Annotated in this window: 53 protein-coding genes, 2 tRNA genes and 1 pseudogene (2 of these 56 running past the window's edge); 36 read left to right on the top strand and 20 right to left on the bottom strand. The window is 69.6% G+C overall.

Annotation, left to right across the window (positions count from 1 at the left end):
- The 3 genes in view from fliI to SJY11_RS03990 are tightly spaced (at most 19 nt apart) and all read right to left on the bottom strand, a layout consistent with a single transcriptional unit that may run on beyond the window.
- Positions 1-677, bottom strand: partial view of a flagellar protein export ATPase FliI gene (gene fliI, locus SJY11_RS04000; protein ID WP_376985142.1) — the 5' portion only. It extends 646 nt beyond the left edge of the window; 677 of the gene's 1,323 nt are visible here — the first part of the coding sequence; it begins with the start codon at positions 675-677; its stop codon lies beyond the left edge, outside the window.
- Positions 678-696: 19 nt separating this feature from the next.
- Positions 697-1,419 carry a flagellar basal-body rod protein FlgF gene (gene flgF / locus SJY11_RS03995; RefSeq protein WP_376985140.1) on the bottom strand — a complete coding sequence of 241 codons (723 nt, stop codon included), beginning with the start codon at positions 1,417-1,419 and terminating at the stop codon, positions 697-699.
- Between the two features lie 2 nt (positions 1,420-1,421).
- Entirely contained in the window at positions 1,422-2,207 is a 786-nt protein-coding gene (locus SJY11_RS03990; protein ID WP_376985139.1) for a DUF1217 domain-containing protein, read from the bottom strand.
- A 159-nt stretch (positions 2,208-2,366) separates the two neighbouring features.
- Here SJY11_RS03990 and motA point away from each other — a divergent pair, with 159 nt between their 5' ends.
- Genes motA through flhB form a run of 6 tightly spaced genes read left to right on the top strand, consistent with a single transcriptional unit; the run spans position 2,367 to position 7,115 of the window.
- On the top strand, positions 2,367-3,269 hold the full coding sequence (gene motA / locus SJY11_RS03985) for a flagellar motor stator protein MotA (protein ID WP_376985138.1): 903 nt from the start codon (positions 2,367-2,369) through the stop codon (positions 3,267-3,269).
- Positions 3,269-4,216: a flagellar motor switch protein FliM gene (locus SJY11_RS03980; RefSeq protein ID WP_376985137.1), complete on the top strand. Its 948-nt coding sequence runs from the start codon at positions 3,269-3,271 to the stop codon at positions 4,214-4,216. The genes motA and SJY11_RS03980 overlap by 1 nt, the downstream gene beginning before the upstream one ends.
- Positions 4,197-4,511, top strand: a complete 315-nt coding sequence (locus SJY11_RS03975) for a hypothetical protein (protein ID WP_376985135.1) — start codon at positions 4,197-4,199, stop codon at positions 4,509-4,511. Before SJY11_RS03980 ends, SJY11_RS03975 begins: the two co-directional genes overlap by 20 nt.
- Before the next feature lie 36 nt (positions 4,512-4,547).
- Positions 4,548-4,943 carry a flagellar motor switch protein FliN gene (fliN, locus tag SJY11_RS03970; protein WP_376985134.1) on the top strand — a complete coding sequence of 132 codons (396 nt, stop codon included), beginning with the start codon at positions 4,548-4,550 and terminating at the stop codon, positions 4,941-4,943.
- Positions 4,944-4,956: 13 nt separating this feature from the next.
- Positions 4,957-6,018: a flagellar motor switch protein FliG gene (locus SJY11_RS03965; protein WP_376985133.1), complete on the top strand. Its 1,062-nt coding sequence runs from the start codon at positions 4,957-4,959 to the stop codon at positions 6,016-6,018.
- Between the two features lie 32 nt (positions 6,019-6,050).
- A complete protein-coding gene (gene flhB / locus SJY11_RS03960; RefSeq protein ID WP_376985132.1) occupies positions 6,051-7,115 on the top strand; it encodes a flagellar biosynthesis protein FlhB in 1,065 nt (354 codons plus the stop codon).
- A 15-nt stretch (positions 7,116-7,130) separates the two neighbouring features.
- Here the strand turns inward: flhB and SJY11_RS03955 are convergent, their stop codons facing one another.
- Positions 7,131-7,433, bottom strand: coding sequence for a HigA family addiction module antitoxin (locus SJY11_RS03955; protein WP_376985131.1), 303 nt, complete (start codon positions 7,431-7,433; stop codon positions 7,131-7,133).
- Positions 7,433-7,756 (bottom strand): type II toxin-antitoxin system RelE/ParE family toxin, encoded by a 324-nt coding sequence (locus SJY11_RS03950; RefSeq protein WP_376985130.1) that lies wholly within the window; start codon positions 7,754-7,756, stop codon positions 7,433-7,435. The genes SJY11_RS03955 and SJY11_RS03950 overlap by 1 nt, the downstream gene beginning before the upstream one ends.
- Before the next feature lie 211 nt (positions 7,757-7,967).
- On the opposite strand from SJY11_RS03950, the gene SJY11_RS03945 reads away from it, so the two are divergent.
- The 7 genes from SJY11_RS03945 (at position 7,968) to SJY11_RS03915 (ending at position 15,896) form a co-directional block, all read left to right on the top strand.
- The gene (locus SJY11_RS03945; protein WP_376985129.1) at positions 7,968-9,221 is read left to right on the top strand and encodes a flagellin N-terminal helical domain-containing protein; all 1,254 of its coding nucleotides are present in this window, start codon (positions 7,968-7,970) and stop codon (positions 9,219-9,221) included.
- A 162-nt stretch (positions 9,222-9,383) separates the two neighbouring features.
- On the top strand, positions 9,384-11,009 hold the full coding sequence (fliF, locus tag SJY11_RS03940; protein ID WP_376985128.1) for a flagellar basal-body MS-ring/collar protein FliF: 1,626 nt from the start codon (positions 9,384-9,386) through the stop codon (positions 11,007-11,009).
- Positions 11,006-11,671: a hypothetical protein gene (locus tag SJY11_RS03935; RefSeq protein WP_376985127.1), complete on the top strand. Its 666-nt coding sequence runs from the start codon at positions 11,006-11,008 to the stop codon at positions 11,669-11,671. Before fliF ends, SJY11_RS03935 begins: the two co-directional genes overlap by 4 nt.
- 29 nt (positions 11,672-11,700) lie before the next feature.
- Positions 11,701-12,942 (top strand): MotB family protein, encoded by a 1,242-nt coding sequence (locus tag SJY11_RS03930; protein WP_376985126.1) that lies wholly within the window; start codon positions 11,701-11,703, stop codon positions 12,940-12,942.
- Entirely contained in the window at positions 12,939-14,147 is a 1,209-nt protein-coding gene (locus SJY11_RS03925; protein WP_376985125.1) for a chemotaxis protein, read from the top strand. The genes SJY11_RS03930 and SJY11_RS03925 overlap by 4 nt, the downstream gene beginning before the upstream one ends.
- A complete protein-coding gene (locus SJY11_RS03920) occupies positions 14,144-15,367 on the top strand; it encodes a flagellar hook-length control protein FliK (RefSeq protein WP_376985124.1) in 1,224 nt (407 codons plus the stop codon). Before SJY11_RS03925 ends, SJY11_RS03920 begins: the two co-directional genes overlap by 4 nt.
- Complete coding sequence (locus SJY11_RS03915; protein ID WP_067989613.1) at positions 15,315-15,896, top strand: transglycosylase SLT domain-containing protein; 582 nt, start codon at positions 15,315-15,317, stop codon at positions 15,894-15,896. Before SJY11_RS03920 ends, SJY11_RS03915 begins: the two co-directional genes overlap by 53 nt.
- A gap of 14 nt (positions 15,897-15,910) precedes the next feature.
- Here SJY11_RS03915 and SJY11_RS03910 read toward each other — a convergent pair whose 3' ends face one another.
- The 3 genes and pseudogenes from SJY11_RS03910 to SJY11_RS03900 form a co-directional block, all read right to left on the bottom strand.
- Positions 15,911-17,023: an ABC transporter permease gene (locus SJY11_RS03910; protein ID WP_376985122.1), complete on the bottom strand. Its 1,113-nt coding sequence runs from the start codon at positions 17,021-17,023 to the stop codon at positions 15,911-15,913.
- A gap of 3 nt (positions 17,024-17,026) precedes the next feature.
- Positions 17,027-19,790, bottom strand: a pseudogene (rbbA, locus tag SJY11_RS03905) (ribosome-associated ATPase/putative transporter RbbA).
- On the bottom strand, positions 19,787-20,857 hold the full coding sequence (locus SJY11_RS03900; protein WP_376985121.1) for an HlyD family secretion protein: 1,071 nt from the start codon (positions 20,855-20,857) through the stop codon (positions 19,787-19,789). Before SJY11_RS03900 ends, rbbA begins: the two are co-directional and overlap by 4 nt.
- A gap of 277 nt (positions 20,858-21,134) precedes the next feature.
- Here SJY11_RS03900 and SJY11_RS03895 point away from each other — a divergent pair, with 277 nt between their 5' ends.
- Genes SJY11_RS03895 through SJY11_RS03885 form a run of 3 tightly spaced genes read left to right on the top strand, consistent with a single transcriptional unit; the run spans position 21,135 to position 25,526 of the window.
- Entirely contained in the window at positions 21,135-22,913 is a 1,779-nt protein-coding gene (locus tag SJY11_RS03895) for a PHA/PHB synthase family protein (protein ID WP_376985120.1), read from the top strand.
- A 7-nt stretch (positions 22,914-22,920) separates the two neighbouring features.
- Complete coding sequence (locus tag SJY11_RS03890; RefSeq protein WP_376985118.1) at positions 22,921-24,336, top strand: bifunctional enoyl-CoA hydratase/phosphate acetyltransferase; 1,416 nt, start codon at positions 22,921-22,923, stop codon at positions 24,334-24,336.
- Entirely contained in the window at positions 24,336-25,526 is a 1,191-nt protein-coding gene (locus tag SJY11_RS03885; protein WP_376985117.1) for an acetate/propionate family kinase, read from the top strand. The genes SJY11_RS03890 and SJY11_RS03885 overlap by 1 nt, the downstream gene beginning before the upstream one ends.
- A 6-nt stretch (positions 25,527-25,532) precedes the next feature.
- Here the strand turns inward: SJY11_RS03885 and aptA are convergent, their stop codons facing one another.
- Complete coding sequence (gene aptA, locus SJY11_RS03880; RefSeq protein WP_376985116.1) at positions 25,533-26,882, bottom strand: omega-aminotransferase AptA; 1,350 nt, start codon at positions 26,880-26,882, stop codon at positions 25,533-25,535.
- A 136-nt stretch (positions 26,883-27,018) separates the two neighbouring features.
- Here aptA and SJY11_RS03875 point away from each other — a divergent pair, with 136 nt between their 5' ends.
- The 7 genes from SJY11_RS03875 (at position 27,019) to SJY11_RS03845 (ending at position 34,643) form a co-directional block, all read left to right on the top strand.
- Entirely contained in the window at positions 27,019-27,570 is a 552-nt protein-coding gene (locus tag SJY11_RS03875) for a cupin domain-containing protein (RefSeq protein WP_376985115.1), read from the top strand.
- 72 nt (positions 27,571-27,642) lie between these two features.
- On the top strand, positions 27,643-28,089 hold the full coding sequence (locus SJY11_RS03870; protein WP_376985114.1) for a MerR family transcriptional regulator: 447 nt from the start codon (positions 27,643-27,645) through the stop codon (positions 28,087-28,089).
- 123 nt (positions 28,090-28,212) lie between these two features.
- A complete protein-coding gene (locus SJY11_RS03865) occupies positions 28,213-29,100 on the top strand; it encodes an alpha/beta fold hydrolase (RefSeq protein WP_326908846.1) in 888 nt (295 codons plus the stop codon).
- Positions 29,101-29,410: 310 nt separating this feature from the next.
- Positions 29,411-32,794 (top strand): helicase-related protein, encoded by a 3,384-nt coding sequence (locus tag SJY11_RS03860; protein WP_376989247.1) that lies wholly within the window; start codon positions 29,411-29,413, stop codon positions 32,792-32,794.
- A gap of 38 nt (positions 32,795-32,832) precedes the next feature.
- On the top strand, positions 32,833-33,144 hold the full coding sequence (locus tag SJY11_RS03855) for an RNA-binding S4 domain-containing protein (protein WP_376985113.1): 312 nt from the start codon (positions 32,833-32,835) through the stop codon (positions 33,142-33,144).
- Positions 33,145-33,316: 172 nt separating this feature from the next.
- Positions 33,317-33,655 (top strand): ferredoxin FdxA, encoded by a 339-nt coding sequence (fdxA, locus tag SJY11_RS03850; protein ID WP_069053067.1) that lies wholly within the window; start codon positions 33,317-33,319, stop codon positions 33,653-33,655.
- A gap of 385 nt (positions 33,656-34,040) precedes the next feature.
- Positions 34,041-34,643: a CarD family transcriptional regulator gene (locus SJY11_RS03845; protein ID WP_326908853.1), complete on the top strand. Its 603-nt coding sequence runs from the start codon at positions 34,041-34,043 to the stop codon at positions 34,641-34,643.
- Positions 34,644-34,845: 202 nt separating this feature from the next.
- Here the strand turns inward: SJY11_RS03845 and SJY11_RS03840 are convergent, their stop codons facing one another.
- From SJY11_RS03840 to SJY11_RS03830, 3 genes are all read right to left on the bottom strand, one after another.
- A complete protein-coding gene (locus tag SJY11_RS03840) occupies positions 34,846-35,715 on the bottom strand; it encodes a dienelactone hydrolase family protein (RefSeq protein ID WP_376985112.1) in 870 nt (289 codons plus the stop codon).
- Between the two features lie 129 nt (positions 35,716-35,844).
- The gene (locus SJY11_RS03835; RefSeq protein ID WP_376985111.1) at positions 35,845-37,269 is read right to left on the bottom strand and encodes a M48 family metalloprotease; all 1,425 of its coding nucleotides are present in this window, start codon (positions 37,267-37,269) and stop codon (positions 35,845-35,847) included.
- A gap of 58 nt (positions 37,270-37,327) precedes the next feature.
- Positions 37,328-38,143, bottom strand: a complete 816-nt coding sequence (locus tag SJY11_RS03830) for a DNA-binding protein (RefSeq protein WP_376985110.1) — start codon at positions 38,141-38,143, stop codon at positions 37,328-37,330.
- Between the two features lie 28 nt (positions 38,144-38,171).
- Between SJY11_RS03830 and SJY11_RS03825 the strand changes: the two genes are divergently transcribed.
- A tRNA-Arg gene (locus SJY11_RS03825) sits at positions 38,172-38,248 on the top strand.
- 34 nt (positions 38,249-38,282) lie between these two features.
- On the opposite strand, the gene SJY11_RS03820 is transcribed toward SJY11_RS03825, so the two are convergent.
- The 5 genes from SJY11_RS03820 to SJY11_RS03800 all read right to left on the bottom strand — a co-directional run bounded on the left by SJY11_RS03820 (position 38,283) and on the right by SJY11_RS03800 (position 42,090).
- Complete coding sequence (locus SJY11_RS03820) at positions 38,283-38,555, bottom strand: DUF6894 family protein (protein ID WP_376985109.1); 273 nt, start codon at positions 38,553-38,555, stop codon at positions 38,283-38,285.
- A gap of 34 nt (positions 38,556-38,589) precedes the next feature.
- A complete protein-coding gene (locus tag SJY11_RS03815; RefSeq protein ID WP_376985108.1) occupies positions 38,590-39,333 on the bottom strand; it encodes a Crp/Fnr family transcriptional regulator in 744 nt (247 codons plus the stop codon).
- 238 nt (positions 39,334-39,571) lie between these two features.
- Positions 39,572-39,648, bottom strand: a tRNA-Arg gene (locus SJY11_RS03810).
- A 172-nt stretch (positions 39,649-39,820) separates the two neighbouring features.
- On the bottom strand, positions 39,821-40,195 hold the full coding sequence (gene hisE, locus SJY11_RS03805; protein ID WP_376985107.1) for a phosphoribosyl-ATP diphosphatase: 375 nt from the start codon (positions 40,193-40,195) through the stop codon (positions 39,821-39,823).
- Positions 40,196-40,269: 74 nt separating this feature from the next.
- Positions 40,270-42,090 (bottom strand): ABC transporter ATP-binding protein, encoded by a 1,821-nt coding sequence (locus SJY11_RS03800; RefSeq protein ID WP_376985106.1) that lies wholly within the window; start codon positions 42,088-42,090, stop codon positions 40,270-40,272.
- A gap of 112 nt (positions 42,091-42,202) precedes the next feature.
- Here SJY11_RS03800 and SJY11_RS03795 point away from each other — a divergent pair, with 112 nt between their 5' ends.
- Entirely contained in the window at positions 42,203-43,339 is a 1,137-nt protein-coding gene (locus SJY11_RS03795) for a DSD1 family PLP-dependent enzyme (protein WP_376985105.1), read from the top strand.
- A gap of 9 nt (positions 43,340-43,348) precedes the next feature.
- Here SJY11_RS03795 and SJY11_RS03790 read toward each other — a convergent pair whose 3' ends face one another.
- Complete coding sequence (locus SJY11_RS03790) at positions 43,349-44,245, bottom strand: substrate-binding domain-containing protein (protein ID WP_376985104.1); 897 nt, start codon at positions 44,243-44,245, stop codon at positions 43,349-43,351.
- Between the two features lie 99 nt (positions 44,246-44,344).
- On the opposite strand from SJY11_RS03790, the gene SJY11_RS03785 reads away from it, so the two are divergent.
- The 4 genes from SJY11_RS03785 to SJY11_RS03770 all read left to right on the top strand — a co-directional run bounded on the left by SJY11_RS03785 (position 44,345) and on the right by SJY11_RS03770 (position 47,306).
- Entirely contained in the window at positions 44,345-45,046 is a 702-nt protein-coding gene (locus SJY11_RS03785) for an ABC transporter permease (protein ID WP_376985103.1), read from the top strand.
- A gap of 5 nt (positions 45,047-45,051) precedes the next feature.
- The gene (locus tag SJY11_RS03780) at positions 45,052-45,774 is read left to right on the top strand and encodes an ATP-binding cassette domain-containing protein (RefSeq protein WP_376985102.1); all 723 of its coding nucleotides are present in this window, start codon (positions 45,052-45,054) and stop codon (positions 45,772-45,774) included.
- A 38-nt stretch (positions 45,775-45,812) separates the two neighbouring features.
- Positions 45,813-46,691 (top strand): ABC transporter substrate-binding protein, encoded by an 879-nt coding sequence (locus tag SJY11_RS03775; RefSeq protein WP_376985101.1) that lies wholly within the window; start codon positions 45,813-45,815, stop codon positions 46,689-46,691.
- A 132-nt stretch (positions 46,692-46,823) separates the two neighbouring features.
- Positions 46,824-47,306 (top strand): SAM-dependent methyltransferase, encoded by a 483-nt coding sequence (locus SJY11_RS03770; protein WP_376985099.1) that lies wholly within the window; start codon positions 46,824-46,826, stop codon positions 47,304-47,306.
- Between the two features lie 54 nt (positions 47,307-47,360).
- Here the strand turns inward: SJY11_RS03770 and SJY11_RS03765 are convergent, their stop codons facing one another.
- Complete coding sequence (locus SJY11_RS03765) at positions 47,361-47,591, bottom strand: DUF1674 domain-containing protein (protein ID WP_376985098.1); 231 nt, start codon at positions 47,589-47,591, stop codon at positions 47,361-47,363.
- A 154-nt stretch (positions 47,592-47,745) separates the two neighbouring features.
- Here SJY11_RS03765 and htpX point away from each other — a divergent pair, with 154 nt between their 5' ends.
- The 7 genes from htpX (at position 47,746) to SJY11_RS03730 (ending at position 55,580) form a co-directional block, all read left to right on the top strand.
- Positions 47,746-48,672, top strand: coding sequence for a zinc metalloprotease HtpX (gene htpX / locus SJY11_RS03760; protein WP_376989246.1), 927 nt, complete (start codon positions 47,746-47,748; stop codon positions 48,670-48,672).
- Positions 48,673-48,676: 4 nt separating this feature from the next.
- Positions 48,677-50,047 (top strand): RsmB/NOP family class I SAM-dependent RNA methyltransferase, encoded by a 1,371-nt coding sequence (locus SJY11_RS03755; RefSeq protein ID WP_376985097.1) that lies wholly within the window; start codon positions 48,677-48,679, stop codon positions 50,045-50,047.
- A 39-nt stretch (positions 50,048-50,086) separates the two neighbouring features.
- Entirely contained in the window at positions 50,087-51,856 is a 1,770-nt protein-coding gene (locus tag SJY11_RS03750) for a heparinase II/III family protein (protein ID WP_376985095.1), read from the top strand.
- Positions 51,857-51,940: 84 nt separating this feature from the next.
- Positions 51,941-53,533: a bifunctional phosphoribosylaminoimidazolecarboxamide formyltransferase/IMP cyclohydrolase gene (purH, locus tag SJY11_RS03745; protein ID WP_376985094.1), complete on the top strand. Its 1,593-nt coding sequence runs from the start codon at positions 51,941-51,943 to the stop codon at positions 53,531-53,533.
- Between the two features lie 27 nt (positions 53,534-53,560).
- The gene (locus SJY11_RS03740) at positions 53,561-53,827 is read left to right on the top strand and encodes a hypothetical protein (RefSeq protein WP_376985093.1); all 267 of its coding nucleotides are present in this window, start codon (positions 53,561-53,563) and stop codon (positions 53,825-53,827) included.
- Between the two features lie 4 nt (positions 53,828-53,831).
- Positions 53,832-54,299 (top strand): YbaK/EbsC family protein, encoded by a 468-nt coding sequence (locus tag SJY11_RS03735; protein WP_376985092.1) that lies wholly within the window; start codon positions 53,832-53,834, stop codon positions 54,297-54,299.
- Between the two features lie 214 nt (positions 54,300-54,513).
- A protein-coding gene (locus SJY11_RS03730) for an IS630 family transposase (protein ID WP_376984777.1) occupies positions 54,514-55,580 on the top strand; the annotation gives its coding sequence in 2 pieces (ribosomal slippage) (positions 54,514-55,000 and positions 55,000-55,580; 1,068 coding nt in all).
- 12 nt (positions 55,581-55,592) lie between these two features.
- On the opposite strand, the gene SJY11_RS03725 is transcribed toward SJY11_RS03730, so the two are convergent.
- On the bottom strand, positions 55,593-55,920 hold the final stretch of the coding sequence (locus tag SJY11_RS03725; protein ID WP_376985091.1) for a DUF72 domain-containing protein. The gene runs 485 nt beyond the window's last position; only the last 328 of its 813 coding nucleotides appear in the window; the start codon falls outside the window, past its right edge — the gene reads right to left on this strand; its stop codon occupies positions 55,593-55,595.

The following is a 55,920-nucleotide window of genomic DNA, read 5'->3' as shown; positions in this document are numbered from 1 at the left end:
TCGCTGGTCGAGACGACGGCGACCGCCTGGGCGCGCATCGGGCCCAGCGTGTCGTCGAGGAACTCGCGCACCTCGCGGCCGCGCTCGCCGACGAGGCCGATGACGATGGTTGTGAAGCCCGGCGCCCGCGCCAGCATCGAGAGCAGGCTCGACTTGCCGACGCCGGAGCCGGCGAAGATGCCGATGCGCTGGCCGGCGCAGAGCGGCGTGAACAGGTCGACGACCTTGACGCCGGTGCGGATCGGCCGCGTCACCCGCGCCCGCCGCATCGCCTCGGGAGGCGGCCCCTCGGCCGGCATCGCGACATCGCCGGCCGGCAATGGACCGCTGTCGTCGATCGGCTCGCCGAAGGCGTTGACGACACGGCCCTTCCAGCCCTGGGAGGGGCGCAGCACGAGCGGCCCGGCGAGGCTGGCGCGGGCGCCGAGCCCGACGCCGACCGTGGTCGCGAAGGGCTTCACCAGCACGCCGTCGCGGTCGATCCGGATCGCCTCGCCCAGTTCGGCGCGGCCTTGGGTCGAGAGCGCGATGCGCTCGCCCAGCCGCACGAAGCGCGACAGCCCGCCGACGCGCAGCGCCGCCGGCGTGACTTCCGAGACGCTGCCGCTGACCTGGACCAGATCATGGGGCAGGGGGCCGCCGGCGAAGGCCTGTTCAAGGCGTGTCAGAGCGTTCATTGAGATTCCTGGGAACCGCTCAGCTCTCGCCGAGCGAGCGGATGGCGCCGTCCACCGCCTTTTCGCCCTTGTCGATCGCGTTGGCGGCGCTCTCGAAGGCGCGCGTCACCGCGATCAGCTTGGTCATCTCGCGGATCGGGTTGACGTTCGAGCCCTCGACGAAGCCCTGGCGTACGCCGTTGACGACGAAATCCAGGATCGGCACCGCCGGTCGGTCGGGGATCACGCCGGAATTGTCGTGGCGCTGCAGCTTGGCGGCGGGATCGATGGAAAAGAGGCCGATCGCGCCGACCTCCTGGTCGCCCTGCCAGATCATGCCGTCGCGCGCGATCACGGGCGGCCCGCCCTCGGGGTCGAGCTGCATCGGCGCGCCGCCGGCGTCGAGCACCGGATGGTCCGAGAGCGTGCGCAGCTCGCCCTGCGGCGTCATCTTCATCCGCCCGTCGCGGGTATAGACCGTGCCGGCGGGCGTGGTGATCGCGAACCAGCCCTCGCCTTCGACGGCGACGTCGAGCGGGTTGCCGGTCTTGTCGAGCCCGCCCGGGATACGGCTGATATAGGTCTCGCCGGCCGAGGCGAAGGAGACCGCATCCGGCCCCTTCTTCGACAGGAAGGTGCTGAACTTGACCTCCTCGGCGCGAAAGCCGGCCGTGTTCATGTTGGCGACGTTGCGCGCCAGCGTCTCCATGCGCTTCTCCAGCACGAGCTGGGAGGACAGGCCGACATAGATCGAGGACTGCATGGTCACACGCCTCCGAGGCGCAGGTTCTGGATGCTGAACAGCACGTCGGTGCTGACCCCGGCCGCGACCGGCGGCCCGACCAGGATGGTCAGGGCGTTATTGGCCGCCGTCTGGCTCGCGCCGATATCGGCGAGCGAGGTGAAGCGCAGCAGGAATTTCTTGACGCCCTCGGCGTCCTTCAGCTGGTCGAAATCCAGCTTCTTGCCGATCATCTCCGCCTGCTTGTCGATCGGCATCATCGAGGTCGAGGCGGGGATGCCGAGCGCCGTCTGCACCACCTTCAGCAGCGCCGGATCGGCCAGCACCTCAAAGGCGTTCTTGAGGCCCGACGCCTTGCGCTCGAAATAGAGCGCGAGCCGGACATTCTCGTTCTGGCTGCCCTGCTGCTCCTCGAAGACCTGGCGGACATAGCGCTCGGTCATCGGCTTCTGCGTGCGGTCGAAGCTCGTCGTCGCCGAGCCGTAGCGGGCGAAGTTGAAGGTCGTCGCCAGCTCCTTGTAGCGCGGGTCCGTCAGCTTGTTGGCGAAGCTCGACGAAGAGTCGACGCCCTCGGTCAGGACCTTGCGGACCAGCCCCTTGGCATAGATCATCTCCTCCAGCCCGAAGGCCTTCATCGCGTAGCGATAGATCCGGTCGTTGCCCAGGAAATCGTCGATCGATTTGATCTTGCCGATATGGGCGAGATAATAGGCGCTCTCATTGGCCGTCTGCGGCATCGCGGCCGCCCGCTCCAGCGATTTGGGCAGATTCCGCGCCACGGCCTGGAACGCCATCGTCGTCGTGGTCATCGTCGCAATCCCGGCAGTGATCCGGGCCAGCGCCCGGACGTTCATGAGACATCAGGCTCCCGTGCAAGGCTTGCGCGGACCTGACCCCCGGCTTCGACAGCCTCGCGCAAGCCAGCTCCACTAGCGCTTCACTTGCAGATTGCGAGAAGGAGCGGCGCCTTGAGCGTATTGATCGGTTTGTTGATTGCGGTCGGCTCACTCATCGGCGGTTTCGCCGCGATGGGCGGGCATGTCGCCGTGCTCTGGCAGCCCTGGGAACTGGTGATCATCCTCGGCACCGCCATCGGCACCTACATCATCGCCAACCCGATGAAGACGGTCGCCGACACCGGCACCGCGGTGATGGAGGCGCTGCGCAACCAGGCGCCGAGCCAGGCGCATTACTTCGAGGTGCTCGGCGTGCTCTACGCGCTGATGCGCGAGCTGCGCAACAAGGGCCGCGCCGAGATCGAGCAGCATATCGAGACGCCCTATGAATCGACGCTCTTCGCGGCCTATCCCAGCGTCCTCGCCGATCCCCAGCTGACAACCTTCATCTGCGACTATTTTCGCCTCATCATCGTCGGCAAGGCGCAGGCCCATGAGGTCGAGGCGCTGCTGGACGAGGAGATCGGCAGCCACTTCCAGGACCGGCTGAAGCCCTATTACGCGCTGGGTACCGTATCGGAAGCCCTGCCGGCGCTCGGCATCGTCGCCGCCGTGCTCGGCGTGATCAAGGCGATGGGCGCGATCGACCAGTCGCCCGCCCTGCTCGGCGGCTTCATCGGCGCGGCGCTGGTCGGCACCTTCGCCGGCATCTTCTTCTCCTACGCGGTGATCGGGCCGATCTCGCTCAAGATCAAGGCGATGCGCGAGAAGCAGCTGCGCGTCTACATCGTCGTCAAGCAGACCCTGCTCGCCTTCATCAACGGCGCCGCGCCGCAGGTTGCGCTCGAATATGGCCGCAAGGTCATCTCCGCCGCCGAGCGGCCCTCCATCGACGAGGTCGAGGACAAGACGATCAGCGGCGCCGGCCAGCGTGCGGCGCCCGCCAATGACCGCGCCCAGAAGGAAGCCGCCTGATGAGCACCGCCGCCCAGGCCATCCGCGAGGACAAGCTCCTCGAATCGACCGGCATCTCGATCGACCGGCTGCCCATGCTGCGCATGGTCTTCGACCGGCTTGCCACCGGCTGCGCCGACGCGGTGCGCCAGATGTCGACCTCGCCGACCTATTTCTCCGTCGCCAACGTCCAGAGCCAGCGCATCGGCGACGCGCTCAACGCCCACGCCCACAACACCATCGCCGGCATCTTCCATTCGCCGGAATGGGATTCACGCATCCTGATCGGCTTCGACCGGGATTTCGTCTTCACCCTGATCGAGGTGCTTTTCGGCGCCGACGGCAGCGAGCGGCCCTACAAATACGAGCCGGATTTTCCCGACGACGAGCGGCCCTATACGCCCATCGAGATCCAGGTCGCGCAGGCGCTCTGCGAGCTCGCGGCGCAGAACCTCCAGGCCGCCTTCAGCCCCGTCGCCGATGTCAGCTTCATCTTCGAGCAGATGGAGACGCGGATGTACTTCGCCGCCATCGGCAGCCGCAGCAACCTGGCGGTGAAGTCGCAGCTCCTCGTCCAGGGCCTCGACAATTGCGGGCAGATGTTCGTCATCATCCCGCAGACGGCCCTGAATCCGATCCGCCAGAGCCTCACCCGCGTCGTCTCCGGCCACACCACCGTCAAGGACCAGCGCTGGACGAAGCAGATCCAGACCGAGGTCCACAAGACCGAGGTCAGGCTGCAGGCGATCCTCGAGGAGCGCCCGATGACGCTGGGCGAGATCAGCGCCCTCAAGATCGGGCAGGTCATCGAGCTGCAGGCTTCGCCGCGCTCGCCCGTTCGCCTCCAGTGCAACGACGAGACCGTCTTCTGGTGCCAGCTCGGCCAGCGCGACGGGTCCTATGTCCTGCGCGTGCAGGACAGCGCCAACCAGGAACAGGAGTTTTTCGATGATCTTCTATCTCGGTGAAGCCGTCCTCTTCGCGGCCCTGCTGCTGACCAGCCTCCAGGTCCTGCGCATGCGCCGCGAGCTGCAGCGCATGCGCGCCTACCATGCCGAGTTCCAACAGGTCTTCGGCAAGACCGAGACCGCTCTTGCAACCATCCAGGCCACGATCCGCGAGCTGCACGCCAGCGGCCGCGACGTCCTTGAGGAACTCGGCCAGCGCATCGACGCCGGCCGCCGCCTCGCCGGCGATCTCAAGCAGATCGGCGCGGGCCCCGAGACGCCCCGTGTCGCCGGCCGCAAGGCCAACGCCGCCTGACGGCTCTTTCCTTTCGCCTTCCCGCCGGAGACCACCATGAAGAAGCCGAGCAAGCCGATGAAGCTCTCCGACCTCGCTCTCTCCGAAGAGCAGGCCGACGTCGCCCTGATGGAGCCGCAGGCTGCGACCGAGCCCGAGGCTGCAGAAGCGCCGCCCCCCGCCGACGACCCGCTCAATCTCGAGGCGGTGATGCGCATCCCCGTCACGATCCAGGTCGTGCTCGGCAGCGCCTCCATGCAGGTCGCCAATCTGATGAAGTTGCGCCGCGGCGCGGTGGTGCCGCTCGACCACCGTGTCGGCGAGCCGGTCGACGTCGTCGTCAACGGCCGCATCGTCGCCCGCGGCGAGGTCGTGATCGTCGAGGACGACAACAGCCGCTTCGGGGTCTCGCTGACCGAGATCGTCGGCGTCCAGGCCAAGTTCGAAGAGTGAGGCCGAGCACAGCATGACGGCGATCGCGAAGGACAACCGGGCCGGAAGCCCCGCCACGCCCGCCCCGTCGGGCAAGACGGTTGCGCTGGGCGGCGCCGGCAAGGCGGCCGTGCTCGTGCTCGCCATGGGCAAGCCGCTCGCGGGGCGGATGCTGAAGCATCTCGACACCGCCGAGGTCCGCGCCCTGATGCGGCGCGCCTCCGAGCTCGGCCCGGTCGCCGCCGACGACATCGCCGATCTCGTCGACGAGTTCAGCGACCAGTTTTCGCGGGGCATGAATCTCGTCGGATCTCCCAGCGAGGTGCAGAAGCTGCTCACCGGCGTGCTGCCGCCCGAGGAGATCACCGAGATCATCGGCGAGACCGCCGAGGCCGCCAACCGCTCGATCTGGGACCGCATCTCGCAGATGCCCGAGAGCGCGCTCGCCGGCTATCTCGCCAAGGAGCATCCGCAGACGGCGGCCTATGTGCTCTCCAAGCTCAAGCCGGCCTGCGCCTCGCGCGTCATGACGCAGTGGCCGGCCGACAAGCGCCACGAGCTGATGCGCCGCATGCTGAACCTGAAGCCCGTGGCCGAGCAGCCGGCGGCGATCGTCGAGAAGGCGCTCTACGAGGGCTTCACCCTCAACCTCTCGCGCAACAAGGGCGCCGATACCCATGCCCGCATGGCCGACATCCTCAACAAGATGGACAGCCAGGACATGGAGGAGGCGCTCGGCAGCCTGCAACGCATCCGGCCGGAATCTGCCGAGATGCTGAAGGGTCTGCTCTTCACCTTCGACGACATCGTCAAGCTCTCGGCCCGCGCCCGCATGGCGATCTTCGACCAGGTCCCGACCGACCGGCTCGTGCTGGCCCTCAAGGGCACCGAAGCCGCCTTCCGCGACCAGATCCTGTCGTCGCTCGCGGCGCGTGCGCGCCGCATCGTGCAGCAGGATCTCGAGAACGGCGAGCCGGCGCTGCAGCGCGAGGTCGTCGATGCCCGCCGCGCCATCACCGACATCGCGCTGGAGATGGCCAGCCGCGGCGAGATCGAGCTCAACCCGGACCGCGAGGAGGGCGCCTATTTCCAGTGAACGGCAGCGTGCCGACGAGGAGGTAAGGACGCGTGTCCGAACAGGACCAGGAGAGCAAGACCGAGGAAGCCTCCGAGAAGAAGGTACGCGATGCCGTCGAGCGCGGCAACACGCCCTCCTCCAAGGAGGCCCCGATCTTCGCCAGCATCGCCGCGACGCTGATCGCCGGCGTCTTCCTGATGCGGGACGGGGCGGCCGCCATGGCGCGCTTCCTCTCCGACTTCCTGGCCGACCCCGCCGGCTTCGACATCTCGACCAACGGCAACACGACCGCGCTTCTGCTCTACGCCGCGATGCAGGCCGGCCTGTTCCTGTGGCCCGTCTTCGCGCTCTTCCTCGTCTTCGGCCTGAGTGCGGCCTTCCTCCAGCATCCGCCCCAGCTCGCCCTCGAACGGATCAAGCCGCAATGGTCGCGGCTCTCCCCGTCCAAGGGCTTCACGCGGATCTTCGGGAGCCAGGGCCTCGTTGAATTCGGCAAGTCGTTGGCCAAGTTCGCCGCCATCACGGTGACCGTCTGGCTGATCCTCAAATCGGACAAGAACACGGTGGTGACGGCCATGCTGAGGGATCCCAGCGCCCTTCCGGAACTGATCCTGACGATCGCGATCCGCCTGCTCTCGGCGGCCTGCGTGGCGACGATCGTGATCGTCGCGATCGACCTGGTCTGGACCCAGAAATTCTGGCGCCGCTCGCTGCGCATGACCAAGCAGGAGGTCAAGGACGAGCACAAGCAGGCCGAGGGCGACCCGATCCTGAAATCCCGCCGGCTCTCGCTCGCCCGCGACCGCGCCCGCAACCGCATGATGGCCGCCGTGCCCCGCGCCACCGTGATCATCGCCAACCCGACCCATTACGCCGTGGCGTTGCGCTATGTGCAGGAGGAGGGCGGCGCGCCGCTGGTGCTGGCCAAGGGCACGGACCTGATCGCGCTCAAGATCCGCGAGATCGCAGAAGCCAACGACATCCCCGTGGTCGAGGACCGCGCGCTCGCCCGCTCGCTCCACGCCGCCGTCCAGCTCGACCAGATGATCCCGCCGGAATTCTACAAGGTCGTCGCCGAGCTGCTCTGCCTCGTCTACGCGAAGAAGGTGGCGTGACAGAGCGTTGCCGTCTCAGGCCGCGATCTCGATGCGTTCGACCTTGATGTCGTTCTCGTGCGCCCGGACGCGCGCCAGATCATGCGCGGCCTGCATCCGCAGCAAGGTATCGGCGCGCACACCAAAGGCCTTCTCGAACCGGATCGCCATCTCGGCCGACAAGCCGGCGTTGCCGTTTAGAAGATTGCTCATGGCCTGCCGCGTGACGCCCAGCTTCTGCGCAGCAATGGTCACGCTCAGCCCATAGGGCTCGACGAATTCGGCCTTGAGCCATGCGCCCGGATGGACGGCGAAACTCTCATGCAGCTTGATCGCCATCAGTGATAATCCTCCAGATTCATATCCTCGATCGCGAAGACCGCGTTGATGCGAAACGTCATCCGCCAATTCTTCGTCACCGTCAGCGACCATTCCCCAGCCCGATCACCCGTCAGTTCATGGGCTCCGTAGTTGGGAGGCGCCTTCAATTCTTCCATGGTTTGGATGGCAGCGAGATAGGCCAGCATGTTGCGAAGCCGTCCGACGAGGTTGCCGGGCAGCCCCCTGGCCTTGCCGGTCTCGGCAAAGTTCCGCAAGGCCTTGTGCCGGATGCTCTCGATCTCCACGCACGTCAGACTGAACGACATGGCGTCGCGCGTCAAGTGTCGCTTGACGCGCGGTCATTGCGGTTGAGCGTCGCACGGGGAAGCGCCCACGACGCCAGCCCCGCGCAAGCTTCGAACGCTACACCAGACCCATGGCAGGTTGACCCGATGGGTGCGTCCCCGGCGTCAAAGGCATGAAGCCGCCCTGCCATCCCGGTGCAAACCCGGAATGTTCCCACCAATCCCTTCCAGATTGAGGAACATCAACATGACCAGCCTGCTCACCAACACCTCCGCCATGACAGCGTTGCAGACGCTGACCATGACCAACAAGAACCTCGCCCAGTCGCAGAACCGCATCGCCACCGGCCAGCGCGTCTCGACCGCTTCCGACAACGCCGCCTACTGGTCGATCGCCACGACGATGCGCTCCGACAACAAGGCGCTCGGCGCGGTGCAGGACGCTCTCGGCCTCGGCGCCGCGACCATCGACACGATGTATACCGGCCTGAACGGCACGGTCGAAGTCGTCTCGGAGATCAAGGCCAAGCTCGTCGCGGCCCGCACCCCCGGCGTCGACCGCGACAAGATCCAGAGCGAGATCAAGGAGCTCCAGAGCCAGCTCAAGAACACGGCGGACTCCGCGGTGTTCAACGGCGAGAACTGGATCTCGGTCGATTCGACGGCGTCGAGCTACAACGACACCAAGTCGGTCGTCTCGTCCTTCTCCCGTGCCGGCGGCCAGGTCCAGGTCGACACCGTCACCGTCGATCTGAACGCGATCAAGCTCTACGACGCGAACCTCGACACGGCCTATGCGGCGCAGACCTTCCCGACCGCCACCACGGCCGCCCGCAATGCGACGCTCGACGTCGGCGGCAACATCACCGTCACCGTCGGCGCGGCTCCGGCGCTGAACATCGCGGTCGCCGCCGGCACCTCGCTGAAGGACATCGCCAAGGAGATCAACAAGCTCGGCATCGAGGGTCTGTCGGTCGGCATCAACGCCGCCGGTGACGCCCTGGCGTTCAAGAGCCGCAACGACGCAGACGTCGCGATCGACGCCAGCGTCGCCGGTCTCGGCGCCGCCGTGACGCTGACGGCCCTGGCGACCCCGGTCGACAGCAACAAGGGCATCCTGGACAAGACCTACGATGCCTTCACCGGCACCGCCTGGGAGACCTTCTCGGTCGCCGACATCGACATCGCCGCGCTGACCGACAACGCCACGGACCTCGCCAAGCTCGAGACCTACATCTCGGCCGTCGACGACGCCCTGGGCACGATCACCGATGCCGCCACCAATCTCGGCGCCATCAAGAACCGCATCGGCCTGCAGCAGGACTTCGTGAAGGCCCTGAAGGACTCGCTCGATCGCGGTATCGGCCAGCTCGTCGACGCCGACATGAACGCCGAATTGACCCGCCTCCAGGCGCTGCAGACGCAGCAGCAGCTCGGCATCCAGGCGCTGTCGATCGCCAACTCCGGCAGCCAGAGCATCCTCTCGCTGTTCCGCGGCTGACGCGAAAGGCACATCCACACGCCAGACAGGGCCGCGCTCTCCCCCGGGAGCGCGGCCTTCTCCGTTTTCGCCCCGAAAGAGGTGGCCTGAACCCGCGCAATGCTCGCGCAAGGCTCGCCCGGCACAGTGCTTCCATCACCTGCCACGCATGAAGGAAAGACGATGCCGGGCCGGCAATACGCTGAAGAGATCTGGCTCAACCTCCAGCAACTGGGGCCGAAGCGACTGGCCGCACTCGCCGCGATCGGCCTCTTCGTCTTCGCCGCGATCGGCATCAGTGCCTATCAACTGAGCCGGCCTGAAATGTCGGTCCTCTACAGCGGACTGCAGCGCGAGGACGTCAACCGCATCGGCGCGGCGCTGCAGGAATCCGGCGTCGTCTTCGACGTCAACTCCGAGGGCACACAGGTGCTGGTCAAGCCGACCCAGGCGGCCCAGGCGCGCATGCTGCTGGCCGAGAAGGGCCTGCCGCGCAGCACCAGCGGCGGCTACGAGCTCTTCGACAAGCTCGGCTCGCTCGGCCTGACCTCCTTCATGCAGGAGATCACCCGGGTGCGCGCCATGGAGGGCGAGCTCGCCCGCACCATCCAGCTCATGCGCGGCGTCAAGGCGGCGAGCGTGCATCTCGTGCTCGCCGACAAGGGCTCCTTCCGGCGCGACCAGCAGCCGGCCTCCGCCAGCGTCGTCGTGCGCACCGAGACCTCGGGCGCCGGCAATGTCGCGCAGGCGATCCGCCATCTCGTCGCCTCCGCCGTGCCGGGACTGTCGGCCGAGAAGGTCACCGTGCTCAACACCGACGGCACCCTGCTCGCCACCGGCGGCGAACCCGGCCAGATGGCCTCTTCCAAGCTCGCCGGCCTCCAGCAGAGCGTCAGCCGCGAGATTCAGGACAATGTCCGCAAGGCGCTGACGCCCTATCTCGGGCTCGAGAATTTCGAGATCAGCGTCGCCACCGAGCTGAACACCGACCGCAAGGAAACCAGCGAGACGGTCTTCAACCCCGATTCCAAGGTCGAGCGCTCGGTGCGGGTGGTGCGCGAGAACGACACCTCCCAGAACGCGGCGACCCAGGAACCGACGACGGTCGAGCAGAACGTGCCGGAGCGCGCCGTGCGCGCCGATGGCGGCCAGCGCTCCAGCGAGGAGAAGCAGCGCCGCGAGGAGCTGACCAACTACGAGATTTCCTCGAAGCGCATCCAGACCGTCAGCGACGGCTATTCGGTCGCCAAGATGTCGATCGCCGTGCTGATCAACCGGCCGCGCCTGGTCGAGTCGCTCGGGGCCTCGCCCAGCCCGGAGGCGATCGAGGCGAGGTTGGAGGATGTCCGCCAGGTCGTGGCCTCCGCCGCCGGCGTCAACAACCAGCGCGGCGACGCCGTCAAGGTGCTGGCGGTCGACTTCCTTCAGGGCAGCCGCACGCTGGAGCCGACGCCGCCCGTCGGCGTCGCCGAGGCACTGCTGCGCCAGTCCGGCACGCTGATCAACGCGGTCACCATCCTCGGCCTCGCCGCACTGATCATCTGGTTCGGCCTGCGGCCCTCGATCAACGCCATCCTGAAACGCCCCGCGCCGGCAACCATCGCCGCGATGACCGAGGACGCGAATGTCTCGGCCGTCGATCCCCAGCTCCAGCTCGCAGGCGGCGAGATCGGCCTCAACCTGATCGGCGACCTCACCAGCGCCTCGCAGCGCTCGCCGCTGCGCAAGCTGGAGCAGCTGATCGACTTCAACGAGGCGCAGGCCGCCGCGATCCTGAAGCAGTGGATCCATGAGGGAGAGCGCGCGTGAAGCACCGCTCCGCCGCCGACTTCATCCCGAGCTTTGAGATCGACGAGGGCGAACTCGCCCTCCTGCCGGAGGCCGGCACGGCCGCGCCCGAGGCCGAGATCGAGCTCCCCGCCTTCCTGCCGCGCACCCCGCGCGAGCCCCCGCCCGATCTCGACGCCATCTACGAGAGCGGTCGCCAGGCGGGACTCGCGGAGGCCAGCGCCGAGGCGCAGGCCGCCGCCGCCCGTCAGGTGCAGGAGGCCGAGGCGGCGCTCGAACAGGCGAGGCTCGCCTGGACCGAAGGCGTCGCCACGCCGCTGGCCGCCGAGTTTCCCCGGGCGCTCGACGCGCTCGCCGAAAGCCTCGCCGAGACGACCGGGCGCCTGCTGCGGCCCTTCCTCGAGGGTGAACTGCGCGACGCCGCCAGCCGCGCTCTGATCGACCAGATCCGCCCGCTGCTCAGCGGCGGGGACGGCGCGCTGATCCGCGTCAGCGGCCCGGCCGACCTGCTGACGACGCTGCGCGGCGTCTTCCCGGCCGGGAGCCCGGTCGAGTTCACCGAGACCGAGGCGGTCGATGTGTCGATCGTCCTCGGCGAGACCGTGATCGAAACCCGCATCGCGGCCTGGGTCGCGCGGCTCCGGGGCCAGGGCCCGGACCGCCGCCGCCGGCCCGCCGCCTGAACCCGCTCGCCCGCATCGGAGGCCGCACCATGGACACCGACCGCCAGGATTTCATCATCCTCCGCCGCAGCGCCGGCCGGCCGACGGATTCGATCAAGACCGGCGTCTGGAAGATCGCCCATGCCGACTTCATGACGGCGATGATGGCGCTCTTCCTCGTGCTCTGGCTGGTCAACTCGACCAATCGCGAGACGCGGACCACGGTCGCCCAGTACTTCAACCCGATCAAGCTTTCCGACACGACCTCGGACCGCAAGGGCGTGCGCAACCCGCAGGACGCCGAGCCCGGCGAGGTCGACAGCACCAGCCGCCATGACGGCGACCAGGTGGGCGCCGCCAAGACCGGCTCCGACCGGCGGCCCAGCGCGACGCTGAAGGACCCGCGCCAGGGCAAGGCCGCCTTCGAGGACCCCTATGCCGTTCTCGCCGAGGTCGCCGCCGCCAAGCCCGAGCCCGGTTCCGACCGGGCCTCGACCCTGACGCTCGGCACCACCGGCAAGCCGGGCATGAACGGCGGCGAGGCGATGCGCGACCCCTTCGACCCAAATTTCTGGCGCCAGACGCCGCAGACCGACAAGCCCGAGCGCCAGCAGGCCTTTGCGGGAGACGCCGCTCCGGCCCCCCCGGCCGCCAGCGAGCCCGCCCCGAAGCCGCACCCCCCGGCCGAAGCGACGACCGCCGCCCCCGCGAGCCCGGCCGTCACCGAACAGCCCCCGGTCGTGGCGGCAACGGTCCCGGCGACCGCGCCCGCAATGTCGCCGCGCCCGGGTCTCGCCGTCGCGGCCGGCGCCACCGCCATGAGTTCGCGCGCCGACGAGGCGATGGCCTCCGCCATCGCCTCGGCCATCGCCAAGGGGGGCCAGCAGCGGGCCGACCAGCCGCAGGTCGATGTCAAGAAGACCGACGAGGGTGTGCTGATCAGCCTGACCGACAATGCCAATTTCGGCATGTTCGGCATCGGCTCGGCCGAGCCGCATCCGCAGACGGTCGCCGCGATGCAGCGCGTCGCCGCCGTGCTGAAGGAACGCGAGGGCGCCATCGTCATCCGCGGCCACACCGATGCGCGCCCCTTCCGTGACGGCCGCAGCGACAACTGGCGGCTCTCGACCTCCCGAGCCCATACCGCCCAGGACCTGCTGGTCCAGGGCGGCATCAGTCAGTCGCGCATCGAACATATCGAGGGCCATGCCAGCCGCCGTCCCCGGGCGGGCGACCCCAACGCCGCCGAGAACCGCCGCATCGAGATCCTGATCCGGGAGAAGCGCGCATGAAGCGCTTTTCCCTGCTGGCATTCGCACTCGCGCTGACGACATCGGCCCTTGCAGCACAGGATTCCGTGCCCGCACCCGCACCGCCCTATCAGCTCGTGCGCACCCTGCAGTCGCTGCAGAACGAGGCGGCGGCGGGAAACCGCGCCGCCCATGCCGCCCAGGGCAAGCTGCTGCGCGATCTCGAACACGCGATGGCGGCGCAGCCTCCGGCGGTCTGGGACGATCCCCGCAACACCCGCGCCGCCGTTCAGTATGTGCTGAGCGGCGGCCAGCCCGGCCCCCTGGCCGAGCTGGTCAAGCGCGGCGAGCCGGCCGGGCTGCCCAAGGGGCTGGCCGAGGGCGCGCTGGCCTATGTCATGGGCGATGGCGGCCAGGCGAAAGCGCTGCTGATGCCGCTCGACCCGGCTGGCCTGCATGAGTCACTGGCCGGCCATCTCGCCCTCGTCCAGGCGACGCTGATCCTGCGCGACGACCAGAAGCGGGCGCTGCAGCTGCTCGATCAGGCCAGGCTGGCCTCGCCCGGCTCGCTGGTCGAGGAGGGCGCGCTGCGCCGCGCCGTCTTCATCGCCGCCGAGATCAACGATCTCGACCGGCTGGAGAAGGGCACCGCCCAGTACATGCGGCGCTTCGACCGCTCGGTCTATGCCGAGCATTTCCGCCAGAGCTTCGCCACCGGCCTCGTGCGCTTCGACATCGGCCGCGACCCGGCCAGATTCCCCCGGCTGGTGGCAACGCTGCGCGCCTTCGACCGCGAGCAGCAGCGCGCGGTGCTCCTCATCATCGCCCGCGACGCGCTGGTGCGCGGCCGCTTCGACCAGGCCCGCCTCGCGGCCGAGGAGGTAGCGCGCATCCCCGGCGCCGATCAGGCCACTGTGACGCGCGCCTCGCTTTACCGGGCCGCCTCGCGCATCGGCGTCGACCGGGCCGGCGGAGCGCTCGACACGCTGAAAAAGATCGACGCCACGCGGCTGCCGCCGGAGGAAAAGGGCATCCTCCAGACGGCGCTGCGCGTCGCCGCCGAGATCGTCGATGCGCCTATGGGCGGCGCCCAGACGCCGGGCCCGCCGGCCGCGGCCGAACCCGCCGATCTCGACCCGCGGATGAAGCGCCTCCTCTCCGGCGCCGAGCGCAGCCTGGCCGAGGCGCAAAAGCTGCTCGCCGACCCCGTCTTCCCCCCCGCCCGCTCCGGAGATGCCCGGCCATGAGCCAGGTTGAGACACCCGCCCTCCCCCCCGGCCGCAGCGCCGGGGCCGACGTCGCGAAGAACCCCAAGGCGCGGCTGATGGCCGGCGGCCGCGAGGAGAGGGGCCAGGCCTTCCGCTCCCTGCTGCAGACGCTCGACAAGGGCGCCGGCAAGCCTGCAGCCGACAAGCCCGCCGAGCCGGGCCGCGGGGAGCCGGGCGACAAGGCCGAGGCCTTCTCCGCCGAGCGCCTCGCCGAGATGCTCGCCACGGCCCCGGCCGAGCCCGCCGCCCCCAACGACGGCACGGTCGATGCGGCGCGGCTCCTGCTCGGTGCGGCCCAACCCCCCGCCCCGGAGACGCGGCCCGAGCCACGCCGCGAACCCGGCCCGCGCCGCGATGGTTTCGCCGCCCTTAGCGGCGTCCTCGCCCGGGCCGCCACCGGCGCAGCCGGCGCCCTGGAGCCGGTCGCGCGACCCGCGACTGCCGAGGCTGGCGTCGCGCTGCCGACCGAGGAGGCTGCCCTGCCTGACCTGCCGGACGCGGCGGCCCTGCTCGATCCGAGGCCGGCCGCCGCCGAAGCCACAGCGAAGGACGCAGGCCCGGACAAGCCCTTCACCATCGCCGTGATCCGCCAGGAGACGCATCTGCCGCCGGTCATGCGCCTCTCGCCGCTGCAGCAGGTCGCCGAGCCGATCCGGCAGGCCGCTTCGGAGCTGTCGGCTTCACGCGCGCAGGATGTTCCCGAGATCGGTACGGTGAAGCCCGGCGGCATCGCCGAGCCGACGAAGATCCTGCATATCCAGCTTAGCCCGGTCGAACTCGGCAGCATCGTCGTCAAGCTGCGCATCTCGCAGAACGGCATGGAGATCAGGCTCGAGGCCAGCCGCGCCGAGACCGCGCAATTGCTCGCCAATGACCGCGAGGCGCTGCGCGAGATCGTGCGGGCGAGCGGCCATGCGCTCGACCAGGTCTCGGTCGAGACCGTCCATGTCGACTCGGCCGGCGCCGATCCGCGGCCGGGGCAGGACGCGCCCCGCGACGGCACGCGCGAGGAGGGGGCCGGCCGCGACGGCCGCGGCTTCGACCCCTCGCGCCAGCAGGACAGGCAGAACGACCGGCAAAATGACCGGCCGGATTCGCAACGGCGGGACGCCCGCCAAGAGGCCCTCATCAGCACGGAGGACACCCATGATCGCCGCGAAAGCCATCGCCCTGGCCGCGACCCTCTTCGCTATCTCTAGCCTGTTCACGCCGGCCGCCGCCCAGACGGTCTGCGAGGAGCACATGATCCGCGTCTCGAAGGCCTACGACATCCCCGTCGGCGTGCTCTATTCGGTTGGCCTGACCGAGAGCGGCCGGCGCAACTCGCTGCAGCCCTATGCGCTCAACATCCATGGCCGCGCCTTCTTCGGCGCGAGCAAGGAGGAGGCGCTGGCCGAGTTCCACACCTCGCGCGCCAAGGGGAAGAAGCTGATCGACATCGGCTGCATGCAGATCAACCATCACTACCACCGCGACCAGTTCCCCAGCCTCGACGCGATGTTCGACCCGGCGCTGAATGTCGAATACTCGGCCAAGTTCCTGAAGCGGCTGAAGGCGCGCCACACGAGCTGGACCATGGCGGTGGCGCGCTATCACGCCGGGCCGCACAACAACCCGGCCCAGCATCGCTATGTCTGCACCGTCATCCGCAACATGGTCGCCACCGGCTTCGGCCAGTGGACCGACAATGCGCGCTCCTTCTGCGGGGCGAAATACGCGCGCTCCTGAGGCGCCCCGCCGCCTCAGCGCAGGAAACGCCTGAAGCGCCGCAGCGACACGGCAAACAGCGCCGCGCCGATGCCGATGAGCGCGAGCAGCTGCGGCCAGACCACGTCGAGCCCCGCCCCGCGGAACAGCACCGCCTGGGCGAGGATGACGAAATGGGTGTTGGGGGCCGCCAGCATGATCGTCTGGACGATCTCGGGCATGCTCTCGCGCGGCGTCATGCCACCCGAGAGCATCTGCAGCGGCAAAAGCACCATCATCAGGAGCAGGCCGAACTGCGGCATCGAGCCGGCGATGCTCGCCAGGAAGATGCCGAGCGAGGTCGTGGCGAAGAGCAGCAGCGCCGCGCCCAGCAGGAAGAGTGGGATGCTGCCCTCGATCGGCACGCCGAGCAGGCCCTGGACGACGATGATCAGCGACAGCGCCGAGGCGACGAGCACGACCAGCCCCATCGACCAGACCTTGCTCGTCATGATCTCGAAGGGCGTCACCGGCATCGCCAGCAGGTGTTCGATCGTGCCGTGCTCGCGCTCGCGGATCAGCGCCGCCCCGGTCAGCACGATCGAGAGCATCGTGATGCTCAAGACGACGTTCATCACCGCGCCGAACCAGCCCTTGTTGAGCTCCGGGTTGAAGCGCAGGCGCTGGACGAGCTCGACCGGCGACGCCGCCGCCCCGCGCGCCCGCTGGCTGAACTCCGTGATCTCGGCCCCGACGATGTTCTGGATGTAGACATTGCCGCTGAAGGCCTGGGTCATCCGCGTCGCGTCGATGTTGAGCTGGATAGCGGGCTTTCGGCCCGCGAGCAGGTCGCGCTGGAAATTGGGGGGGATGTCGAGTGCGAAGGTGTCGAGCCCGGCATCCATGCGCCGGTCCATCTCGGTGGCGGTGATCACGCGCGGCGGCGTGAAATAGGGCGGATAGAACGCCGTGACGATGCGCGAGGAGAGCGGCGAGCGGTCCTCGTCGACGATCGCGATGGCAGCGCGGTTGAGCGTCTCCGGCACCGCCTTGGTCTGGCTGTAGATCGCCAGCGTGAAGCTGTAGACGATCAGGACCAGCAGGGTCGTGTCGCGCAGCAGCCCGCGGATTTCCTTGATCCCGAGATGCAGGATGTTCGCCGGCCGCATCGCTCACCGCGCCTGTTTCTTGAGAAGGACAGTGGCGAGCCCGAGCAGTACCGGCACCGCGATCAGCAGGGGGACGAAGCTCGCCCCGAGATCGCCGAAGCCCAGCCCCTTCGAGAAGGTGCCGCGCGAGATCGTCATGAAATGCGCGGTCGGATAGATCCGCCCGACCAGCGCACCCACCCCCTGCAGCGAGGAGACCGGGTCGGTCATGCCGGAGAACTGCGTCGCCGGCAGCAGGGTCAGGATGGTCGTGCCGAAGATCGCCGCGATCTGGCTGGTCATGAAGCTGGAGATCAGGAGCCCCATCGCCGTGGCCGCCACCACATAGACGAAGGCCGCAGTGGCGAAGGCGAGGAGATCGCCCGTGAACGGCACCCGGAAGACGAAGACGGCGAAGAGGGTCAGCAGCAGCGCATTGACGAGTGCGAGCGCGACATAGGGCAGCTGCTTGCCGAGCAGGAACTCGAACCGCGTCACCGGGGTGACATAGAGGTTGATGATCGAACCCAGCTCCTTCTCCCTGACGACGCTGAGCGCCGCCAGCATGGCCGGGATCATCAGCAGGAGCAGCGGGATCACCGCCGGCACCATCGCGACGAGGCTCTCGATATTGGGGTTGTAGCGATAGCGCGTCTCGATGCGGAACGAGGCGCTGGCCGCATCCTCGCCCAGCAGCAGGCGCATCTTCTGCGTCAGCCAGGCGCCGTGCAGGCCCTGGACATAGCCCTGCACGGTCTCGGCCCGCTGCGGCATCGCCCCGTCGATCCAGGCCGCGACCTGGACCGGCCGGCCCCGCGCCAGATCGCGGCCGAAGCCGGGCGGGATCTCGATGGCGAGCGCCAGTTCGCCCCGCCGCATCCGCCGGTTGAGATCGGCATAATCGACGATCGGTGCCTTCTCGACGAAGTAGCGCGATCCGGCCATGCCCAGCGCATAATCGCCGCTGGCGAGCGACCGGTCGTGATCGAGGACGGCGAAGGACAGCTTCTCGACGTCGAAATTGATGCCGTAGCCGATGACGAACATCAAAAGCAGGCTGCCGACCAGCGCCAGCGTCGCGCGGATCGGGTCGCGCCGCAGCTCCAGTGCCTCGCGCCGCGTGTAGCTGAGCATCCGGCGCGGATCGAACAGCCGACGCTGCGCATGCGCGGCGGCCACCGGCACGGCGTCGGGCTGCGGAGCCGCCGGCGAGGGTTGCGGCGGCGCTCCGGCCTCGCCGATCGCCTCCTCCAGATAGCCGATGAAGGCGTCCTCCAGCGTGGCGCTGCCACGCTGCGCCACGATCGCCGCCGGCGTGTCGCTGACCAGCACCCGGCCGGCATGCATCAGCGAGATGCGGTCGCAGCGCTGCGCCTCGTTCATGAAATGGGTCGAGATGAAGATGGTGACGCCGTCCTGCCGCGAGAGATCGGCCAGGATCTGCCAGAGCCCGTCGCGGGCGATCGGATCGACGCCCGAGGTCGGCTCGTCGAGGATCAGGATCTCCGGCGCATGAATCAGCGCCACCGCCAGCGACAGGCGCTGGCGCAGGCCGAGCGGCAGCGCGTCCGGCAGCGCATCCATCACGGAAGCGAGGTCGAAACGCTGCGCCATTTCGGCGACGCGGGCGGGAATGCTCTCCGGCGGCAGCTGGAACAGGCGGGCGTGCAGGTTGAGATTTTGCGCCACCGTCAGCTCGGAATAGAGCGAGAAGGCCTGCGACATGTAGCCGACGCGCTGGCGCACGCGCATGTCGCGCGGGGTCGACCTCGGCGCCGAACAGCCGGGCCCGGCCCTCGCTGGCGGCCAGCAGCCCGGTCAGCATCTTCATCGTCGTCGACTTGCCGCAGCCATTCGAACCGAGGAAGCCGAAGATCTCGCCGCGCTGGATCCGGAAGCTGACCCGGTCGACCGCGACGAAATCGTCGAAGCGCATCGTCAGGTCTTCAGCCTCGATGGCGATCTCGGCATGGGTCTCCGCGTCGCGCGGCGCAATGACGACGGCATGGTGGAGCTTGCGCTTCTCCTCCGGCAGCAGCGCGATGAAGGCCTCGTCGAGCGTAGCAGCGCCGGTCTGCGCCAGGAGGTCCGCCGGCGCACCCGTGGCGAGGACGCGTCCGGCATCCATCGCCACCAGCCAGTCGAAGCGCGCCGCCTCTTCCATATAGGCGGTGGCGACGATGACGCTCATGCCGGGCCGCCCGGCGCGGATCGCATCGATCAGCTCCCAGAACTGGCGCCGAGACAAAGGATCGACGCCCGTGGTCGGCTCGTCGAGGATCAGCAGGTCGGGGTCGTGGATCAGCGCGCAGCACAGGCCGAGCTTCTGTTTCATGCCGCCCGAGAGCTTGCCGGCCGGCCGATCGGCGAAGGGGCGCAGCCCCGTGCTCGCCAGAAGCTCGGCGATTCGGGCCTCGCGCTCGGCCCGGCCCTGCCCGAAGAGTTGGCCGAAGAACTCGACATTCTCGAACACCGACAGCGTCGGATAGAGGTTCTTGCCAAGCCCCTGCGGCATATAGGCGATGCGCGGGCAGGCTGCCCGCCGATGCGTCGCATCCGCCATGTCGCCCCCGAGCACCGTGACCGAGCCCGCCTGGAGCGCGCGCGCGCCGGCCACCAGGGACAGGAGGCTGGACTTGCCGACACCATCGGGGCCGATCAGCCCGACCATGCAGCCCGACGGGAGGTTGAGGGTGACGCGCTCGAGCGCCCTGGTCTTGCCATAGCTCAGGCCGACACCGGCGAGGCTGACGACCGGCGCCGCGGTCGCCGCCGGGACCGTGTTCATTGCACGAGACCGGTCTGCAGGCGCTGCGGCCAGGCCACTTGCGGATCGAGCTGGACATAGGCGACGCCCGGCAGCCCGGTCTTCACCTGCTGGATGTACTTCCGCAGCAGCTCGGGGGCGATCCGCGCCTTGATGCGGAACATTAGCTTCTCGCGCTCCTGCGCCGTCTCCACCGTCTTCGGCGTGAACTGGGCGACATCGGCCACGAAGGAGATTGACGCCGGGATGACGAGCCTCGGCGCCGCGTCCAGCACGATGCGCGCCTGCGCACCCAGGGCGACGCGCCCCGCCTGCCCGGTCGGCAGGAAGAAGGTCATGAACACGTCCTCGAGATCGACAAGGTTGAGCACACGCCCGCCCGCGGCCACCACCTCGCCCGGCTGGGCGACGCGGTACTGAACGCGCCCGTCCCGCGGGGCCTTCAGCGCGCTGTCCTCAATATCGGCATCGAAGCGCCGCACCGTCGCCTTCGCCGCGGCCACCGCGGCCTGCGCCCCGACGACCTGGGACTGAGCCGAGCTGATGGCGGCCTCGCTGGCGGCGAGCTGGGCCTTGGCGGCGCCGACGGCGGCGGTGGCGCCCTGCGCCCGGGCCCGGTCGTCGTCGAGCACCTGGTCGGAGACATTGCCGCGCTCGGAGAGCTGCTCCGACCGGCCGAGCTTGCGGCGCGCGGCATCGAGCTCGGCTTCGCGCTGGGCGACGACCGCCGTCGCGGCGGTTTTCTCGGCCTGGCGCTGGACGACGAGGCTCTTGGCTGTGTCGACCGCAATCACCGCCCGCTCGTACTGCGCCTGCGCCTCGGCGCGCTGCGCCTCGAGCGTCTCGGTGTCCATCCGCGCCACGACCTGGCCGGCCGTGACGAAATCGCCCTCATTGGCCAGCATCTCCTTGATCCGGCCGGAGACGCGCGCCGCCACGTCGATCTCCACCGCCTCGATGCGACCATTGCCGCTGGCGAGACCCTCCGGCAGGTCACCGGCGCGCAGGCGCTGCCAGGCGAGATAGCCGATGCCGGCGACGAGGAGGGCGGCGACCGGCAGCAGCCAGCCGGGTTTCGGGAGTTTCATCGGATCGGCCTTCCGCGGACGGGACGACGGGCGGACCGCATCCGGGGCGCGGCAGCGCCACGGAGGGTCGTGAGAGTGGCTTGCGCGGGACGGCTTCGCCCGTCTCGTCCCGCGGCTGCAGGGTCCGACGGGTGCGAGCCGACGGCATTGATCGAAGTCAAGACGGGCGGCGGATGGCGCGGCTAGCGTGGCGACGGCCTGCGATGACGCATGTGGCGGGGCAGCCGATCCTCCGATCGCTCCCGCCGCCCCCCATGATCGAGGCTCAGGATCGCCGATGACTGTCCAAGATGCGCTCGTGCCCTCGCCATCCGGGACGCAGGCCGATGCGCTCGGCCTTGAGGCCTTCGCCGCCATCGACCGGATGCGCGAGGCGCTGGGCGCCCAGTTCAGCGGCGGCCTCTCGCCGGCGGCGCTGGCGCTCGCCTTTCTCGACTGGTCGGCCCATCTCGCGGCGGCGCCGGGCAAGCGCTCCGAACTGGCCTGGAAGGCCGCCCGCAAGGCGACGAAGCTGACCGGCCATCTCGCTGCCTGCGGACTTGGGGCCGGCGACGCCGCCTGCATCGAGCCGCTGCCGGGCGACGACCGCTTCGCCGGGGAAGCCTGGCGACACTGGCCCTACAATCTGTGGTCGCAGTCCTTCCTGCTGACGCAGCAATGGTGGCACAACGCCACCCGCGAAGTGCCGGGCGTGACCCCGCATCACGAAGAGGTGGTCGCCTTCGTCGCGCGGCAGCTGCTCGACATGATGTCGCCCGCCAACACCCCCTTCACCAATCCCGAAGTGGTGGCGCGCACGCTCGAAACCGGGGGAGCCAATCTCCTTGCCGGCTTCCGCAACGCGCTCGAGGACGCCGGCCGCCAGGCCTCCGGCCAGGGACCGGTCGGCACGGAGGCCTTCGTCGTCGGGCGCGACGTCGCGGCGACGCCAGGCAAGGTGGTCTTCCGCAACCATCTGATCGAGCTGATCCAGTATGCGCCCGCGACGGAGACGGTGCAGGCCGAGCCGGTCCTGATCGTGCCGGCCTGGATCATGAAGTACTACATCCTCGATCTTTCGCCGCGGAACTCGCTGATCCGCCATCTCGTCGCGCAGGGGCACAGCGTCTTCTGCATCTCCTGGCGCAACCCGACCGCCGCCGACCGCGATCTCGGGCTGGACGACTACCGCCGCCTGGGTGTCATGGCCGCGCTCGATGCGATCGCGACGATCCTGCCGGGCCGGGCGGTCCATGCCGCAGGCTACTGCCTGGGCGGCACGCTCCTGACCATCGCCGCCGCCGCTATGGCGCGGGCTGGCGACAGCCGCCTCGCTTCGCTCACCCTGCTGGCCGCGCAGACGGACTTCACCGAGCCGGGCGAGCTCGCCCTCTTCATCGACCACAGCCAGGTCCGCCTGCTCGAAAGCGTGATGTGGAACCGCGGCTATCTCGCCTCGGACCAGATGGCTGGGGCCTTCCAGATGCTGCGCTCGAACGACCTCGTCTGGTCGCGGCTGGTCCACGACTATCTCATGGGCGAACGCACGCCGATGAACGATCTGATGGCCTGGAACGCCGATGCCACCCGCATGCCCTACCGGATGCATGCCGAATATCTGCGCCGGCTCTATCTCGACAACGACCTCGCCACCGGCCGCCTGCTCGTGGACGGCCGCCCCGTCGCGCTGCAGAACCTGCGCCTGCCGCTCTTCGCCGTCGGCACGGAGCGCGACCATGTCGCCCCCTGGCGTTCGGTCTACAAGATCCACACCCTCGCCGACACCGACGTCACCTTCGTCCTGACCAGTGGCGGGCACAATGCCGGCATCGTCAGCGAGCCCGGCCACCCGCATCGGCACTACCGCATCGCCACGCGCCGTCACGATGATGTCCGGATCAGCCCCGATGAATGGCTCGAGCAGGCCCGGCCGTGCCAGGGCTCCTGGTGGGAGAGCTGGGTCGCCTGGCTCGGCGAGCGCTCGACCGGCCGCGTCGCGCCGCCGCCGATGGCTGCCGCCGAGGCCGGCCTCGCTCCGGTCGCGGAGGCGCCCGGAACCTATGTGCTGCAACGCTGAGGACGCCATGGACCAGATCATCCTCAGGAACCGCACTTTCGACGAACTGGCCGTCGGCGACAGCGCCTCGCTCCAGCGCAGCGTCGGTCGCGACGACATCGACCTCTTCGCCGCGGTCTCCGGCGACCTCAACCCGACGCAACTCGACGCCGGCTTCGCCGCCGGCGAGCGCTTCGGCCATGTCGTCGCCCACGGGCTGTGGACCGGGGGCCTGATCTCCGCCCTGCTCGGCACCCGCCTGCCCGGCCCGGGCACGATCTATCTCGGTCAGGAGCTTCAGTTCCGCCACCCCGTCGCGCCGGGCGACACCATCACCGCCACCGTTCGGGTGCGCGAGAAGCGCGCCGACCAGCGCATCGTCGTGCTCGACACGAGTTGCACCAACCAGGACGGCGAGGAGGTGCTGGCCGGGACCGCCACCGTCATCGCGCCGCAGACCAGCGTCGCCTGGCCGAGCCCGAATCTCCCCGAAATCGCGCTGCGCCGGCATGACCGCTACGACGCCTTCGTGCGCGACGCCCGCGCCCTGCCCTCGCTGCGTGTGGCGGTGATCCATCCCTGCTCGCCGGAGGCGATCATCGCCGCCGTCGAGATTCGCGACGAGGGTCTGCTGGCGCCGATCCTGGTCGGTCCCGAGGCCAAGATCCGCGCCGCCGCCGAGGCCGCCCGCGTCTCGCTCGACGGCATGCAAATCGAGCCCGTCGAGCACAGCCATGCCGCCGCCGCGCGCGGCGTCGAACTCGCCATGGCCGGCCGCGTTTCGATCCTGATGAAGGGCAGCCTGCACACCGACGAACTTCTGGGCGCCGTGGTCGCGGCCGGTTCGGGCCTGCGCACCGAGCGCCGCATCAGCCATGTCTATGCGATGAGCGTGCCGGCCTACCCCAAGCCGCTGATCGTCACCGACGCCGCGATCAACATCCTGCCGACGCTCGAACAGAAGCGCGACATCTGCCAGAACGCCATCGACCTGCTGCATACGCTGGGCATCGCGGAGCCGCTGGTGGCGGTGCTGGCCGCGGTCGAGACCGTGAACGCAAGGATGCCGTCGACGCTCGACGCCGCGGCGCTGACGGTGATGGCCGCGCGCGGCCAGATCACCGGCGCCCGCGTGGATGGCCCGCTCGCCTTCGACAATGCGATCAGCCCCGAGGCCGCCCGCACCAAGGGCATCGTCTCGCCCGTCGCAGGCCAGGCCGACATCCTGCTCGTGCCCGATCTCGAAGCCGGCAACATGCTGGCCAAGCAGCTGATCTATTTTGCCGGCGCCGATGCGGCCGGCCTCGTGCTCGGCGCGCGTGTGCCGATCATCCTGACCAGCCGCTCGGACTCGCTGAAGACCCGCATCGCCTCGGCGGCGCTCGCCAAGCTCGTCGCCTCGCGGCGCGGGCCGGGCATTCCTGCAAAGGGAGCCGGCGCCTGATGGGGAAGGACGACGACCGCATCCTGCTGACCTTCAACGCCGGCTCCTCCACGGTGAAGCTCGGCCTGTTCGCCCTCGGGCCGCAGGGCCCGCGCCGCATCGGCAAGGGCATGATCGACTTCCGGCGCGAGCCCCTGCGCTTCGAGCTGACGGAAGGGCCGGACCGCTTCGACATCGCGCTCGAAGCCGGTCCCGGAGAGGAGCTCGACGACGTGCTGAGCGAGGCGCTGCGCCGCCTCTCCTGGCATGTCGATCTCGACGCCGTCACTGGCATCGGCCACCGCATCGTCCATGGCGGCGACCGTTTCGCCGGCCCGGTCCGCATCGACGACGAGGTCGTCACGGCCCTGGATGCGCTGACGCCGCTGGCGCCGCTGCATCAGCCGCAGGGGCTGCGGCTGGTCCGCGCCGTCACGCGCCTGCGCCCCGGCCTGCCGCAGACCGCATCCTTCGACACCGCCTTCCACCGCAGCCAGCCCGACCTCGTCCGCCGTTTCGCGATTCCCCGCGCGCTGCACGACCAGGGCATCAAGCGCTACGGCTTCCACGGCCTGTCCTACGCCTTCATCGCGGCCGAGCTGGCGCGCCGGCGTCCCGATCTGGCGGATGCCAGGGTCGTCGCCGCCCATCTCGGGAGCGGCGCCAGCCTCTGCGCCCTCGAAGGCGGCGTCAGCCGCGACACCAGCATGGGCTTCTCGGCGCTGGACGGCGTACCGATGGCGACGCGCTGCGGCGCGATCGACGCGGGCGTGCTGCTGCATCTGCTCGGCCCGAAGGGCCAGAGCGTCGCACAGGTTGAGGACCTGCTCTATCGCCGCTCCGGCCTGCTCGGCGTCTCCGGACTCAGCGCCGACAGCCGCGAACTGCTCGACAGCGCCGCGCCGGAGGCCGCGCAAGCGCTCGACCTCTTCACCTTCCGGATCGCGGGCGAGGTCGCGCGGCTGGCGACCACGCTCGGCGGGCTCGACGCGCTGGTCTTCACCGCCGGCATCGGCGAGCATCAGCCGCGCATCCGGGCCGCGATCGCGAACCGCCTCGCCTGGCTGGGGCTGGCGCTGGACGAGAGCGCCAACGCCGCCAGTGCCGCAACGATCTCCGCCGCCGGCAGTCGCGTCGAAGCCTTCGTCATCGCCACCGACGAGGAGCAGGTCATCGCCGACGAGGCCTGCGCCCTGCTCCAAGCCGCCTGAACCGGCTCAGGCCAGCCGCTCCAGCGCCGCCCGCAGCAGCGAGACCATCTCCTCGATCTGGGAGGGCTCGCAGATCAGCGGCGGCGAGAGCGCGATGACGTCCCCGGTGACGCGGATCAGAAGCCCCTTCTCGAAGCAATCGACGAAGGCCTCATAGGCGCGCGCGCCGACGGCCCCGGGGCGCGAGGCGAGCTCGATCCCTGCCACGAGCCCGATGGTGCGGATGTCGATGACGTGCGGCACGTCGCGCAGTGAGTGCAGCGCCTCCTCCCAGAGCGGGGCAAGCGACGTCACCCGCGTCAGCAGCCCCTCGCCGGCATAGATGTCAAGCGTGGCGAGACCCGCCGCGCAGGCGACAGGATGGCCGGAATAGGTGTAGCCGTGGAACAGCTCGATCGTCGCCTCCGGCCCGCTCATCAGCGCGTCATGGACCTTGCGGGCGGCGAAGACGGCGCCCATCGGAATCGTGCCGTTGGTGATGCCCTTCGCCGTCGTCATCAGGTCCGGCATCACGCCGAAATACTCGCTGGCGAAGGGCGTGCCGAGCCGGCCGAAGCCGGTGATGACCTCGTCGAAGATCAGCAGGATGCCGTGGCGCGTCGCAATCTCGCGCAGCCGCTCGAGATAACCCTTGGGCGGAATCAGCACGCCGGTCGAGCCCGCCATCGGCTCGACGATCACCGCCGCGATGGTCTCCGCTCCATGCAGCGCGACCATCCGCTCGAGATCGTCGGCGAGCTCGGCGCCATGCGCGGGCTGGCCCTTGCTGAAGGCGTTGCGCTCCAGATCATGGGTGTGGCGCAGATGATCGGCGCCCGGCAGCAGCGGGAAGACGCGGCGGTTGTTGACCAGCCCGCCCACCGTGATGCCGCCGAAGCCGACGCCGTGATAGCCGCGCTCGCGGCCGATCAGCCGCGTCCGCGTGCCCTGGCCGATGGCGCGCTGATAGGCGATCGCGATCTTCAGCGCGGTGTCGACCGATTCCGAGCCCGAGCCGGTGAAGAAGATCCGGTCGAGCTTGCCGGCGCCCTCGCCCGGCGCGATCGCCGCCAGCCGCTCGGCAAAATCGAAGGCGATCGGGTGGCCCATCTGGAAGGAGGGCGCATAGTCGAGTGTCGCGAGCTGGCGCTCGACGGCTTGCGTGATCTGCTGGCGGCCATGGCCGGCATTGACGCACCAGAGACCCGCCGTCCCGTCGATGACCTTGCGCCCGTCCTCGGTGGCGTAGTGCATCCCCTGCGCTGAGGCGAGCAGGCGCGGCGCCGCCTTGAACTGCCGGTTGGCGGTGAAGGGCATCCAGTAGCTGTCGAGCGAGCGGGCGTTCTGCAGGGCCTGCGGCGGCGTGGCAATGGTCATGGGTGATCTCCTCTGCCGGCAGGGAGCACCGTTCGACCGATGCGAACAAGTCTGTTTCCGTGCTCCAGCAAGCTATTGTTTTTGCGATAGGCAGGATCAGAATGGTGCGGATACCGACCAGGGAGACCAGGCCCCCGTGAGCGACACCGACATCGGCGCGCGGCTGCGCTATCTGCGCACCCGCCAGGGGCTCTCGCAGCGTGCGCTGGCCAAGCGTGCCGGCGTGACGCATTCGACCATCTCGCTGATCGAATCCAACGGCGTGAACCCGTCCGTCGGCGCGCTGAAGCGCATCCTCGACGGCATCCCGATCGGCCTCTCCGAATTCTTCGCCCTGGAGCCCGACCGGCCGCGCCAGGCCTTCTACCGCGCCGACGAGCTGGTCGAGATCGGCAAGGGCGGCATCTCCTACCGCCAGATCGGCGAGAACCTGTTCGGCCGCGCCCTGCAGATCCTGAAGGAGCGCTACGAGCCCGGCACCGACACCGGCCGCGTGCCGCTCTCGCATGACGGCGAGGAGGGCGGTATCGTGCTCTGCGGCCGGCTCGAGGTTTCGGTCGACGACGAGCGGCGCATTCTGGGCCCCGGCGATGCCTATTACTTCGAGAGCCGCCGACCGCACCGCTTCCGCTGCGTCGGGCCGATTGCCTGCGAAGTCGTCAGCGCCTGCACGCCGCCCTCCTTCTGACCGCCGGCGCTTGACCGCGACCCGTCCCGCGCCCACCTTGAACTCTAGAGACTAGAGCTTTGGAGCGAGCCCATGCCCACCGCGACCACCGCAGAGCGCGTGATGCCGATCGGAACGCTGGCCGAGCGCACCGGCGTCAAGGTTGAGACGATCCGCTATTACGAGCAGGTCGGCCTGTTGTTGCCGCCCGAGCGCTCGGAGGGCAACCAGCGACGCTATGGCAGCCGCCATCTCGAGCGCCTCGCCTTCATCAAGCATGCCCGCGATCTCGGCTTCGCCGTCGAGGCGATCCGCGCCCTGCTCAGGCTCTCGGACAATCCGGCGATGGCCTGCGACGAAGCCCATGCCATCGCCGTCGCGCATCGCGACGAGGTGCGCCACAAGATCGCGCGGCTGCGCTCGCTGGAGGCCGAGCTGGAGCGCATCGCCGCGACCTGCTCCGGCGGCGTCGCCGCCTGCGACTGCGCCATCATCGAGGCGCTCGCCGATCACGGCCGCTGCAGCCACGCCGCGCATTGACGCAAGAGCCGCCCCTGCGCCTCCTGTGGAGAAGCGCTGGCGCATGCCCCTCCTGCACGCCATCGCGATTGCGGCGCGAGCCGGCCAGACGCTAGCCTTCGCCGGAAACTGTCGGGAGCCACCATGTCCAGCGACTTCGCCACGCCGCCCGGTCTTCGGCATCGCCAGATCGCGGTGCGCGACACGACGCTGCACGTCGCCGAAATCGGTTCCGGGCGCCCCGTCCTGCTGCTGCATGGCTGGCCTGAATTCTGGGCCACCTGGTTGCCGCTGATGAACCGGCTCCACCCGGATTTCCGGCTGATCGCGCCCGATCTGCGCGGCTTCGGCGACAGCGCCAAGGCAGCCTCTCCGCGCAGCGACGTCGGCGCCAACAGCCATGCCGACGACATGGCCTCGCTGGTCGGCGCGCTCGGCCTGGAATCGGTCGGCGTGGTCGGCCACGATGTCGGTGCCTATGCCGCCCAGGCGATGGCGCGGCGCCACCCGCAGCTGGTCGAGCGGCTGCTCTTCTTCAACTGCCCGACCCAGAGCATCGCCGGGCGCTGGGTCCATGATGGCCATGTCAACGAGGTCTGGTACCAGTCCTTTCAGCAATTGCCGCTGGCCGAGTCGCTGATCGGCCTCAGCCGCCAGTCCTGCGCGCTCTATGTCTCCTATTTTCTCTCGCACTGGTGCCATCGCAAGGATGCGTTCGATCCGGCGCTCGAGCTCTGGATCGACAACTTCATGAAGCCCGGCAATCTGCGCGGCGGCTTCGACTGGTATCGCAGCCAGAACGCCGCCCGCCTCGCGGCGATCGACGGCCATCCCACCCCTTCCGTCCGCATCCACCAGCCGACGCGGGTGCATTGGGGCCGGCACGACCCCGTGCTGAAATCGGAATGGGCCGCCTTCGTGCCCGAGCATTTCGACGATGCACAGATCACCTTCTGCGAAACGGCCGGGCATTTCGTCCATGTCGAGGCGCCCGACGAAGCCGCGGAGATCTTCGCGGAGGTCTTCGGCTGAGTGCCGCGCCCGCAGCCAGCTCTCGTTTCCCGGCGAAGCATGCCTAGATAGGCCCTGCGGCAGATGATCGTCATGCGCGCGACCATCGGAGGACAGGCGATGCCGAGACACCGATCCCGCTCGGGGGGACGCGCGGCGGCTCCATCCGCCCCTGGCGAGAACAAATCCCGATTCCACGCGAGTCAGCGATTCGGGCCCGCTTCGTTCGGGACTCGTTCCGTTTCCTAGTTTCATCGCTCGCGCTGCGCCGCCGCGGCCCGGCCCCCGGGGCGCCGCCGTGCAGCGCTCACCATGATCGGCATAGGCCTTGATCCCTCCACGCTCGCTGCCTCCCTCGGTCCGCGCCAACGGCGTCACCGCCGTGCTCGGCCCGACGAATACCGGCAAGACCCACCTCGCCATCGAGCGAATGGTCGCCCACCCGACGGGCATGATCGGCCTGCCGCTGCGGCTTCTGGCGCGCGAGGTCTACCAGCGCGTCGTCGACAAGGTCGGCGCCGAGGCGGTGGCGCTCGTCACCGGCGAGGAGAAGATCAAGCCGGCCCGGCCGCGCTTCTGGGTCTGCACCGTCGAGGCGATGCCGCGCGACCTCGCGGTCGATTTCGTCGCCATCGACGAGATCCAGCTCGCGGCCGATCTCGACCGCGGTCATGTCTTCACCGACCGGCTGCTGAACCGCCGCGGCCGCGCGGAGACGATGCTGATCGGTGCCGGCACGATGCGGCCGGTGATCGAACAGCTCATCCCCGGCGTGAATGTCGTGACGCGCCCGCGCCTGTCGCAGCTGATGTTCGCCGGCGACCGCAAGATCACGCGCCTGGCGCCGCGCTCGGCCATCGTCGCCTTCTCGGTCGAGGAGGTCTACGCCATCGCCGAGCTGATCCGCCGCCAGAAGGGCGGCGCCGCGGTCGTCCTCGGCGCGCTCTCGCCGCGCACCCGCAACGCCCAGGTCGAGATCTACCAGTCCGGCGACGTCGACTATCTCGTCGCCACCGACGCGATCGGCATGGGGCTCAACCTCGATGTCGACCACATCGCCTTCGCCGCCGACAAGAAATATGACGGCCATCATTTCCGGAAGCTGAACCCGGCCGAGTTCGGCCAGATCGCCGGGCGCGCCGGGCGCCATCTGCGCGACGGCACCTTCGGCACCTCGGGCCGCTGCCCGCCCTTCGAGGCGGATCTCGTCGAGGCGATCGAGAATCATCGCTTCGAGCCGGTGCGTCAGCTCCAGTGGCGCAACACCGATCTCGATTTCCGCTCGGTGGCACAGCTTCTCGACAGCCTGAACCTGCAGCCGACGGAGCCCGGCCTGACGCGCGCCCTGATCGCGGAGGACATGTCGACGCTCGAAAATCTGGCGCGCGATCCCGACATCAGGGCGCTGGCGCAGGGTCGCCCCGCGGTCGAACGGCTCTGGGAGGTCTGCGGACTGCCCGATTACCGCAAGATCGCGCCGCAGCAGCATGCCGACCTCGCGACCACCCTCTATCTGCGGCTGATGCGCCATGGCAGGCTCGATATCGACTGGTATCGGGCCCAGCTCGCGGCGCTGGATCGCACCGATGGCGAGATCGACACGCTCTCGGCACGCATCGCGCAGGTCCGCACCTGGACCTTCGTCGCCAACCGTCCGGACTGGTTGCCCGATCCTGAGCATTGGCAGGGGGTTGCGCGTCTTGTAGAGGACAAGCTCTCGGACGCTCTGCACGAGCGTCTGGCCAGCCGATTTGTCGACCGGCGCACCAGCGTGCTGCTGCGCCGTTTGCGGGAGAATGCGATGTTGGAGGCTGAGGTCACCACGACGGGCGACGTGCTCGTCGAGGGCCAGCACGTCGGAATGCTGCAGGGTTTCCGCTTCACGGCGGACCCCAAGGCCGGCGGGCCGGAGGCGAAAGCCTTGAACATGGCGGCGATGAAGGCGCTGGCCAGCGAGATCGAGGCGCGCGCCGCCCGCGTCGTGCTTGCCGGCGACGATGCCTTCGTGCTGTCGCATGACGGGCTGCTGCGCTGGGTCGGCGAGCCCGTCGCCCGCCTCGTGGCCGGCGAGAAGGCCGTCGAGCCCCGCCTGCGCCTGCTGGTCGAGGAGCATCTCGCAGGCCAGGCGCGCGAGCAGGTCGAGGCCCGGCTGCAGCTCTGGCTCAAGAACCACGTCACCCGCCTGCTCGGCCCGCTGCAGCTGCTGGAGGACGCGACGACGCTGACCGGCATCGCCCGCGGCATCGCCTATCAGGCGGCCGAGGCGCTCGGGGTGCTCGAACGCGCCAAGGTCGGCGAGGAGATGAAGGCGCTCGACCAGGAGGGCCGTGCCGCGCTGCGCCAGCTCGGCATCCGCTTTGGCGCCTTCCACCTCTATGTTCCCGCCCTGCTGAAGCCGGCACCGCGCGCGCTGGCCGCCCAGCTCTGGGCGCTCAAGCATGGCGGCCCCGAGCTGTCGGGCCTGGACGACATCGCCCATCTCGCCGCCTCGGGCCGGACCTCCTTCCCGGTCGACAAGGCCGTGCCCAAGGGGCTCTACCGCGCCGCCGGCTACCGCGTCTGCGGCGAGCGGGCCGTGCGCGTCGATATCCTCGAACGCCTGGCCGATCTGATCCGCCCCGCGATCGCCTATCGCCCCGGGGTGACGCAAGGGACGCCGCCGACCGGAACGGCCGATCAGGACGGCTTCGTCGTCACCGGCGCGATGACCTCGCTCGTCGGCTGCGCCGGCGAGGACTTCGCCTCGATCCTGCGCTCGCTTGGCTATGTCTCGGTCAAGCGCGCGGGCCCGGCCATCACCGTGCCGCTCGCCGCCGCTCCCGCCAAGCCTGCGCCGGTTGAAGCCGCACCGGCCGAAGGAGCGACTGAGGCGCCCGGCGAGGGTGGAGAACCTGCGGCGTCCAGCGAATCGGCCGACACCGCCTCCGCGTCGGCCGCGGCCGGCGTGGGTGCGGATGAGATGGCCACCGCTGAACTGGCCGAGACCACGGCCGAGACCGCTCCCAACGACGCGCCCGCCTCCGAGACGTCTGACGCGCCGATCCTGACGGCGCAGGAGCTGGAGCCGGCCCCTGAGCCCGTGCCGGCCGACCTGCTCTCGGCCCTGCCCGCCACCGAGGCGGAGCCGGAAGCCGAGCCGGAAGCCGCCGCCGCGGAGGCTGCGGCCCCGTCCCCGCCGGCCGAGCCCGAGCTGATCGAGGTCTGGCGCCCGCACCGCCACCAGGGCGGCCGGCGACCCGAGCCGGCGCGCGGCGCCCGCGAAGGCGCGCCCGGCGAACGCCAGCCCGGCGGCCGCCGCGGCGACAGGCCCAATCGCGGCCCGCGCCCGGGCGGTCCCCGCCGCGAAGGCGGCGATGCGCCCGTGCCCGCTCAGGCGGCCTCCGGTGACGGCGCCGCACCGCCGCCGCGTCCCGAGCGCGAGCCACGCCGCGACGAGCGTGGCCGTCAGGGCCAGCGCGGACCGCGGCCGGATGGCCAGCGCTCCGAGGGCCAGCGTGCCGAGGGGGGCGGCCGGCCGGAGCAGGGCCGCGGCCCGCGGCCGGACTTCAAGCGCGACGGGCGCCCCGGTGGCGGCGGCCCGCGCCGCGACGACCGCGGCGGCGAGCGCTTCCAGCAGCCGCCACGGCCACGCCCCGCCGATCGCGAGCCCGATCCGGATTCGCCTTTCGCCAAGCTCGCCGCCCTGAAGGCCCAGCTCGAGGGCCGCAAGAGCTGAGGGAGACGGCGTCTCCCGCCTCCCGCTGAGGCCCACCGGTGCGCGACGACCGCCAAAGGCTCGACAAATGGCTCTGGTTCGGGCGGTTCGCCCGGACGCGGTCCGCCGCGGTGCGGCTGGTCGAAGAGGGGCATGTCCGGCTGGACGGGAAGCGGGTCCTGAACCCGGCGCAGGCGCTCAAGCACGGCGACGTGCTGACGCTGGCGCTGCCCCACGCCACCGTTGTCGTCCGCCTCCTGGCGCTGGGCGAGCGCCGCGAAGCTTTCGAGCGGGCGCGGCTTCTCTACGAGCGTCTCGACGACGGCGAGCGCGGCGATCCGCCGCTTGCGGCCAGCGACGACGGGGGCTAAAACGGAAAGTCGTTTGTACACAAACGAATTCAGGGCCCATCTCCGGCGCGCGTTGCAGACCCGGAACCGGGCCGTATGCTGGTCCCTGCGCGAGGCAGGTCCGGAACGGTCTTGAAACGGATGGCTTTGAAGGCTTTATGGGCGGCTCTGGGAGACGGGAAGGACCTGCGACATGACCTATGTGGTCACCGAGAACTGCATCAAGTGCAAGTACATGGACTGCGTCGAGGTTTGCCCGGTCGACTGCTTCTATGAAGGCGAGAACATGCTCGTCATCCATCCCGACGAGTGCATCGACTGCGGCGTCTGCGAGCCGGAATGCCCGGCCGAGGCGATCAAGCCTGACACCGAGCCGGGCCTCGAGAGCTGGCTGCAGCTCAACTCGAAATACGCCTCCAGCTGGCCCAACATCACCCAGAAGAAGGACGCTCCGGCCGACGCCAAGGCCTTCGATGGTGTCGCCGGCAAGCTCGAAGCGCATTTCTCGGCCAACCCCGGCGAGGGCGACTGAGCCGCTGCCAGGAGCGGCGCTCCGCGCCGCACGCGGCCGTTAACCACACGCCCGCTGTCCGGCCGGAGCTTGCGCCGGGCTTGCGTTTACCTTTGATTCGGCGTGTTTTTTATGCTACAGGATAGGCTCAGTCGCATTCGTTCCGCATGCCCCTGCGAGGTTTTTCACAATCGGGGCGCCCCCAGAAAAGGATGACGAGAGCCGCCGGCACCTTTGCCGGAGCATTCGCTGTCTTTGCCTGGCGGCACAGGAGAAACGACCGGCTGAGGGAGCATGAGGCGGCGGGCCCTGCCTGCCCGCCCCAGGCAGAGTGTCTCCGGCCATCCGGCTGGAGATTGAGAATCGCGAGCCCGCGTCCAGCGGTCCGGTCAGGAGTCTTAACGGCATGTCCACGGTGAAGAAAGCTGTCGTGCGCCAGGGTTTCAAGACGGGCGAGTTCGTCGTCTATCCGTCCCACGGCGTCGGCCAGATCACGGCGATCGAGGAACAGGAAGTCGCGGGCTTCAAACTGGAACTCTTCGTCGTCAGCTTCGCCAAGGACAAGATGACGCTGCGCGTCCCCACCGCCAAGGCCGCCAGCGTCGGCCTGCGCAAGCTCGCCGATGCCGAGAGCGTCACCAAGGCGCTGACCACGCTGACCGGCCGTGCCCGGGTCAAGCGCACCATGTGGTCGCGCCGCGCCCAGGAATACGAGGCGAAGATCAATTCGGGCGATCTCGTCGCCATCGCCGAGGTCGTGCGCGACCTCTACCGGTCCGAGGCCCAGCCGGAGCAGTCCTATTCCGAGCGCCAGCTCTATGAGGCCGCGGTTGACCGCATGACCCGCGAGATCGCGGTCGTCGACGACATCACCGAGACCGAGGCCCTCAAGAAGATCGAGGGTCAGCTCGCCAAGTCGCCGCGCCGCCCGGGCAAGGGCGAGGTGGTGGAAGCCGCCGAGGGCGATGTCGAGGGCGACAATGACGACCTGCAGGAAGAGGCCGCCTGATCAGGCGTCTCCCAGCAGACGAAACGAAGAACCCGGCGGGCGACCGCCGGGTTTTTTCATGCCTGCTTGCGCGTGAACCGTTCTTCTGAAGCGCGTCATCCCGGAGCGCTTCGCAGCGAGGTTCCGGAATGGGTCCCGGGTCAAGCCGGGGACGACGGGGCGTGTCCGCACACAGCCCGAATGCTCCAGAGGCTGGCGGCTCTCATGCCGCACCGGTCTCCGCCGCGAGAAAAGCGACCGCCTTGTCCCAGGCCTGCTTCGCCGCCGCAGCATTGTAGCGCTCGGCGCTGGTGTCGTTGTGGAAGGCGTGGTCGACATCCGGATAGACGATGACCTCATGACGGATGCCGGCGGCCTTCAGCGCCGCCTCGTACTCCGGCAGTTGCTGCACGAGGCGCGTGTCGCGCGCCGCGTGCTGGACCAGCAGCCGCGCCTTGATCTGCGGCACCTTGGCGAGATCGGGCGAGCGTCCGTAGAACACCACACCGGCCGCGAGCTCGGGCACCGCGACCGCGAGATCGTTGACGACGCCGCCACCCCAGCAGAAGCCGATCGCGCCGGTCTTGCCCGTGGCGTCCGGCCGCGCCGCGAGGAGCTTCAGCGCAGCCCTGCCCTGCCGCAGCACGTCCTCGGCCGAAAGCTTGGGGAAGAGAGCCCGCGCCGCGTCGGGGTCCTGCGGCGTCCCGCCCAGCGGCGTCAGGAAATCCAGCCCGAGCGCCGTGAAGCCCGCCAGCGCCATCCGCCGCGTCACGTCCTCGATATGCGGATTGAGACCGCGGTTCTCGTGGATGACCAGCACGCCTCCGCGCCGCGCGGGCGTCTTCGGCACCGCGAGATAGCCCTTCAGGAGAACGCCATCGACGCTCGTCTCCAGACGTTCGCTCGTCAGCCGGCCATCGTCGGGGGCGATCTGCTGGGCCTGGGCGTAGTTCGGCTCGAGCAGGGCGAGCGCAGCCTCGGCCGCCGCCGCCGACCCCGCCAGCACCATCAGCCGGTTGAAGAACACCCGCCGGTCGAGGGGCTTGTGCGTGTATTCGTCATAGAGTTCGACGATGCGACGATCGAGCGCCATGAAACCCTCCCGGAACGCGGCGCCGGCAATTGCGGCGACCGCCTGATCGCCGCAGCTTAGCGGGTCGCGGCAGGAGATCACTTCGCCCCGTCGCCTCATCGCGCCTTCGTGAAGGGCTGGTCCCCGCGCCTATTCCGCAACGATCTTGTAGCGCTGCCCGGGCACCAGCGCGCCGCCGCGCTCGATGCCGTTCAGCACCATGAACAGTTCCTGCGCCCGCTCCTGCCCGGCCATCCTGGCCGCCATCGTCGCCGGCGTGTCGCCGGCGGCCGCCGTCACGATCCGCACGGTGATCGGCCGCACCGCCTGGGCCTCCTCCGCGCTGAGCACGCGGAAGCTCGCCATCAGCGCCCGCATCGGCCGCTCGGGATCGCCCCCGCCCTTGGCCGCGAGGATGAAACGGTAGACCCGGTTGCCGGCCTGCACGGCCGCCAGCCGGAAGGTCCAGTTCGTACCCTTGCCGACCGCGATGACGCCGGGCTGGCCGGCGATGTCGAGCGGCTCGATCGCGGTGGTCTCGACCCCCTCGATCCAGCCGGCGGCGACGTAGGATTGCAGCGTCTGCTCCGGCTTCAGCGTCACCGAGTCGAAGCGCAGTGCCTGGGAGCCGTTGGCGCTGACGCCGATCACCATGTCGCGCGCCGCCTCCAGGCTGAACCCCTCCGGAGCGGTGAAGCCGATCCGCAGCGCGCTGTTGACGTAGCGCCGCCCCCGCACGACGCCGTCGCGCGGCTCGTCGCCATAGGCGAGGCCGTCGATCGCCGAAAGCCAGCGCCCGGCATCGCGTTCGCCGATGCCTGGCGCGCCGATCTGCCGGGCCGCGGCCGTGACAGCGGCGATCCGCTCCGGCGTCTGGGGGTGGCTCGAGAGCATGTCGAGGCGCTTGTCGTCGGCGCTCTGGTTCTGGCCGCTGTTGCGGAAGGCGGTGTTGCGCCCGAGCGCCGCCAGGAAGCGCCCGGCGCCGTAAGGATCGTAGCCGGCGCGGGCGATGCTGCGCACGCTGATCTGGTCGGCGTCGAGTTCCTGCTGGCGGGAGAACTTGGCGAGCGAGAGCTTGGAGACGTCGCGCACGGCAGCACCCTGGGCCGGATCCTTCAGGACCTGCGACACGACTTGGCTCACCAGCGCCGATTCCAGCTCGCGCTCGGCCCGCTCGACCGCGTGCTGAGCGGTGACATGGGCGATCTCATGGGCGAGGACGGAGGCGATCTCGGCGGTGTCGTTCGCCAGCGCCAGCAGGCCGCGGGTGACGTAGAGCCGGCCATTGGGCAGGGCGAAGGCGTTGACGGCCGGCGAGTTCAGGATCGTGATCTCATAGTTGCCGATCTGGCCCTCGCCGGCCTTGGCGAGCCGCTGCACCACCTCCTCGAGCAGCGCCCGCGCCTTGGGGGCGCGGTACTCCCCGCCGAAGGCGCTCAGCAGCCGCTGGTGCTCGCTGGCCGAGGCCCGCTGCAGCGTGCTGACGCGGGGTGCGATTTCGCCTTCCGCCGCCTGCGGCGGCAGCAGGATGCTCTGGTCGCCGGCGCAGCCGAGCAGCAGCAATGAGGGAACCACGACCGCGCCCAGCCGGCGCCATCGCCGCCACCGATCTCGCCAGAAGTCCAGCATGCCGTCAGTCGACCCGTTCGAGGGCTGCCATCGAGGTCACGTCCAGCAGAAGGCCGTCCCGCCCCGAGAGAACGCCGCGCGCCCGCAAGCGTTTACCGGCCAGCCCGCTTGCGGTCCAGCCGGCGTCCTGCAAGGCGCGCCAGAGGGTCTTCGACAGCACGATCGAGGCGGCCTCCCCACGCCGGCGCGAAAAATTCAGATAGGTCCGCTGCGCCCGTTCACCGACCGAGGCGACGCGACCGCCGATGACGACGATGCGTCCCTGATGCGCCCTGAGCGCGGCGAGATCATGGCTGTCGAGAACGGATTCGCTCGCAACGGCGGGCGACGCGGCTCCGGCCGCAGCCGAAGCCGGGCGGCGCGAAGCCGCCGCGCGCGCGGTCCTCGTCGGCGCCGCCCCACCGCAACGGGTCGGCCGCGCCTCGGGTAGGGCCAGCGCAGCCCCCTCGGCGATCAGGGTCTCCGCGAGATTGCGGGGCTCTTGCCCCTCCGCACGCGCAAACAGGCGCGCGGGCAGCCGCCCCCAGCGATCGGGCGGGCCGAGCAGCACCAGCGCCAGATCCTGCCCGCGCCAGCCCCCGAGCGCAGCGACGAAGCGCGCGGCCTCCGCCTCGTCCTGCCGCGGCGCCAGGCCGACCAGCCGCAGGCGGCGCCCATCCGCCAGCACCGGATCGCCCGCCGCGTCCACGCCGGAGAGCTGCGCCACGGGGCTGTCGTCAGCGAGGTCGGCGCAGGCATCGGCGGCAAGAGCCGCGCCCGCCGGGAACGGCCCGAGGGCGACGAACGCGAGAAACAGGGCAAGAAACGGCTTCAAACGCATGCCGATTATGCTACACGGTTCTCCGCGCGTCCCGGTAGCTCAGCAGGATAGAGCAACGGTTTCCTAAACCGTAGGTCAGGGGTTCGAATCCCTTCCGGGACGCCAGTTCCCAGCCGCGCCGGCACCCGCAGCCGGCTGGCTACATCTCGGGCGCCGGACCGCTTTCGCCGTCCCCGGCCCCGCGCCAGGCCCCGGTCAAGGTCAGGCTCGCGCTGTAGATCACCCGGCCGCCCTGGTCCCGGACACAGACCGCGAATTCGCGCCGGTCGCCGTCGGGCAGGACCTCCCTCACCATGTCCGGCAGGGCGTCGAGCGCGAGATAGCGCGCCGCCTCGTCCCCCGCCAGTTCGACGCCTTCGTTGTCGATATGGGAGAAATTGCCGTCGGAACTGTCGATGTAATAGCGGGGCATCTCGCAGCAATCTCCGGCGATGGCTGGGGTCCCGTCAGCGCGGCATTTTGACGAGGTTGAGATAGGTCGGGTCGAACTGCGACAGCCGCGCCAGCCCTTCGAAGTCGAGGATCGTGACGAGGCTGCCCTTCCAGCTGACGAGGCCCGTCGCCCGCAGATCCTGCAGCGTCCGGTTGACGTGGACGAGAGAGAAGCCGAGCGCGTCAGCGAGTTCGCTCTGCGCAACGGGGAAGGAGAAGCGGCCCTCCTCCGCCAGGCCGACGGCGGCGAGCCGCCGGTAGAGCTCGCAGATCAGGTGCCCGAGATGGGCCGTCGCCGAGCGCCGCCCGCTGGAGGTGATCCAGGCCCGCTGGATCGCACCATCGATCACGGTCGATAGCCAGAACAGCCGGCCGAGATGCGCCGACCGCTCCATCGCCCGCAGCAATTCCCGGTGCGGGACATAGGCCGCCTCGCAATCGGTGAGCGCGATCACGCTGTGATCCATGACCTTGAGCAGCAGCGCGTGCAGATCGACGAAGTCGCCGGGAATATGCAGGGCCGTGATCTGGCGCTTGCCGTCGGCGAGCACGACCTCGCGGGCGGTGAAGCCCGACAGCACGACGCAGCTTTCGCCGGGCTGCGAATGCTGGGAGACGAGTTCCTCGCCCCGGTGCAGGAACCGCCTGCGCCGGGCCAGTCCCTCGACCAGCGCCACCTCGTCGGCACTGATCTCGTCGCGCAGGGACAACGAGGTGACGAGCGCCTGCAGGGTCCCGGGAAAACCGTTGACAGTCATGCCGTCAGCAACGCGACGGACCGGGCATCGTTCCGGGACTATGGCTGGATGCCGTAGGATGCCGGCTCAGGCGCGATCTGCAGCACCAGACATCCGCATGCCGGGCCGCATTGCGGTCCTGAACGATGCGGCGACGACCGTTCGCACGGCCGACATCTCGTAGAAAATGGTGAAGCTCCGGCGATCCGGAGAGGTCCTGTCCTAGGAGCCTGAACGCGTCCTAACGACAAGGGGAGAATGGCGCGCCCGAAAGGATTCGAACCTCTGACCCTCAGATTCGTAGTCTGATGCTCTATCCAGCTGAGCTACGGGCGCGCATCGGGTCGCGGCGTGTCGCCGCGGCTTCGATGGGGGCGGAAATAGCCGCTCTCCCCGCGCTTGGCAACCCTCAATGTCGCGGCGCTGCAAAAGTTTTGCCGCCTCGCCTGTCCGCCGGCCATCCCCGGCGAAGGCCGCGACGGCGCGACCGGGGTGTCCGCGCCGACCGTCAGCGCTCCACCGCCAGCAGCGGCAGCCCGGCCGGCAAGGTGGGCGTGGCGAGCTTGCCCCGGGACTTCGGCAGCTTCTCGGCGATGCCATGCAGCGCCTCGCGCCGGTCCATCTCGCGCCAGACATCCTCGGGCGCGATGCCCATGGCGCTCCACAGGACGACGAGATTGTAGACCAGGTCGGCGCTCTCGCGGATGGTCCCGGCGCGATCGCCCTGGACGGCGTCGAGGCCGACCTCGAAAGCCTCCTCAGCCAGCTTCTTGGCCATCTTGGGCAGGCCCTCGGCGACGAGCCGCGCCGTCCGCGAATGAGCGGGATCGCGGGAGCGGGCCGCGAGCACGGCGGCGTGGAGACGGTGGATCGAATCAGCCATCGCGCCAGACTCGGCGCGGCGGATGAGCGTTTTATGACAACCGCATGTCGACAGCGTCGCGGCGGGCGCCGGCTTCACTCCGCGATGACCTGCAGGCGGTGCAGCCGCGCATAGGCGCCGTCGCGCGCCAGCAGCGCCTCATGGCTGCCGGTCTCGACGATCTTGCCCTCTTCCATCACGACGATCAGGTTCGCTTCGCGCACCGTCGAGAGCCGGTGTGCGATGACGAGCGTCGTGCGGTTCTTCATCAGCCGGGCCAGCGCCTGCTGGACCAGCCGCTCCGATTCGGCGTCGAGCGCGCTCGTGGCCTCGTCGAGCAGCAGGATCGGCGCGTCCTTGAGGACCGCGCGGGCAATCGCGATGCGCTGGCGCTCGCCGCCGGAGAGCTTCTGGCCGCGCTCGCCGACGGAAGACTCATAGCCCTCCGGCATCGCTATGATGAAGTCGTGCGCGGCGGCGGCTTTCGCGGCCGCGACGATGTCCTCGTCGCTGGCGCCCGGCCGTCCGAAGGCGATGTTGGCGCGCACGGTGTCGTCGAACAGCACGACATCCTGGCTGACGACGCCGATCTGGGCGCGCAGCGAGGTCAGCGTCAGACCGCGCAGATCCTGCCCGTCGATCTCGACGCGTCCGTCCGTCGGGTCGTAGAGCCGCGGCACCAATGCGAGCAGCGTGGATTTGCCCGAGCCCGAGCGTCCGACGAGCGCGGTGGTCTTGCCGCCCTCGGCGACGAGGTCGATGCCCTCGAGCGCGCGCTGGTCGTCGCGGTAGCGGAAGCGCAGCTGCCGGAAGGCGACCTCGCCCGCGCCGACCTGCAGCGGCCTGGCATCAGCAGCCTCGACGATCTGCGGCTTCTCGTCGAGCAGGGCGTAATAGCGCTTCAGGGAAGCGCCGGCCTCCTGGACGATGGCATTGAGATTGCCGAGCGAGCGCATCGGCTGGGCCGCCAGCAGCAGCGCCGAGACATAGCCGGTGAAGTCGCCGACGGTGGAGCCGCCGCCGGTGATGCGCACGCCGATCGCCGCCAGCACGCCGGCCACCGCCATGCCGCCGCCGACCTCGAGCAGCGGATCGAGCCGGCCGCGCGCATTGGCGGCCTTCATCTTGAGCGCGCGGATGGTCTCGAAGGCGCTCGCCGCCCGCCGTTCGAGATAGGGCTCGAGCGTGTCGGTCTTGGCGGCGCGCGCGCCCTGCAGGCTCTCGGTGACGAGGCTCGCCATCAGCCCGGTCTGCTCCTGCTGCGAGGTCGCCATGCGGCGCAGCTTCCGGCCGATCTTGCCGATCGGATGCGCCACGATCGGCGCGACCAGCATCACCACCAGCGTCATCTGCCAGTCGATCCAGAACATCGCGCCCACCAGCGCGACCGCGGTGAGCACATCGCGCACCGCGATGTTGATCAGCCGGGTCAACGCCTCCTTGACGAAGGTGAAATCGGTGGTGAAGCGCTGCGTCAGCGAAGCCGGATTCTCGCGATGGAGCTGCGCGAGGTCGGCCCGGATCAGATGCGAGTAGAGCGCCGTCTGCATGTCCGCCTCGATGCGGCTGACGACGCTGTTGGTCATCACCGTCTGGGCCAGCAGCGAGAACCCCTTCACTGCCGTGACGATGACGACGACGACGGCGACCGCGTTGACGACGCCGATCTCGATGCCGAGCGATTTGGAGACCAGCCGCTCCATCCGCCGCACGAAACCGGTCGCCTCCGCCGTCATCGGGTCGGCGAAGGCATCAAAGGCCGCCTTGATCAGCAGCGGGTAGAAGCTCGTCGTCGCCGCGATCACCACGACGAGGCCGAGGATCATCCCCATCTGCGGCAGATAGGCTTTGACCTGCTCCCGCCAGACGCGGAGGAGAAGCGCGAACGTATCGTCGGTGACGCGGCCAATCTTCATGGCGCGCGACCTATCACGGCGCCGGAGCGAGCGCTACGGCCGGCCGGGTCTTGCTCCGGACAAGAAGCTGGCGTCCCATGGGCGCGACCGATTCAGGAAAGCGCCACAGCCCATGCCCCTGCACCCGCCGGCCCAGCCCGGCCAGAGTTTCGCCGAGATCGACACGCCGGCCCTCATCCTCGATCTCGACGCCTTCGAGCGTAACCTCGTCACCATGGCGGCCTATACGCAGGGACATGGCGTCCGGCTCCGGCCCCACGCCAAGACTCACAAGAGCCCGGAGATCGCGGTGCGCCAGATCGCCCATGGCGCCGTTGGCCAGTGCTGCCAGAAGGTCTCGGAGGCTGAGATATTGGTTGAGGGCGGCGTCTCGGACGTGCTCGTCAGCAACGAGATCGCGGGCTCAGCCAAGCTCGACCGGCTGGCGAAACTGGCTCGGAAAGCGAAGGTTGGGCTCTGCGTCGATCATCTCGACGGCATCCGCGAGGCGGCCGAGGCCGCCGCCCGTCATGATGTCGTGCTCGACGTGCTCGTCGAGATCGATGTCGGCGGCCGCCGCTGCGGCGTCGCGCCCGGCGAGACGGCGGTGCGGCTGGCGGAAGCGATTTCGCGGAGCAACACACTGCGCTTCGGCGGGCTGCAGGCCTATCACGGCACGGCCCAGCACATGCGCTCGATCGACGAGCGCCGCGAGGCGATCGAGCGCGCCGCGCTCGGCACCCGCAACACGGTGGAGCGGCTGCACCAGGCCGGCCTCGCCTGCGCCGTGGTCGGCGGCGCCGGCACCGGCACCTTCGAGATCGAGAGCCAGTCCGGCATCTGGAACGAGATTCAGGCCGGCTCCTACATCTTCATGGACGCCGATTATGCCCGCAACCGCCAGGCCGACGGCACGCCCTTCCGCACCTTCGAGCATGCGCTGTTCATCCTCACCGGGGTGATGAGCAAGCCGGTCCCGGACCGGGCGGTCGTCGATGCCGGCCACAAGGCGGCCTCGGTCGATTCCGGCATGCCGATGCCGTTCCGGCGCGAGGGCGTGATCTACACCAAGCCCTCCGACGAGCATGGCGTGCTGACGGGCGACCCGATCGCCCTGCCGCATCGCGGCGACAGGCTGCTGCTGATCCCGGGCCATTGCGACCCGACGGTGAACCTGCACGACTGGTATGTCGGTGTGCGCGGCCTGCACACGGGGGATGCTCATGTCGAGGCGCTCTGGCCAATCGCGGGACGTGGCGCCCTGACCTGAGGCGTGCTCTCAGCGGTTTAGCCGAACCGCCCCACTGCTCGCCAGATCGTAGCCGCCGAGCTCGCGTGCCCGGGCGGCCATCGCCGTGCCGCGCATCCAGCCCAGCAGGCTCTGCGCGGCCGGCTCGAAATAGGTCCGGCGGCGCATCACCAGATCGACATGCTCCCAGACCAGCGGCAGGACATCGAGCCCAAACGCGCTGGCGATCGCGCGCGAGGCGATGCCGCAATCGGCGCGTCCGGTGCGGATGGCGAGAGCGAGATCCTGGCCCGTGGCACAGATGCCCTCGGCCAGCACCATGGCCTGCGACGGCACGGCCTCGCGGGCCATCAGGCTCTCGAGCAGGAGTTGCGCCCCGGCTCCCTTCTGGCGACGGGCGAACCGCGCCTGTTTCTCGACCGCCGCGGCGATCCCCGTGAGCCGAAGCGGATTGCCGGGCGCGACCAGAAGACCCTGCTCGCGGCGCGCGAAGCCGATGACCACGGCGTCGTGGAGTCCTGATTCCGCCATCACGGCCGCCGGATTGGCGCCGTCATCGTCGGGCGTGGCATGGAGATGGATGGCCGCGATCGCGACCTCGCCACGCACCAGCCGATCGAGCCCGGCCTGCGAGCCTTCGGCCAGCAGCGCCAGCCCGCAGCCCGAGTCGCGCACCGCGACCTCCAGCAGCGAATCCTGGCTGCCACCGATGATCGGCGGCGGGGACACGGGCTGCATCCCCTCCGGCCGCGAGAGCCCGGCCTCGAGCCAGCGGTTGAGCGCCGCGCGCGGAAACAGCCATTTGCCGCTGACCTTGGTGCAGGGCACCCCGCCGCTGGCGACGAGGTCGTAGAGCTTGCGCTCCTTGAGCCGCAGGTAACCCGCGGCCTCCTCGGTCGTCAGATAGATTTGATCCTGCACCGACATGCATTGACCTGCGCTGGTTCCATGATTGGCATTTGGTCGCATTAAATTCTAAGAAAGACAAGTCTTTGCAGGGAACCAACATCCAGGGAGCGGGCCGGCTTGAACTTCGGAGCGATCTTTTCGGCCGCCTTTGCGCTGATCGTCGGGCTCGATCCGGCGTTCCTGGCGATCGTCGGCCTGTCGCTGCGGGTCACGCTGACAGCGGTCCTGATCGCGGCTCTGATCGGGCTGCCACTGGGCGCCGCACTCGCTTTGGCGCGCTTCCGCGGCCGCTCCGCGGTGATCGTCTGCCTCAATGCGCTGATGGGCCTGCCGCCCGTCGTCGCCGGCCTCGTCGTCTTCCTGATGCTCTCGCGCTCGGGGCCGCTCGGGCCGCTCGGGCTGCTGTTCACACCGACGGCAATGATCCTGGCACAGGTTCTCCTGGTCCTGCCGATCGTCATCGCGCTGACCCGCCAGACCGTCGAGGATCTCTGGGGCGAGTATCGCGACCATCTCCGCTCGGTCGGGCTCGAAGGCGTCCGCGCTATCCCGACCCTGCTCTTCGACGGCCGCTTCGCATTGGCCACCGCCCTGCTCGCCGGCTTCGGCCGCGCCAGCGCCGAGGTCGGCGCCGTGCTGATCGTCGGCGGCAACATCGCCGGCTACACGCGCACCATGACCACGGCGATCACGCTCGAAACCTCCAAGGGCGACCTCCCGCTGGCGCTCGGACTCGGCCTGGTGCTGATTGCCCTGACGCTCGCCATCAACGCCATCGCCTTCGGCGCCAGCCGTATCGGCGCCCGGTATGCCGGGTGAGCCTCATGCGTGACCTCGCCTCGATCCTGCCGCTCGACGTCCGCGCCGTCGCCTTCCATGGCGACGGGCGCCGCCTCGTCGACGGCGTCAGCTTCCAGCTTCCGGCTGGTGGGCTGACCGTGATTCTCGGTCCCAACGGGGCCGGCAAGTCGCTCACGCTGCGGCTCTGCCACGGCCTGCTGACGCCGAGCGAGGGCAGGATCGCCTGGGCGCAGGGCGCGGAGGGGCGCAACCGGCGCCACGCCATGGTCTTCCAGAAGCCGATCATGCTGCGCCGCTCGGTCGAGGCGAATGTCCTGCACGCGCTGGCGGCGGCGGGGGTCGCCGGCCCCGAACGCCGCGAGCGCTGCCGGACCGCGCTCGAGCGCTTCGGCCTCAGCGAGCGCGCCGGCCAGGCGGCGCGGCTGCTCTCCGGCGGCGAGCAGCAGCGCCTCGCCATCGCTCGGGCCTGGGCGCTGCGCCCGGAACTGCTCTTCCTGGACGAGCCGACCTCGCAGCTCGACCCCGCCGCCACCCGCCAGATCGAGGAACTGCTCGCCGGCCTGGTGGCGGAAGGCATCACGGTGCTGATGTCGACCCATGATCTCGGCCAGGCCCGGCGGCTGGCCTCGCGCGTGCTGTTCCTGCATCGCGGCCGTCTGATCGCAGATGAGCCGGCGGCCGAGTTCTTCGCAGGCCCGGCCTCGCCCGAGGCACGCGCCTTCCTCGCCGGAGAGCTGATCTGGTGACCCCTGCCATGACCCACAAGAAACCCAAGGAGACGACCATGACCACGACCCGACGCCTGCTCCTCGCCACCGGCTTCTCCGCCGCCCTGACCGGTCTCGCCTGGGCCCAGACCACCACCGCCACGCCGCCGGCCGCATCGCCTCCGGCCGCGACGGGTACCCGCTTCATCACGGTCTCCTCGACCACTTCGACCCAGGATTCCGGCCTCTTTGGCCACATCCTGCCGCTGTTCAAGGCGAAAACCGGCATCGAGGTCCGCGTCGTCTCTCAAGGGACCGGCCAGGCGCTCGACACCGGCCGGCGCGGCGATGCCGACGTCGTCTTCGTCCATGCCCGGGCGCAGGAGCAGAAATTCGTCGCCGACGGATTCGGCCTCGAGCGCAAGCCGGTGATGTACAACGACTTCGTGCTGATCGGGCCGAAGGCAGACCCGGCCGGCATCGCCGGGACGAAGGACATCGCCGCCGCGCTGGTGAAGATCGCCGAGAAGGGCGCGCCCTTCGTCTCGCGTGGCGACAAATCGGGCACGCATTCGGCCGAACTGGCGCTCTGGAAGGTCGCGGGCGTCGATCTCGCCGCCAAGAAGGGCGCCTGGTACCGCGAGATCGGGCAGGGCATGGGCGCCGCGCTCAACACCGCCGGCGGCATGGGCGCCTATGTGCTGGCCGACCGCGGCACCTGGATCTCCTTCAAGAACCGCGGCGACCTCACGATTGCGGTCGAAGGCGACCGTCGCCTGTTCAACCAGTACGGCGTCATCGCGGTGAACCCGGCCAAGCACCCGCATGTGAAGATCAATGACGGGCAGGCCTTCGTGAACTGGCTTGTCGGCCCCGAGGGGCAGAAGGCGATCGCCGACTACAAGATCGAGGGGCAGCAGCTTTTCTTCCCCAACGCGACGCAGGCGGGCGTGTGATGGACGGCGCGAGCGCGGTTTGGCTGGATTGCGGTGAAGAGCTGCGCCTCGCCAAATGCCGGCCGCGCCACCATGTTGAAGCCCACACGGGACAGACCGCCCCGCGCGAAAACGGCTGACCGAGGAGCGGCGATGGACTGGCAGGCGACACGACCGGGCGAAACCAGCGCGGCCCTCCCTGACCGGCGGGACGCGCATCTTGTCTTCATCGGCCGCCTGCGCACACCTTTCGCCACGCGCGACCAGTGCCCGCGCCAGGGCGACGCCGAGGCCGGCCCGGTCTGCCGCGTCGAGATCGACGACCCTTGGCGCGGCGCGCTCGCGGGCATCGAAGGTTTCGCCTGGCTCGACCTGCTCTACTGGATGCATCAGGCGCGGCGCGACCTCGTCACCCAGACGCCGCGCGGCGGCGCACCTCTTGGCACCTTCGCGCTGCGCTCCCCCGTGCGACCCAACCCGATCGCGCTGTCGCGCGTGCGGCTGCTCGGCGTCGAGGACGGCGCGCTGCTGGTGCGCGGGCTCGACTGCCTCGACGCCACGCCTCTGCTCGACATCAAGCCGCATCGCTGCAGCCATAGCGCTGTCGACCGGCAGCGCCACCCGGACCCGGCCTGAGGGCACCGCTTCTGGCCGTCGGCGAGGCCGCGAGGACGCACAGCCAGGCGGATATCAGAAGTCGCTGGTCAGGCCCTTCACTTCCCAGTCGTTGTAGCGCACGGGCTCGAGCCCGCCGCGGCCGTCGATTTCCTTGCGGCTGGCGACATCGGCCGCGCGCGCATCGATCTCGGCCCGTCTGGCCTGCGCCTCGGCGAGCGCACGCTGCGCCGCCGGCGACAGCACCCGCGGCGCATCCTCGCCGCTGTCCGGACCGATCGGCTTGGGATCGCTCGCCTCGCTCATCGCCGCATTCTCTCGCCAGAACTCGCTCGGAGCCGATTCTCTTGCACAGAGTTCTCTTGCAGGAGGGCCGGCACCTTCACCACATAAGCCTGCGAATCGCATCCGGGGAGTGGCATGTCGCCGCGAGCCGCGATGGCGCCTGATGGGGATGACGATGAACTATGTCCGCACCGGCATGCTGATGGCCGGTCTCACCGCGCTCTTCGGCGCGGTCGGCTACCTGCTCGGCGGCGGTGGCGGCATGCTGATGGCGCTGGGCTTCGCCGCCGTCACCAACCTGTTCAGCTACTGGAACTCCGACCGGCTGGCGCTCGCCGCCCACAATGCCCATGAGGTCGACGAACGAACCGCGCCGGAGCTCTACGGCATGGTGCGCGACCTCGCGGCGAGGGCCAACATGCCGATGCCGCGCGTCTATCTGATCGACGAGGACCAGCCCAATGCCTTCGCCACCGGCCGCAACCCGGAGAACGCGGCGGTCGCGGCCACGACCGGCATCCTGCGCACGCTGAGCTATGAAGAGCTGGCGGGCGTGATGGCGCACGAGCTCGCCCACATCAAGAACCACGACACGCTGACGATGACCATCACCGCGACCATGGCCGGCGCGATCTCCTCGCTCGTGACCTTCGGCATGATGTTCGGCTCGCGCGAGAACCGGCCGAACCTGATCGTGCAGATCCTGCTCTCGATCCTGGCGCCGATGGCCGCGATGATCATCCAGATGGCGATCTCGCGGTCGCGCGAATACGAGGCCGACAAGCTGGGGGCCGAGATCTGCGGCAATCCGGTCTGGCTCGCCGATGCGCTGGCGAAGATCGCCGGCGGCGTCGCCCATACGCCAAACGAGACGGCGGAGGCGAAGCCTGCTACGGCGCACATGTTCATCATCAATCCCCTCACGGCTGGCGGCATGGATTCCCTGTTCTCGACCCACCCCGATACCGGCAACCGCATTGCCGCGCTGATGGAGCAGGCCCGCGCCATGGGCATCGGCCGCAGCGCCGGCGGCTTCATGAGCCAGGCGGCCCAGAGCCCCTGGAGCGGCGGCGCGGGCCGCCAGCCCGGCCCCTGGGGCTGATCCGGTGGCGAAGGGACAGAAGACGGACGATCTCCACGACGACACCAGCGAGCCTGCCGGCGGCGGCGCTGGACCGGCGCCGGGCCTGCCGGCGCGCAAGCTCGCCGCGGCGGTCATCGACGAGGTGCTGCGGGCGAAGCTCTCGCTCGACGACACCCATGAGCGGCTCGCGCCGGCCTATCGGCTCGATGCCGCCGACAGCGCTCTGGCGCGCGCCATCGCGATCACCGCCTTTCGCCGCCTGGGGACGATCCAGGAGGCGATCAACGCCCGGCTCGAGCGCGGCAGCCCGCGCAACTCCGGGCCCTTCGAGCCGATCATGGTGGCGGCCGCGGCGCAGATTCTCTTTCTCGACGTCCCCGACCATGCAGCCGTCGACCTCGCCATCCGCCAGCTCCACGAGGATGCGCGCTCCTCGCGCTATGTCTCGCTCGGCAACGCGCTGCTGCGGCGGCTCGCCCGCGAGCGCGAGGCCATCCTGGCGGAGGCCGTCGACCCCTTCCTCGACACGCCCGAATGGCTCGCCGAGAGCTGGATGGAGAGCTATGGCGAGGATGTCGCCGCCGCCATCGCCAAAAGCCACCGTGACGAGCCGCCACTCGACATCTCCGTGAAATCCGATCCCGAGGGCTGGACGGAGAAGCTCGACGGCCTGCTGCTGCCGACGGGCTCGATCCGCCTGCGCGAGCGCGGCGGCATCTCCGGACTGCCCGGCTTTGACGAGGGCGCCTGGTGGGTGCAGGACGCCGCCGCGTCGCTTCCCGTGCGCCTGCTCGCGCCCAAGCCCGGCGAGCGCATCGCCGATCTCTGCGCCGCACCGGGCGGCAAGACCGCCCAGCTCGCGGCGATGGGAGCCGCCGTCACGGCCGTCGACCGCTCGGGACCGCGCCTGCGTCGTCTGCGCGCCAATCTGGAGCGGCTCGGCCTGTCGGCGGAGATCGTCACCAAGGATGCGACCCTCTGGGACGCCGAACCCTTCGACGCCGTGCTGCTCGACGCCCCCTGCAGTGCCACCGGCACCATCCGCCGCCACCCCGACGTCGCCTGGACCAAGTCGCCGGAGGACCGCGAAAAGCTCGTCGCCCTCCAGGCGCGGCTGCTCGAGGCCGCCGCCCGGCTGACGAAGCCCGGCGGCCGGCTGGTCTACTGCACCTGCTCGCTCGAGCCGCAGGAGGGCGAGGCCCAGATCGAGGCCTTCCTGAAGGCCCATCCCGACTTTGCCCGCAAGCCGGTCGAGGCCGGCGAGATCGGTGGCCTCGGTGAGGCGATCGACCGCAACGGCGACCTCAGGACCCTGCCACACCAGCTGCGCAACGAGACGCCGCGGCTCTCCGGATGGAGCGGATTTTACGCAACCCGCCTGATCAGGCTATGACGTCACGGGGAATCGCTAGGGCGGGTCACGCCGGGCGTCATGGGTACGGGGCGTATCGGGGCATTGAACGGCTGGTCTGAGCGCAGGGGTCTGGCGCAGGCGGCGATCGGACGGGCGGCCCGGCGAACCCGGGGTCAGCTCGTCGGCATCGCGCGCCGCCTCTGGCCGTTCGGCCGCTCGGCGGCCACCCGCCTGTTCTTCGCCCCGCACGACCTGCGCACCGCCGATCCGACCACGGCCGGCGACATCTATGCCGGCTACTATGCCTTCGCCGGGCGCACGCTGCGCACCCATGGCGAGTCGCCCTTCGACAGCGAACCCCCGAGCGAGGCCTGGGCCGAGGCGCTCCATGGCTTCGGCTGGCTGCGCCACATGCACGCCGCCGACACCGCCATCGCCCGGGCCAATGCCCGCGCCCTCGTCGAGGATTTCATCTCCCGCAAGCGCGAGCGGGGCGAGATCGCTCGCCGGCCCGCCGTGGCGGCGCGGCGGCTGATCTCGCTGCTCTCCCATTCCCCGCTACTGCTCGAAGGCGCCGATCATGCCTTCTATGAGCGATTCCTGCGGCATCTCTCGCGGCTGGCGGAGCGGCTCGACCTCGCCCTGGCCGGGGCGGTCGAGGGCGGCGCGCGCCTCAACGGCCTGATCGCGGTCACCTTCGCGGCGATCTGCCTCGATGCGCCCGACGGCCGGCGACGCCGGCTGGACTACGCGCTCTCCGACGAGCTCGACCGCCAGATCCTGCCCGATGGCGGCCATCTCAGCCGCAACCCGCGCATCCTGATCGAGCTGCTGCTCGACCTGTTGCCGCTTCGCGAGACCTTCCTCGCCCGCGGGATCGAGCCGCCGCGCGGCGTGCTGATGGCGATCGAGCGGATGATGCCGCATCTGCGCCTGTTCCGGCACGGCGACGGGGCGCTCGGTTTGTTCAACGGCATGGGCACGACGCCCCCTGACGTGATGGCGACGCTCGCCGCCTATGATGACGCGCGTGCGCGCCCGATCGAGCAGGCCGCCTATTCGGGCTACAGCCGGCTCACCGGCGAGCGCGGCATCGTCGTGATCGACGCCGGCGCGCCGCCGCGCGGCGCCCATTCGGTCGAGGCGCATGCGGGCTGCCTGTCCTTCGAGTTCTCCAGCGGCGCCCAGCGTCTCGTGGTCAATTGCGGCACCAGCCGCTTCGGCTCAGACGCCTTGCGCCTGGCGGCCCGCAGCACGGCGGCTCATTCGACTCTGACGCTGGACGACCGCTCCAGCGCGACCTTTGGCCGGGTGCTCGGCGAGATGCGCGTCGTGGCCGGCCCCACCGATGTTCGCGTCGCCCGGCAGGACCGCGAGGAGGGGCAGGAATGGGTCGGCAGCCATGACGGCTACAGCCGCGCGCTCGGTGCGGTGCATACGCGGCGCCTGCTGCTCGCCCGCGACGGCGCCACCCTGACCGGCGAGGACGAGATCGCGCTCGACGCAGCCCGCGCGGCCCTGCCCGCCGTGGTGCGCTTTCACCTGCATCCCGGCGTCAGGCCGAGCCTGATTCGCGAGGGCGAAGGCGCGATGCTGGCGCTCCCCAATGGCGAGGTCTGGGCTTTCGAAGCCTCGGGCCTCGCCGTTTCGATCGAGGAGAGCATCTTCCTCGCCGGAGCCGCGGGCGGGCAGCGCACCGAGCAGCTCAGCGTCGCCTTCGATGCCGCCGTCACGCCCCAGATCGGCTGGCGCTTCAGCCGGGTCGGCGCTGCAGCCCCCACCACCGCGCGCTTCCGCCCGCCGCCCGGGCCGGACACTTCCGCACCGGAAACCACACCCGACACCTGAGCCGGCGACAGCCGCGCGCTTTGCTTTGCGCGCCGCAGCATGATAGCTCGCGCCGACCGTCTCGATGACCCTGGACCCTTCCCGATGCCGACCGAGCTTCGCCGCGTCGAACGCGCGCTCCTTTCCGTTTCCGACAAGACCGGCCTGGTCGAGTTCGCCCGCGCCCTGAACCGGCTCGGCATCGCCCTGGTCTCGACCGGCGGCACGGCGAAGGCGCTGGCCGAGGCCGGCCTGCCCGTCACCGACGTCTCCGACCTCACCGGCTTCCCGGAGATGATGGATGGCCGCGTCAAGACCCTGCACCCCAAGGTCCATGGCGGGTTGCTGGCGATCCGCTCCCATCCCGAGCACCAGGCCTCGATGCTCGGCCACGGCATCGCGCCGATCGACCTGCTCGTCGTCAACCTCTACCCCTTCGAGGCGACGGTCGCTGCGGCTAAGCCCTATGACGACTGCATCGAGAACATCGACATCGGCGGGCCGGCGATGATCCGCGCCGCCGCCAAGAACCACAATGACGTCGCCGTCGTCGTCGAGCCGGCAGACTATGCCGTGGTGCTGGCCGATCTCGAGGCGCAGAGGGGCGCGACCACGCTGACCCTGCGCCGCAAGCTCGCCCAGAAGGCCTATGCCCGCACCGCGGCCTATGACGCCGCGATCTCGAACTGGTTCGCCAATGAACTCGGCGACACCGCGCCGGCCTATCGCGCGCTCGGAGGCCAGCTCGCCGAGACGATGCGCTATGGCGAGAACCCGCATCAATGGGCCGCCTTCTACCGCACGCCCGGCAGCCGGCCCGGCGTCGCCACCGCTCGCCAGGTCCAGGGCAAGCAGCTCTCCTTCAACAACATCAACGACACCGACGCCGCCTTCGAATGCGTCGCCGAGTTCGACCCCGCGACGGCGGCCGCCTGCGTCATCGTCAAGCACGCCAACCCCTGCGGCGTCGCCACCGGCCCCTCGCTGCTGGCCGCCTATGAGCGCGCGCTGGCCTGCGATCCCGTCTCGGCCTTTGGCGGCATCGTGGCGCTGAACCGCAGGCTCGACGCCGAGGCCGCCCGCAGGATCGTCGAGATCTTCACCGAGGTGATCATCGCGCCCGAGGCGGACGAGGAGGCGATCGCGCTCATCGCCGCCAAGAAGAACCTGCGGCTGCTGCTGACCGGCGGCCTGCCGGATATGCGCGCGCCGGGCCTCTCGCTGCGCACGGTGTCGGGCGGATTCCTGGCCCAAGCACGCGACAATGCCGTCGTCGATGACATGGAGCTCAAGGTCGTGACCAAGCGCCAGCCGAGCGCAGCCGAGCTCGCCGATCTGCGCTTCGCCTTCCGCGTCGCCAAGCACGTCAAGTCGAACGCGATCGTCTATGTGAAGGACGGCGCCACCGTCGGCATCGGCGCCGGCCAGATGAGCCGGGTTGATTCCTCGCGCATCGCGGCGTGGAAGGCGGCGGAAGCCGCGAAGGCCGCCGGCTTGCCGGAGACACTCGCGAGGGGCTCGGTCGTGGCGTCGGATGCCTTCTTCCCCTTTGCCGACGGGCTGCTGGCTGCGGCGGAAGCCGGCGCCACAGCCGTGATCCAGCCCGGCGGTTCGATGCGCGACGACGAGGTGATCAAGGCCGCCGACGAGGCCGGCCTCGCCATGGTCTTCACGGGCCATCGGCATTTCCGCCACTGACCGCAGCCGCGTGCGGAGGACCAACGGATGCACACGCTGAAGCTGATCGCCGCCGGTTTCGCCCTGCTCGGCGCGCTGCATTTTCTCGCGCGCCGACTGAAGCTCGGCGGCGACGACCCGACCGGGTTTGCCGTGAAGCTCTTTCTGCCGCTCTGGCTCGTGGCTGCGCTGGTCAATCTCTGGGTCGGCGTCAACCGTGCCGGCTATACGCTGCTGCAGGAGATGCCGTTCTTCTCGCTGGTCTTCGGCCTGCCGGCGGCGTTCGCGATCCTGCTCTTCCTCCGCTTCCGGTGATGCGATGAGCCTCGACTCCGTCCGCGCCTTCTTCGCCGCCCACGCCCCCGACATCGCCGTGATGGTGACGTCGGAAAGCAGCGCGACGGTCCAGCTCGCCGCCGCGGCCCATGGCGTGGAGCCCGCGCGCATCGCCAAGACGCTGTCCCTTCGGGTCGGCGAACGCGTCGTGCTGGTCGTGGCGCGCGGCGACGCCCGCCTCGACAACCGCAAGGCCAAGGCAGTGTTTGGAGCCAAGCCGCGCATGCTCGACCTGGCTGAGGTCGAGGCGTTGACCGGCCATCCCGTCGGCGGCGTCTGCCCCTTCGGCCTGGCAACGCCGCTGCCGGTCTATTGCGACGTCTCGCTCAAGGCCTTCGACGAGGTGGTGCCCGCCGCCGGCTCGACGCACAGCGCGGTGCGGATTTCGCCCGAGCGGCTGGCAGCGCTGACCAATGCCGAATGGGTCGATGTCTGCCAGGACGCGGCCTGAGACACTGGCCCATGAGATAGGTCGTCACGGTCCTTTCGCGTCATTGCGAGCGCAGCGAAGCAATCCAGAACGGCAGAGTTCGACGTCCCCTGAATTGCTTCGCTGCGCTCGCAATGACGGGAAGGCTCATACCAACGGCCATCGCGGCTGACTCACGGGGGTCTTTTCGGCGGCTCGTTTCGCTGATTCCATGTGCGCGAGGAGGATTCGCGCCATGGCTGCTGCGGTGAAGCTTCGAACGGACTACTCGGCCCTCGACCTGCGTCGGCTTGCGGCGGGGTCGAGGCACGCCAACCAGAGCCGCCGGCTTCTGTCGCTGGCGGCGGTTCTCGACGGTATGGATCGGGAGCAGGCCGCGCGGATCGGCGGCATGGATCGCCAGACGCTGCGCGACTGGGTTCACCGGTTCAACGAAGGCGGCCCCGACGGGCTGAAGGACATTCGTTCCAAGGGACATCCGCCCAGGCTCTCGACCGATCAGCTCGCCGCCTTGGCGGCCATCGTCGAGACGGGCCCCGACCGGGCCGTCAATGGCGTGGTGCGCTGGCGGCGCATCGACCTGCAGAAGGTCGTTCGTGAGCGCTTCGGCGTTGATTATCACGAGCGCACGATCGGGAAGCTTCTGAAGCAGATCGGCTTTTCCCACATCAGCGCGCGCCCGCACCACCCGGCGCAGGACGCGCGCGTGATCGAGGCGTTCAAAAAAACTTCGCGGTGACGCTGGGGGCCCATCTCGCCCATGTGCCGAAGCGCAAGCCGATCGAACTCTGGTTCCAGGACGAAGCCCGCATCGGCCAGAAGAACGGCCTGGTCCGGCAATGGGCCAGGCGCGGAACCAGGCCGCGCCAGCCCGCCGACCAGCGCTACGAGAGCGCCTATCTGTTCGGGGCGATCTGCCCGGCCCGCGGCGTCGGCGCGGCGCTCGCCATGCCCTTCGCCGATACCCACGCCATGCAGGCCCATCTCGACGAGATCGCCAGGACGGTCGCGAAGGGCGCCCATGCCGTCCTACTGCTCGATCGCGCCGGATGGCACACCACGGCCAAGCTCGTCGTGCCGAAAAACATCTCGCTGATCTTCCTGCCCTCGCGCTCGCCCGAACTGAACCCGGTCGAGAACATCTGGCAGTATCTGCGCGCGAACTGGCTCTCAAACCGCGTCTTCGACACCTACGACGACATCATCGACGCCGCCTGCGACGCGTGGAACCGCCTCGTCGATCAGCCCAGGACCATCACATCCATCGGGAGGCGTGAATGGGCGCATATCGGTCAGGAATGAGGGCCGTTGGTATCAGCCCTTGTTTGTCAACCGCTGCGTCAGCGCCATGGCGGCGGCGGGATTGCGAACCTTGGCGCCGCTGATCACGTAGAGGAACACGTCGCGCGGCACGGCCTCGGCCGCATCGCCGGATGCCCTGGCGAGGTCGTCGGGGAACTCGCCCTTCGACCATTGCCGGGCACGCTGCACCCATCGGTCGAGATCGGCGTCCGGATAACCATCTGCCTCGTCCTCGCTGGTCCCCATGATGCGAGCATAGACGAAGGGCGCCGTCACGTCGGCGATCTGCGGATAATCCGAATCCGCTGCGGTGATCGCTGCCACGCTGTATTCGCGCAGC

The organism is Allobosea sp. R86505, from assembly GCF_042466375.1.
Lineage (GTDB): Bacteria > Pseudomonadota > Alphaproteobacteria > Rhizobiales > Beijerinckiaceae > Allobosea.
Note: the sequence above shows the minus strand (reverse complement) of the source record. Positions and strands in the feature narration are given on the sequence as shown.

Coding starts and splice junctions, on each gene's coding strand:
- SJY11_RS03820 (WP_376985109.1), bottom strand. CDS start 38,555: ATGCCCCGCTATTACATCGACAGTTCCGACGGCAATTTCTCCCATATC.
- SJY11_RS03925 (WP_376985125.1), top strand. CDS start 12,939: ATGAAGCGCTTTTCCCTGCTGGCATTCGCACTCGCGCTGACGACATCG.
- aptA (WP_376985116.1), bottom strand. CDS start 26,882: ATGACCATTGCCACGCCGCCGCAGGCCCTGCAGAACGCCCGCTCGCTC.
- SJY11_RS03885 (WP_376985117.1), top strand. CDS start 24,336: ATGGGGAAGGACGACGACCGCATCCTGCTGACCTTCAACGCCGGCTCC.
- flgF (WP_376985140.1), bottom strand. CDS start 1,419: ATGCAGTCCTCGATCTATGTCGGCCTGTCCTCCCAGCTCGTGCTGGAG.
- SJY11_RS03740 (WP_376985093.1), top strand. CDS start 53,561: ATGCACACGCTGAAGCTGATCGCCGCCGGTTTCGCCCTGCTCGGCGCG.
- SJY11_RS03895 (WP_376985120.1), top strand. CDS start 21,135: ATGACTGTCCAAGATGCGCTCGTGCCCTCGCCATCCGGGACGCAGGCC.
- SJY11_RS03770 (WP_376985099.1), top strand. CDS start 46,824: ATGGACTGGCAGGCGACACGACCGGGCGAAACCAGCGCGGCCCTCCCT.
- SJY11_RS03865 (WP_326908846.1), top strand. CDS start 28,213: ATGTCCAGCGACTTCGCCACGCCGCCCGGTCTTCGGCATCGCCAGATC.
- SJY11_RS03815 (WP_376985108.1), bottom strand. CDS start 39,333: ATGACTGTCAACGGTTTTCCCGGGACCCTGCAGGCGCTCGTCACCTCG.
- purH (WP_376985094.1), top strand. CDS start 51,941: ATGCCGACCGAGCTTCGCCGCGTCGAACGCGCGCTCCTTTCCGTTTCC.
- SJY11_RS03990 (WP_376985139.1), bottom strand. CDS start 2,207: ATGACCACGACGACGATGGCGTTCCAGGCCGTGGCGCGGAATCTGCCC.
- fliF (WP_376985128.1), top strand. CDS start 9,384: ATGCCGGGCCGGCAATACGCTGAAGAGATCTGGCTCAACCTCCAGCAA.
- SJY11_RS03800 (WP_376985106.1), bottom strand. CDS start 42,090: ATGAAGATTGGCCGCGTCACCGACGATACGTTCGCGCTTCTCCTCCGC.
- SJY11_RS03915 (WP_067989613.1), top strand. CDS start 15,315: ATGATCGCCGCGAAAGCCATCGCCCTGGCCGCGACCCTCTTCGCTATC.
- SJY11_RS03980 (WP_376985137.1), top strand. CDS start 3,269: ATGAGCACCGCCGCCCAGGCCATCCGCGAGGACAAGCTCCTCGAATCG.
- SJY11_RS03890 (WP_376985118.1), top strand. CDS start 22,921: ATGGACCAGATCATCCTCAGGAACCGCACTTTCGACGAACTGGCCGTC.
- hisE (WP_376985107.1), bottom strand. CDS start 40,195: ATGGCTGATTCGATCCACCGTCTCCACGCCGCCGTGCTCGCGGCCCGC.
- htpX (WP_376989246.1), top strand. CDS start 47,746: ATGAACTATGTCCGCACCGGCATGCTGATGGCCGGTCTCACCGCGCTC.
- SJY11_RS03765 (WP_376985098.1), bottom strand. CDS start 47,591: ATGAGCGAGGCGAGCGATCCCAAGCCGATCGGTCCGGACAGCGGCGAG.
- SJY11_RS03735 (WP_376985092.1), top strand. CDS start 53,832: ATGAGCCTCGACTCCGTCCGCGCCTTCTTCGCCGCCCACGCCCCCGAC.
- SJY11_RS03840 (WP_376985112.1), bottom strand. CDS start 35,715: ATGGCGCTCGATCGTCGCATCGTCGAACTCTATGACGAATACACGCAC.
- SJY11_RS03830 (WP_376985110.1), bottom strand. CDS start 38,143: ATGCGTTTGAAGCCGTTTCTTGCCCTGTTTCTCGCGTTCGTCGCCCTC.
- fdxA (WP_069053067.1), top strand. CDS start 33,317: ATGACCTATGTGGTCACCGAGAACTGCATCAAGTGCAAGTACATGGAC.
- SJY11_RS03975 (WP_376985135.1), top strand. CDS start 4,197: ATGATCTTCTATCTCGGTGAAGCCGTCCTCTTCGCGGCCCTGCTGCTG.
- SJY11_RS03795 (WP_376985105.1), top strand. CDS start 42,203: ATGCCCCTGCACCCGCCGGCCCAGCCCGGCCAGAGTTTCGCCGAGATC.
- SJY11_RS03920 (WP_376985124.1), top strand. CDS start 14,144: ATGAGCCAGGTTGAGACACCCGCCCTCCCCCCCGGCCGCAGCGCCGGG.
- SJY11_RS03900 (WP_376985121.1), bottom strand. CDS start 20,857: ATGAAACTCCCGAAACCCGGCTGGCTGCTGCCGGTCGCCGCCCTCCTC.
- SJY11_RS03870 (WP_376985114.1), top strand. CDS start 27,643: ATGCCCACCGCGACCACCGCAGAGCGCGTGATGCCGATCGGAACGCTG.
- fliN (WP_376985134.1), top strand. CDS start 4,548: ATGAAGAAGCCGAGCAAGCCGATGAAGCTCTCCGACCTCGCTCTCTCC.
- SJY11_RS03910 (WP_376985122.1), bottom strand. CDS start 17,023: ATGCGGCCGGCGAACATCCTGCATCTCGGGATCAAGGAAATCCGCGGG.
- SJY11_RS03965 (WP_376985133.1), top strand. CDS start 4,957: ATGACGGCGATCGCGAAGGACAACCGGGCCGGAAGCCCCGCCACGCCC.
- SJY11_RS03930 (WP_376985126.1), top strand. CDS start 11,701: ATGGACACCGACCGCCAGGATTTCATCATCCTCCGCCGCAGCGCCGGC.
- SJY11_RS03945 (WP_376985129.1), top strand. CDS start 7,968: ATGACCAGCCTGCTCACCAACACCTCCGCCATGACAGCGTTGCAGACG.
- SJY11_RS03780 (WP_376985102.1), top strand. CDS start 45,052: ATGCGTGACCTCGCCTCGATCCTGCCGCTCGACGTCCGCGCCGTCGCC.
- SJY11_RS03790 (WP_376985104.1), bottom strand. CDS start 44,245: ATGTCGGTGCAGGATCAAATCTATCTGACGACCGAGGAGGCCGCGGGT.
- SJY11_RS03845 (WP_326908853.1), top strand. CDS start 34,041: ATGTCCACGGTGAAGAAAGCTGTCGTGCGCCAGGGTTTCAAGACGGGC.
- SJY11_RS03775 (WP_376985101.1), top strand. CDS start 45,813: ATGACCACGACCCGACGCCTGCTCCTCGCCACCGGCTTCTCCGCCGCC.
- SJY11_RS03750 (WP_376985095.1), top strand. CDS start 50,087: ATGGGTACGGGGCGTATCGGGGCATTGAACGGCTGGTCTGAGCGCAGG.
- SJY11_RS03955 (WP_376985131.1), bottom strand. CDS start 7,433: ATGGCGATCAAGCTGCATGAGAGTTTCGCCGTCCATCCGGGCGCATGG.